The organism is Cupriavidus sp. 22TCCZM04-2, assembly GCF_057798895.1.
Genome location: NZ_JBYOJS010000019.1, coordinates 56,902 through 100,318, shown reverse-complemented (window position 1 = coordinate 100,318; position 43,417 = coordinate 56,902). Strand labels below are relative to the sequence as shown.

The following is a 43,417-nucleotide window of genomic DNA, read 5'->3' as shown; positions in this document are numbered from 1 at the left end:
GCAGGTCGCGGCGGGCCGGCCGGCATTCGAGCCGCGGGGGGCCCGCGAAGGTCAGCGCGGCGGCGTCGCCGCGCGAGCCGCGCGGCGACGCCACTACCTCCAGCCGCGCGTTAACCGAAGTGGCGTGCTGGTAGAAGGCCAGGATGGCCGGCTTGCCAGCGATCGGCTGCGCGCCGACCGGGTCCTCCACCGTGGCATCGTCGGCGTAGAGCGCGGCGACGCCGTCGGCGTCGCCGGCATTGAAGCGCTCGACATAGGCGAGCAGCGTGGCTTTCATCGCGGCGCTATCGGGCATGGGATTCTCCTTGTCGTTCAGCGTGCGGTGTAGCCACCGTCGATCACCAGCTCGGCGCCGGTCACGTAGCGTCCGGCGTCGGACACCAGATAGAGGATGCCTGCCGCGATGTCGCGCGGCTGGCCCACCTTGCCGATCGGTGTCAGGCCGCCGAGGTAATCGAACAGTGCTTCGCCCTGCCCCGATGCCTGTGCCACGTGTTCGAGCATCGGCGTGCGGATATAGCCGGGATGGATCGAGTTCGAGCGGATGCCCCTGGCCGCGTAAAGCATGGCATCGGTCTTGGCCATCATCCGCACTGCGGCCTTGGACGCGTGGTAAGGCGGCACGTCCGCGCCGCCGGCGATGCCGTACATCGACGAGACGTTGACAATGGCGCCGCCGCCGGCGCGCTCCATGTGCGCGATCGCGTGCTTGGTACACAGGAAGGTGCCGGTCACGTTCACCGCCATCACCTGCTGCCATTGCTCCAGCGTGACTTCGTGGGTGGGCGTGTTCGGTCCTTCGATACCGGCGTTGTTGACCAGGATACCGAGCCCGCCGAAACGGGCCGCGACCTCGTCGAGCACGCGTGCGACCTCGCTTTCGCTGGTAACGTCGAGCGTCCAGAACGCGGCCTCGCCGCCCGCGCCGCGGATCGCTTCAGCAGTGGCCTTGCCATCCGCCTCCAGCACATCGAGCACGGCGACCTTCGCACCGGCCGCTGCCAGTACACGCGCCGTCTCCGCGCCGATGCCGCGCGCGGCACCGGTGATCGCGGCCACCTTGCCGCGCAGGTCGAACAGGTTGTACGGGTGTTCCATGATATCTCCTGCGGTCTTGCTGGTTGCCTGCGGGCACCAATTATGCCGCGCCGCCCTGTGCCGTTTCGGCCAGGAAGCCGAGGCACTCGCGATTGAAATAGGCCGCGTGCTCGACCATCACCCAGTGGCCGCAACGGTTGATCATGACGAAGCGGGCATCGGCGCAGCCGCTCAGGAATTTCATCGCGCCGGCGGCTGGATTGAACTGGTCCTCCGTGCCCCAGAAGCCGAGCACCGGGCAGCGGATCTCGCCCAGACGCGCCGTCAGGTTGGGCACTCTCATGGTGGCCAGCACCTCGCGCGGCTGCTCGCGGCACACCGCCATGCGCTCGTCCACCAGCGCGTCGGTGACCAGGCTGGCGTCGTGCACCAGCAGTTGCAGCAACTGGCGCATGGTGTCGGGGTTCATGTGGCCGCCGGTGAACAGCGACACCATGCGTTGGATGCCCGCCATCTGGAAATAGGTCTCGCGTTCTTCCACGCCCCCCGGCGCCATCATCACCAGGCGGCTGACATGCTCGGGGAAGTCCAGCGCGTACTGCAGCGCGATGGCACCGCCCAGCGAATTGCCGACGAGCACGCAGCGCGGCAGCTCAAGTGCCAGCAACTGCTCGCGCAGCGCGGCGACAAAGAAGTCCAATGTGTATTCGACATCATCCGGCTTGGACGACTGCCCATAGCCCGGCAGGTCCACCACCACCGTGCGGAAGCCCGCCTGCGCGAATGCCGGCGCGTTATGGCGGAAGTTGCTGTGCCCGCTCGCCCCCGGCCCGCTGCCGTGGATAAAGACCACCGGCTCTCCGCTGCCCGTGTCGAGGCAGTGCAGCCGCAGGCCCGCCGACGTGGTGATGAAGCGCCCGACCGGCAGGTTCGGATGCAGGGAGGATGGCGTTTGCTGTGACGTAGCGGACATGAGAGCGTCTCCGGTGTGGTTGGCTGGGATATTGCGCAGCGCCAGCCACCGGGGCATCGTTCATTCGGACTAAGAACGGCACGGCCACTTCTCCTACGATGGGCGCTCCATGCACCAGGGGGGACCCATGACAGGATTCGACTACACCGGCCAGACCGTGCTGGTCACCGGCGGCATGCGCGGCATTGGCCGCGCCATCAGCGAAGCCTTCCTGCGCGCGGGCGCGCAGGTCTTCGTCTGCGGACGCACCGCGCCCGCGCACGACGGCGAGCTGCCGCACGCGGAGGGTCGCCGCGCTCACTTCATCGCGGCCGATATCCGCGACATCGAGCAAGCCGACGCCATGCTCGCGCGGATTGCGCAGCACAGCGCCACGCTCGATGTGGTGGTGCACAACGCCGGCGGCTCGCCCTACGCGCTGGTGGCCGATGCCTCGCCACGGCTGCTGGAGTCGGTGATCCGGCTCAACCTGGTGGCACCCCTGCAACTCGCGCAGCGCGCCAATGCCCGCATGCAGCAGCAGGCCCGCGGCGGCACGCAGCTGTTCGTCGGCAGCATCAGCGCGCTGCGCCCGTCGCCGGGCACGGCGGCCTATGGTGCCGCCAAGGCCGGCATCCTCAATGCGGTGCGCTCGCTCGCGGTGGAATGGGCACCCAAGGTGCGCGTGGTTGCGGTCAGTCCGGGGCTGGTGCTGACCGAAACCTCGCAGCAGCAGCACTACGGCGACCCCGAGGCGCTGCGCGCGACAGCCGCCACGGTGCCGCTGGGCCGACTCGCACAGCCTGACGATATCGCCAGCGCGTGCCTGTTCCTGGCCTCGCCACAGGCCTCGTACGTCTCCGGCGCCAACCTCGTGCTCGATGGCGGCGGCGAACGTCCGGCCTTTCTCGACACGGCCTCGGTCAATCGCGGCTGAACCTCGGCCTGTAGGGAAACCGCCTAGTCCATTCTGCCGATTTGTACGTGGCTCCCCCTCTCTACGCTTGCGGCCAGATGAGCGCCATTCGAAGTGCCAGGCCATGAACCACCACAGAAACCAAGGGGAGACCACCATGCACCAATCACGAACCGGCACAGTGAAACGCCGCGGCCCGCTACGGCCGATCGCTGCCGCGGCGGCACTGGCAACGCTGCTCGCGCCGTCCGCCCACGCCGGCGAGACGATCGACCTCGGCCACGACACCACGTTGGACTACAGCGTGACCGCGTCCTATGGCGCGGCGGTCCGCACCGGCAACCAGAGCAACACGCTGCTAAGCCCGGCCAATATCAACGGCGACGACGGCGACCGCAACTTCAAGCGCGGCGACATGACCGCGAACCGCGTGTCGCTGCTGGGCGAGGCGCATGTCAAGCACGATGCCTTTGGTGCACTGGTGCGTGGCAGCGTGTTCTACGACTGGGCCTACAGCGGCACCAACTCGAACAACGCGCCCTTCACTGTCAACCACAGCGGCCCGTTCAACGAGTTCACGAGCTCGGCACGCGACTATCATGAGCAGCGCGCCCAGCTGCTCGACGCCTATGTCTATGGCACCACGCCGATCGGCGATACGCAGCTGAGCTTCAAGCTGGGCAACCAGGTGGTGGCATGGGGCGAGAGCCTGTACTTCGCCAACATCGCCGGCGCGCAAGGGCCCGCCGATGCCACCAAGGCCTTCGTGCCAGGCGCGGAGGTCAAAGACATCCTGTTGCCGGTGCCGCAGGCATCGCTGCAGCTGCAGGTCACGCCGTCGTTCAGCGTGATGGGCTATTACCAGTTCACCTACAAGCCGAACCAGCTCTTCGCACCGGGCAGCTACTTCAGCACCAGCGACGTGGTCGGCCCGGGCGCGGAGTTCATCATCGGGCCCGGCTTCCGTATTCCGCGCGGCCCGGACATCAGTCCGTCGGACTGGGGGCAATGGGGTATCGGCACGCGCTTCCGCGTGTTCGAAGACACCGAGATCGGCCTGTACCAGCTGCGCTATCACGACAAGAACCCGAGTGTCGTGACCTCGCTGTTCCCTTCGCTGCAGTACCAGCAGAAGTACTTCAGCGGCATCAACCTGACCGGCGCCAGCTTCTCCACGCAAGTGCTCGGTGCCAATATCGCCGGTGAAATCAGCTACAAGGACGGCATCCCGATGCTGGTGAACGTGGCCGGCTCGCCCACCGCGTCGCCCGGCCGGGCGCTGCAGGGACAGTTGTCGGCGATCTACTCGATCGGCCCGACCTTCCTGGCCAACTCGCAGTCGCTGGTCGGTGAAATCGCCTACCTGCACGTGCTGGGCGTGGATTCGGTGATGGGCTTCAGCCAGCTGACCAACACGCGCAACTCGGCGGCGTTTCAGGTCGGCTGGTCGCTGACCTACAACAACGTGTTCGATGGCTGGGACATGACGGTGCCGCTCACCTATGCGCAGCAGTTCAGCGGCAGGTCCGCGGTGGCCGGCGCCTTCGGCACGCTGATGGGCTATGGCGACAAGCGCGCCAGCGTGGGCGTGACCTTCAAGTACCTGAACAACCTGGAGCTCGGCCTGACCTACGCCGCGTTCATCGGCGGGGCGAGCATTGTCAACCGCCCGCTGGCCGACCGCGACTACGTGGCCTTCAACGCCAAGTACTCGTTCTGACGGACGCATCACCCATGGTGCCGCGGCGCGTCGCCGCGGCACCACTATCCGATTTTTCCAGCCATGAATGCCGACCTGATCTCCACGCTTAGCAACGAACTCCACCAGGCACTCGTCGCGCGCACGCCCGTACCGCCCCTGAGCGGCCGCGGCCTGACGCTGGATGTGCGCGACGCCTATCGCATCCAGCAGGGCTTTGTCGCGCACCGGCTGGCGGCCGGCGACCGCGTCACCGGCAAGAAGATCGGCGTGACCAGCGAGGTGGTGCAGAAGATGCTGGACGTGCACCAGCCCGATTTCGGCATCCTGCTGCAAAGCATGCACTACGCCGCGGGCCAGCCCATCCCCGCGGACACGCTGATCCAGCCGCGCGCCGAAGGCGAGATCGCCTTCTTCCTGCGGCGCGACCTGCGCGGCCCCGGCGTGGCCCGCGACGACGTGCTCGATGCGACCGAGTCGGTGGCAGCGTGCTTCGAGATCGTCGACTCGCGCATCCGCGACTGGAACATCCGCATCGAGGACACCGTGGCCGACAACGCTTCGTGCGGCGTCTACGTGCTCGGCGACGAGCGCGTCAGCCCGCAGGCGCTGGACCTGGCTTCGTGCGAGATGGTGCTGGAAAAGAACGGCGAATGCGTGGCCACGGGCCTGGGCAGCGCCGCGCTGGGCCATCCCGCCGACGCGGTGGCGTGGCTCGCCAACACGCTAGGCAGCTTCGGCATCCCGCTGTTGGCAGGCGAGACCATCCTGTCGGGTTCGCTGGCGGCGCTGATCCCCGTGCAGGCCGGCGACAAGCTGTCCATGCGGATCAGCGGCATCGGCGCCTGCAGCGCCGTGTTCTGCTGACCTTCTGACTCTCTCTACTTGCGACGCGAGACACCATGAACAAGATCCGATGCGCCCTGATCGGGCCCGGCAATATCGGCACCGACCTGCTTTACAAGCTGCGCCGCAGCGAAGTCCTGGAACCCGTGTGGATGGTCGGCGTCGATGCCACATCCGAAGGCCTCGCGCGCGCCCGCGAGCTCGGCCTGAAGACCAGCAGCGATGGCATCGACGGGCTGCTGCCGCATCTTGAGGCCGACGATATCCGCATCGCCTTCGACGCCACCTCCGCCTACGTCCATGCCGAACACTCGGCAAAGCTGACCGCGCGCGGCGTGCGCGTCATCGACCTGACGCCCGCCGCGATCGGTCCGTTCTGCGTGCCGCCCGTCAACCTCGACGCGCATATCGGCAGCAACGAGATGAACGTCAACATGGTCACGTGCGGCGGCCAGGCCACCATCCCGATGGTGTATGCCGTGTCGCGCGTGCAGCCGGTGGCCTATGGCGAGATCGTTGCCACGGTGTCGTCGCGATCGGTCGGGCCTGGCACGCGCCGCAATATCGACGAATTCACGCGCACCACCGCGGGCGCGATCGAGGCCGTGGGCGGCGCGCGCCAGGGCAAGGCCATCATCGTGATCAACCCGGCCGAGCCGCCGCTGATCATGCGCGACACCATCCACTGCCTGACCGACGATGCGCCCGACGTGGCCGCCATCACCGCGTCGGTGCACGACATGATTGCCGAAGTGCGCAAGTACGTGCCGGGCTACACGCTGAAGAACGGCCCGGTGTTCGACGGCAAGCGCGTGTCGATCTTCCTGGAGGTGGAGGGGCTGGGCGATTACCTGCCAAAGTACGCAGGCAACCTCGACATCATGACCGCCTCCGCGGCCCGCACCGCCGAGTGCATTGCCGTCGCAATGCTGGCCGGCAGCCCTGAAACCACCACCGCCTGAGGAGCCACGCCATGGGCCAACGCATCACCCTGCACGACATGACCCTGCGCGACGGCATGCACCCGAAGCGCCACCAGATCTCGCTGGAACAGATGAAGGGCATCGCCCGCGGCCTGGACGCCGCCGGCGTGCCGCTGATCGAGGTGACTCACGGCGACGGCCTTGGCGGCGCGTCGGTCAACTACGGCTTTCCCGCGCACAGCGATGAGGACTACCTGCGCGCGGTGCTGGGCGAACTGAAGCAGGCGCGCGTCTCGGCGTTGCTGCTGCCGGGCATCGGCACTGTCGACCACCTGCGCATGGCGCATGAAATCGGCGTGCATACCATCCGCGTCGCCACCCACTGCACCGAGGCGGACGTGTCGGAGCAGCATATCGGCATGGCGCGCAAGCTCGGCATGGACACCGTCGGCTTCCTGATGATGGCCCATATGGCGCCGGCCCAGACGCTGGTACAGCAGGCGCTGCTGATGGAAAGCTACGGCGCCAACTGCCTCTACATCACCGACTCGGCCGGCCATATGCTGCCGCACGACGTCACGGAAAAGCTGACCGCCGTGCGCCAGGCGCTGAAGCCCGAGACCGAGCTGGGCTTCCATGGCCACCATAACCTCGCCATGGGCGTGGCCAATTCGCTGGCCGCGATTGCATGCGGCGCGAACCGCATCGACGCCGCGGCGGCAGGGCTGGGCGCCGGTGCCGGCAACACGCCGATGGAAGTCCTGGTGGCGGTCTGCGAGCGCATGGGCATCGAGACCGGCGTCGACGTGTTCCGCATTGCCGACGTGGCCGAGGACCTGGTCGTGCCGATCATGGACCACCCGATCCGCATCGACCGCGACGCGCTCACGCTCGGCTATGCCGGCGTGTATTCATCCTTCCTGCTGTTCGCAAAGCGCGCCGAGGCGAAGTACCGCATTCCCGCGCGCGAGATCCTGGTCGAGTTGGGCCGCCAGCGGCTGGTGGGCGGCCAGGAGGACATGATCGAAGACACGGCCATCACGCTGGCGCGCGCACGCGGCCTGCCGGTGTCGTAGGCGCGGCAAGGCCCGCTGCCCCGCGGCCATGCAGCGCCGGGCACAGACGTTCCACGTATCGAGACGAAGAAGAACAGGAGACCCCTTCCATGCCCAGACTTTCCACGCCTCTGCTGTCCATCGCCGCCGCGGCACTGGCCGCCGCTGCCGGCCCCGCGCACGCGCTCAATGTGCTGCTGACCAATGACGACGGCTGCGCGGCGCCCGGCATCAGCGCGGTGCGCAAGGCCTTGCAGGATGCCGGACATCGCGTCATCACGGTTGGCCCGGCCGGCAACCAGAGCGGCTCCGGTGCCGCGTACGCCGTACCCGACGGCAGCACCCGGCTGGTCGTGGCACCGCTTGCCGCCAGCGCCGATACCTTCTGCGTGCACCGCGTCAAGCCCGGCTATGCCGCGGGTAGCCCGCTCAATGCCTCCAACCCGAACTACATTGGCAGCGGCTCGCCCGTGGACGCCACGGCGATGGGGCTGAAGATCGTCGGGCCGGAGCAGCGCTTCGTGCCCGACCTGGTCGTTTCCGGCGCCAATTTCGGCGAGAACCTGTCGGACTCCATCCCGCACTCGGGGACGGTGATGAACGCGCTGTTCGCGGCACGGCGCGGCGTGCCCGCCATCGCGCTGAGCGTAGGCGTCGACTTCGCCGAAGCGCGAACGGGCTTCCCCGCCACGCTGGCCGCGTTCCCGAAGGCCGGCGCGTTCCTCGTGCGCGTGATCGCCAGCCTCGAAACTGGACGCGCGCCGGGCCAGCCGCTGCTGCCGGTGGCGCAGCCGCTGAACATCAACTATCCCGTGATCGGCAGGCAGCAGCCGGCGGGCGTGCGAATGACCGTGGCGGGCACGGTGGACTCGTTCACCACGGCGTACCAGCGCAACCCGGACGGCACGGTATCGATCGGCGTCGGCGCGCCGGACAGCGAACCGAATGCCCTCGCGCACATCGCCGAAACCCCGGCGTTCCTGGCCGGATACATCACGATCTCTCCGCTTGAAGTGGATTTCCGGCCCTCGGCCGAGGCGCGCGAGCGGTTCAGGCATACGCATCGCGGGCTGGCCGGCCTGGCACCTTAAAGACACTATCGTCTGTCGCCGAACATCACTTTGCACTAGTGAGTAAGGCGACAATGCACGTCCGGATAAGTGCGGACAAGCCCTACAGTTCCTGTACCGCATGCTGTTCCGGATCCTCAGCGACCCGGCGCAGAGCACGACCAAAGTCAATGCGGCGGCGGTAATGTGTCCATCAAGGCACGGGATTTTGTAGGGAACTCTACAACGTTGAAGGAGCCGTTACGCCCAGCTAAGCTGAGCCCATGACTGCTTTTTCATCCATTCCCGAAGCCGGCTGGCTACTACTCGTCGTCAGTCTGCCGACCTCTGCCGCCACGCCGCGCATGCGGCTGTGGCGCGGCATCAAGTCGTTGGGCAGCGCGTCGTTGCGCGATGGGGCCTATTTGCTGCCCAACCTGCCAGGCCAGCGAGCCCAGCTACAAGCGCTGGCCGAGGACGCGGCCAGCGAGGACGGCAAAGTCTGGATGCTGTCCGTTCAAGCCGACGACGAACAGCAAGAAGCAGAGTATCGCGCACTGTTCGACCGGACTGCCGAATACGCAGCCTGGATGGCAGAGCTTTCCGGCGCCCGCGCGGCGCTGAGTCGCGCGGACGAGGCGGAACTGCTGCGCATGGCTCGCCGGCACGGCCGGGGGTTCGACGCAATCCGCAAGATCGATTTTTTCCCCAGCGAGTCTTCCGCCCGCGCCGAAGCGCAATGGCGCGATTTCAATGCGGCCATCGACATCTTGCTGTCCCCGGGTGAGCCGCATGGCGTGGCGGGCAGTATCCCGCGGCGTGACCCCACCCAGTATCAGGGCCGACGCTGGGGGACCCGGCGGCATCTCTGGGTAGACCGCGTCGCCTGCGCCTGGCTGATCCGGCGCTTTATCGATCCCCATGCCACGTTCGTCTGGCTCGAGGACATTCGCCAATGCCCGGAAGACGTGCTGGGGTTCGACTTCGATGGCGCCACCTTCACGCATATTGGCGAGCGCGTGTCCTTTGAGGTCTTGCTGGCCAGCTTCGGGCTCGACGAGGACAAAGGCCTGTCGCGCCTTGGCCAGATGATTCATGTGCTGGACATCGGCGGCACGCCGGTTGCGGAAGCGAGTGGCTTCGAGGCGATGCTGGCTGGCGCGCGCGAGCGCTTTCCCGACGACGATGCATTGCTGGACGAGGTCGGCCGTGTCCTCGACTCGCTGTACAGCCATTTCTCAAGCCCGCGCAAGCGCTAGGTCGTTACCCATCCGGCGACTTCAGATTCCCCTTCAGACGACACAAGATGAATTCGCCCCACCCCTCTGATGCCTCCCCGGTCCATTCACCGCATGGACGCCCTGGATACACCTTGCGGCAAATGGTGATGTACTTCCTGCGACTCGGCACTTTGGGCTTCGGCGGTCCGGTTGCGCTCGCCGGCTATATGCACCGGGACCTGGTGGACGCGCTGCAGTGGATCACCGATGCCGAGTACAAGGAAGGCCTCGCGCTGGCGCAATTGGCACCGGGCCCGCTGGCGGCCCAGTTGGCGATCTACCTTGGATATGTCCACTATCGGATTCTGGGCGCCACGCTTGTTGGCATCGCTTTCGTGCTGCCGTCGTTCCTGATGGTGCTGGCGCTCGGCTGGGCCTACGTTCGCTTCGGCGGCCTGACCTGGATGCAGTCAGTGTTCTATGGCGTGGGCGCGGCAGTGATCGGCATCATCGCGATCAGCGCTCACAAGCTGACCAAGAAAAGCGTGGGCAAGGACAAGCTGCTGTGGTTTATTTACCTGGTTCTCGTCGCAGTCACGGTCATTACCGAATCGGAGGTGGCCTGGCTGTTCGTCGCGGCCGGTGTTCTGGCCTGGTTCTGGCGCGCTCCGCCCAAGTGGCTGCGTCAAGGCAAGCTCAATGCGCTGGCGGCAACGCCATTGCCGCCAGCCAGCGGCATGATGAGTGCGGTGGACTGGCCGCTCTTGTCGCAGATTGGTGTGTTCTTTGCCAAGGCCGGCGCATTCGTCTTCGGTTCGGGACTTGCCATCGTGCCCTTCCTGTACGGCGGTGTCGTCACCGAACACCACTGGCTGAACGACAAGCAGTTTGTGGACGCCGTGGCGGTGGCCATGATCACACCCGGGCCGGTCGTCATCACGGTCGGCTTCATCGGCTATCTCGTGGCAGGTCTGTCAGGGGCTTGTGTGGCGGCCGCCGCGACTTTCCTGCCCTGCTACCTCTTCACTGTCCTGCCTGCGCCGTACTTCAAGAAGTACGGCAAGCTGCCCGCCATTCTCGCCTTCGTGGATGGCGTTACCGCTGCCGCCATCGGCGCCATTACCGGCGCGGTCATCGTGCTGGCCAAACGTTCGATCGTCGATATCCCTACCGCGCTGCTCGCGCTGGTTACCGTGGCCCTGCTGCTGAAGTTCAAGAAGCTGCCCGAGCCCCTGATTGTTGCAGGAGCGGCCTTGATCGGCCTGGTGGCCTATCCGCTGCTGCATCACTGAGTCACAGGAGATCCTGAGGTGACGTCCGTCTCGGTCGCCCGCTCGAAGCTCACTGGTCTAATCACCGGTGGCCAACTGTGTCCCCGAGCCAACCGCGTCATCGCCCTTATGGTGCCGATTCAATACCCTGCGCGAAAAGGGCAACCGCGTCTGCGGCCGTATTCATAGCGACAGAGATGCAACCCTGCACGCGGCTAGCATTTTCCCTTCTTGGCCTGCCCTGGCGGACAACCGCCATTCCCCTTTCCGCGACCGGTGTAGTACTTCTCGCCTTTGGGGCCGTTGTGTTTGCGCCAGTAGTCCGGATCGCGGTACTCCCCGCCATCCCAGTAGTAGCCCCTGCTATCCCGACTGCCGAACGTGATGTTCACACCGGGCGCCTGGATGCGCGCATTCCCTACGTCGACATTGAAATCAGCCGCGCTTGCATGCCAAGCGCCGCACGCAAGCATGATCGCAATCACAGTTCTCGTCATGGAGCTTCCTTGGTAATTCATGTTTCGAGATCTCCCACCGGCATCTTGCTCAGAGAAGACCTGACCTGAACCAGTCCCGGCGCGGACATCGTGACGACACCTGCGCCGGGTCAGCCGGTCTACGGCGTCACGATGTTGAACCAGAACTCGAACGTATCGAGGTAGCTGACCAGTTCGTCCAGCTTGGCATGGTTGCCCGTGACCTTCGCGCTTCCGTTCTTCACCGCATCTGCCATCTTGGTCTGGCCCAGGATAATGCCGTTCAGCGTGTCGCGTGACATCGTCACGTTTGCATCTGCCTGCTGTGCCTGCACGCCCGCCGTTAGTGATTCCTTACCCTGTTCCAATGTGTGTGAGGGCGCCCTAAACGAGCTTGTGCCGGCGTTGCTGCGTGCCGAAAATACTCCCGCAACGTCACTGAAAAGAGAAGTGAATGTTTTTTTGCGCGCTCTGAAAATATTCTCCCTTGACGGGTACGCGCCCTGACGAGCCGCCCGTGCTATGGGCTGGCCCTGCTCCGCGAGGTTCCGGGGCAGACCATCGAGGACATCTAGAAATCGCCTCGGCGGCGAATGCCCGCTATTCGACAAAGCTCGGCCGCACCGTCACGGCATTGTTGACGGACTGCTTAGGGTCGGCTCCGGTTCCATCGTGCGCGCGGCCGCGTGATTAGAGAATTTTCTTCATCGACGGTGCAGGATGCAACTCGAAATTTCGACTCTCATAGAACGAAACAGCTTCTGGTCTCGCGTCGAGAAATACGGCACTCATGTCGCGTACGCGTGCGTCAGCTTCAGCGTACTCCATCAAGGCGTGCCCTACCCCGCTTCCTCGTGCTTCCGCAACGACGATTAGATCATCCACGTGCAGATACGACCCGCGTGCCAACGTGTGGACTGGTCGCATGCCCAAGACGCCAATAAGTTCGCCGTCTCTGAAAGCTCCAATCAATTCGTACCCGGAATACGATTGCCGGAGGACTCGTCTGAGAAATTCAGCTTCGTCCAGTTTGCGCAACCGAGCGATAACAGGGAAGGCTTGCGGCCATTCGACAGGTGTAAGCCGTCGAATGGTTATAGTGGCGCGGAGACTCGCATTCATGGATCAGTCGAGTTTGAACAGACGTGTCATTCTTGCACATAACCGGACATTGTCGCTCCCGTCAAATGTCCGGCCTTGAGCGGCACGAGTGGGCGCTCTGGGTCGCGAACTGCCGATCGAGCTTGGCCCGGCCTCTGAATGGAGGATCGACGGCCCTACCCGGCCACTCCTGTCACCTGCAATTCGAAACTTAACGACCAGAGTGCGCCAAACATCGGTCGCTGACCGCCTCAGCAAGTGCCTTTTCCGTAGCGTCCCATACGATCAATCATTCATGCGGCCCCAAGACACTTGGCTCTCATAAGGTAGTCAGAGCATTGGCTCAAAATCGCCGTCTCGAAATCAGGGATGCCATGTCGTAGGGCGGACACTCTGATCCCGGGAGCCGGAAATTGCATAGGACACTTCCTTTCCCGCTGCCAGCATCAGATCCACATACTCCGCCAACTTATCTCGCGTCAGCCGACTAATGGGCCCTGAGATGCAAAGAGCCCCGGCCAAAGTCCAATTGATTCCGAACACCGGGACAGCCAGGCTCGAAACTTCAGGCTCCCTTTCGCCCATTGAAATGAAATAACCATCTTTGCGAATGGCCTCGTATGGCTCGCCGCTTTCGCCTGCGAATGCCCGCAACACTCTGCCCGGCGCTCCGGTGAGAGAAAGCCTTTCCCCGACGCGCACGTGGTGCCGCACCGCGCCCGGTCCTTCGACTCGCACCAGGCAGGCCCGAGTGTCTCCCTCCCGGACATAAAAGGCTGCGCTTTCACGTGTTTCGTAGCTAATTCGCCTGAGCACAGGCTCCACGGTTTCATTCACTCGAAACGCAGCCTGATAGCGCGCGCCCAGCCATCCCGCGGCTGCTCCGAGGCGCCATTGGCCATCTTCGCGTTGGGCCAGATACTCGCTTTGCGCAAGCGTCCGCGCCGTGCGCAGCACGGTCGATTTGCCCATCCCGACCCGTCGGCTCAACTCCGACAAGCTCAACGAAGCGTCATCGGCAGAAAATGCCTCGAGAATCTGCAAAGCACGGGTGACCGCAATGATTGTGTCTTTATCCGCACCTTCAGGCGCATGGTCAGGCCGAGCATTCCGTTTCATGGCACATGTTCCGCTATGGACAACGCAATTGTATAGCACGGAACAGCAATCTATAGTCAACGCACAAATACAAGGCTTCTATTGGAGACACCCTTGAAGACGATCCTTCGCGTTCTGGCGGCCTGCACCATTGCTGCATTGACAGGCGTTCCTGCGCATGCCGCGGACACCTATCCGACCAAGCCCATTCGCCTGATCGTTCCCTTCCCACCGGGCGGCGCGCCGGATACCTTCTCGCGTGAAATTGGCCAACAACTGAGCCGGGATCTGAAGTGGACCATCATCATCGACAACAAGCCAGGTGCTGGCGGCAACCTCGGCGTCGAGGCTGCGGCAAAAGCATCGCCTGACGGCTACACGCTGGTATTCGGCCAAACCAGCAATCTAGCCATCAATCCGTCGTTGTACAAGAAGCTGCCGTATGACCCTGCAAAAGATCTGACGCCCATCGGCTTGATTGCCTCCGCACCTCTCGCGATTGTTGCCAACAACAGTTCACCATACAAGAACCTGACTGACGTGCTTGCCGCTGCGAAAGCCAAGCCAGGCACGGTAACGTTCGGCACGCCGGGCAATGGTACGGTCGCACACCTCGCCATGGAACTCCTGCAGAAGCAGGCCGGTGTGAAGATGCAGCACATTCCATACAAGGGTGCATCGCAGGCTCTCACCGACGTTTTGAGTGGCCAGGTAGAAATCTATATTGGCTCCGTCCCTACGGTCATGGGCCAAATCAAGACGGGCAAGTTGCGCGGAATCGCTGTGACCTCTGCTAAGCGTTCGCCGCAATTGCCTAACACGCCCACCGTAGCGGAAGCCGGAGTGAAGCAATTTGACGCGGACACATGGTTCGGCCTGCTTGCACCCGCCGGCACCCCGGCACCCGTCGTCGCAAGACTCAACGCTGAATTGAATCGAGTACTCCAGGTCCCGGCCGTTCGTTCCAAGATCGAGGCGGAAGGCGGACAGGTCTTGGGCGGTAGTACCTCAGCATTTGCAGGCTTATTGCAAAAGGATCTTGCTCGCTGGCGAGTTGTGGTCAGAGACTCGGGCGCGACCATCGATTAACGCCTCGGCGCGCGACCGCGCGCCGGATTCCACTTTCGCGGTTTCACAATCCGTCAGTTGGCATGCCAACTGTGCGGCTGGATTCACTCGCAGATTTTAGGAGCAACTATGTCGGCAACCCAACAACTCCCTGATGTCATCCGTGATTTCGAACGCGTCTCCTCGGACATCGTCAAGCAGGCTTCCGAGTACGCGTCTTCGATCTTCGCCGATGTAGCGGGTCGCCGCGGCGGCCTGCACGGGCGGATCGCACCACTGAGCCAAAAAAGCAAGTTCTGCGGTCCGGCTGTCACCGTGGAAGTTCGCCCTGGCGATAACCTTATGATTCACGCCGCCATGGCGCTGGCTCAACCAGGCGACGTCATTCTCGTCGATGGCAAAGGCGACCAAAACAGCGCGCTGATGGGCGCAATCATGGTCAATCAGTGCATTGCACTGGGTGTCGCGGCCGTTGTCCTGGACGCCGCTGCGCGTGATGCCGAAGAGATCATCGAGACTGGCTTCCCGATGTACTCTGTAGGACTGAATCCCAACGGGCCTACCAAATTCGTACCCGGCCGCGTGAATCATCCGATTCAATGTGGCGGCGTTACGGTGCGCCCGGGCGACCTGGTCATTGGCGATGCGGATGGCGTAGTCGTCATCGAGCGCGAAAAGGCGCCGGCTCTGATCGAGGAGGCTGCAAAGAAGGTAGCGGCGGAGCGTAAACGCATCGAAGGTATCAAGTCTGGCAAAGCACTGCGACCATCCTGGCTGGATGATGCCCTGCGTGCCGCTGGTGTCCTGAAGGCTGGGGAATCGCTGTGAGTGCGCCGGACAAGCCCGTAATCGTTGTGACCGCGGCGAACATTGCGCAACAGGCAGTCGCGCTGCTGTCAGACTTCGAACTGGTCTATGCAGGAAAAGCGGCAACCGAAGAAGAGACCGCAGAACTTTGCCGGCGTTACGCGCCTGTGGCGATCATCGTCCGCACAAGCAAGGTCGGCGCCATGGCGCTCGACGCAGCGCCGTCGATTCGCGTCCTGTCAAAGCATGGAAGTGGCATCGACAACATCGACCAGGAAGCTGCTAAGGCGCGTGGCGTCAAAGTCGTGGCCGCGACAGGCGCAAATGCGGCAGCAGTGGCCGAACAAGCGCTGGCGCTAATGCTAGCCTGCGCAAAATCGGTCGTGATCCTAGACCAGCGCACACGTAACGGCCATTGGGACAAATCGACGCATCAAAGCCTCGAACTGAAGGGGCGCACGCTCGGTCTGGTAGGCCTGGGGGCGATCGGCCGACGTTTCGCCCGGATGGCGAATGCCATGGACATGAAGGTCATTGGATATGACCCTTATGCCACCGATCTGCCGGCGAACATCGAGCACGTCAGCCTCGACACGATCTGGCGAAATTCGGACGTCATATCGTTCCATTGTCCACTGACCACCGAAAATCGAGGACTCCTCAACGCGGATAACCTGGCCAAATGTAAGGATGGCGTTATAGTCGTCAATACCGCGCGCGGTGGACTCATTGAAGAAAGCGCGCTTCTGGCAGCGGTTGATGGCGGCAAAGTAGCCGCAGCAGGCCTGGATTCGTTGCAGCAAGAGCCGCCGCCCGCCGATCATCCCTTCTTCAGAAACAGCAAGTTCATCATCAGCCCGCATATCGGCGGCGTAACTAGCGATGCCTTCGTCAACATGGGTGTAGCCGCCGCGACGAACGTGCTGGCCGAACTTGCGAAGCTGCGATAAGGAGCCGACATGAGTGAAGCAGCCAGGCGGTGGCAGCGTAAGCCGGACGGCAGCAATTGGGGAGAGTTTGGAGCGAACGATCAGCGTGGGCGCATGAACCTGGTGGATCGCGCCAAGGTACTGCAAGGCGTCGCAGAGGTGCGCGAGGGCATTACGTTCTGCCTTTCGCTTCCCCTCGATTACCCCGGCGGCCAAACCATGAACGTGCGTCGGCAGCCACCGCGGCGCTTCGCCGTCCTTCGGGATGGAAAGAGCGCCGGGCAGCAGGGTTTCTGCTGGTCGTACCGTTCCGAGGATCCCGATCTGACGGACGTGGTCAATGACGATGTTGTCCTCATGAGCCTGCAGTATTCAACGCAGTGGGACAGCCTTGCACACGTAGGCAGTCATTTCGATGCCGACGGTGACGGCAGCGACGAAGCTGTCTTCTACAACGGCTTTCGGGCAGGCGAGGAAATCAGAGCCGGTGTCGAGACTCAAGCGTCCGAGGCATGGGCAAGATACGAGAACCCGGAAGCCGGAGCGTTGAGTATCGCCGTCCTTGCTGAGCACGGTGCCCAAGGCCGCGGCGTCATGATCGACATCGAGCGCCACATTGGGCGTAAACGACAGGCTGTCGGCTACGACCGGCTCATGCGCATTCTGGAAGCAGATAACGTAACAGTCGAGTCGGGCGATATGGTCTGCCTCCATACCGGGTTCGCCGACACATTGTTATCGATGAACAAGTCGCCCGATCTCAAGGTACTCCACGACTCCGGCACCGGACTGGATGGCTACGACGCGAAGCTGCTCAATTGGATCACCGACTCGCGCCTGGCATGCCTGCTGGCAGACAACCCCGCCGTGGAGCTGGTTGTGCCGAAACCGCTGACGCCTTCCCCCATTCGCGGGCCACGACTGCCGCTGCATGAACATTGCCTGTTCAAGAATGGCATTCACCTCGGCGAGCTGTGGCATTTGACACCATTGGCATATTGGCTGCGCAAGAACAATCGTAGCCGCTTCCTGCTGACCGCCCCACCTCTGCGCCTTCCCGGTGCAGTAGGTTCGCCGGCGACTCCGATCGCGACGGTCTAGTACACAACTACAACTTTCTGGAGACGAGACAATGTTCAAGTCCGTTACCGGCGCCATTGCCGGCCTCACACTGCTGTGCGCCACCGCGTGTGCGAGCGCCGCCTATCCCGATCATCCAATCCGTCTCGTCGTTCCATATCCCGCAGGCGGCGCGGCCGACACGGTCGCCCGCATCGTAGCTGCCCCTCTGGGTACCAAGCTGGGTCAGACCATTGTCGTAGACAACCGCCCCGGTGCAAGCGGTGTGATCGGTGCCGGCGCGGTCGCCAAGGCTGCGCCGGACGGCTACACCCTGCTACTGGATGCTACGGCTCACTCGGTCAACCCTAGTCTGCAACCGAAGCTTCCCTACGATACCGCGAAGGACTTTGCCCCCATCTCCCTGGTGGTACTAGTGCCAAACCTTCTAGTGGTTCCTCCAAACTCTCCGTTCAACTCGCCCAAGGATATCGTGGCGCGCGCAAAGGCTACGCCAGGAAAGCTGACCTATGCGTCCGCGGGCTCCGGCACCGCACAGCATCTGGCCGCAGAGCTGTTCCGTCAGCAGTCCGGACTGAATATGCTTCACGTTCCCTACAAAGGGGGCGCACCAGCGTTGAGTGACTTGATGGGTGGCCAGGTGGACATGATGTTCAGCAACATGGCAGCGTCTTACCCACTGGTCTCAGGCAAGAAGTTGAAGGTGCTGGCGACAACAGGCGCAAAGCGCTCCACCACGTTGCCCAATGTACCAACCATCTCGGAATCCGGACTTCCCGGCTACCAGGTGTATGAGTGGAATGGCTTGTTCGCGCCTGCTGGCACCTCTGCGGAAGTCATAGACAAGATCAACAAGGCAACAATCGAAGTCTTGGCACAACCCGCCATCAAGGAACGGCTCGCGGCAATCGGCGCGGAGGCTTCTGGTGATAAGCCAGAAGAATTTCGAAAGTTCCTTGATGCGGAGCGCGCAAAATGGGCGACAGTCATTAAACAGGGCAATATTCGCCCGGAATGAGGTTGGGTCTGGAGAAACGTACTTCGCGGAGTGTCGATGGCCGCTACGTAGGTCGTTACGGCCATTGGCATCACGTGCCAAACGGGCGAGAAGGGTCGGGTAGCGCCGGCCGGCGCCCTCGCCCTCGGCCGGCTCAAATCGTTAAGGATTGTTCAACGCCTGCTCACACGCGCCACGGCCTCTCACAGCCTTCCAGACGAGGGCAGAATCCCTGACGGCAAGAGTCTTTCCAACGCTATTTCCCCCGCTGTGGAGCGCCCGATCCATCAACCGGCGGCCGCGACCATGGGGGCGAAGAGAGGTATTTTGCAAAGAAATCGGCGAGCGCAGTGACCTTGGCGGGGCCGGGCTCGTGCCGATGGCGTGACAAAGTACACGCCGCCGCGTGTCAGGCTCCAGCCAGGCAGGATCGCCTCTAGCCGTCCGTCGGCCAGATATTCGCCCGCCATGAATTCCGGCAATTCTGCAACGCCCTGCCCCGCCGGTAGCATGGGGAGCAGCGCTTCCGAGTTGGTCACGCGCAGCATCACCATGACCCGCAGACTCGAAAAGAAGATCGCACTCGTAACCGGTGGCACGAGCGGCATCGGACTGGCCACCGCCAAGCGGTTCGCCGCAGAAGGCGCGCATGTAACTACTGAGCGCGATTAAAAGATATGGCGAACACCTGCCGCAACGCCGATCATGGACGTCTGCCCGTTCGCAGGCGCGTAAGTATTATTGAGCAAGAGGCTCGCGCCATAGCCAGACGCCGCTGATTCGAGCATCAATCCGGCGTTCCGCGCATAGGCCGTGGACACATACAAAGCGGTCCTCTTGCTCAGACTATATTTCGCCATAAAGAACAGTTGCCATGGGTTCGCCACCGTAGCGCTTCCGTACAGATTCCGGACAATCTGATAATCATATTCAAGCGTCAGCTCGACGGCTGGGGTCACCTGATAATTCCCACCCACCCAGTAGTAGTCATCGCGCAACACTGTAAGGCTGTTCTGATCCCTGCTCTGTCCCCAGCGATACCCACCCATGACCTTGGCCTTGGCATCGAATGTGTAGCTCGCTGCGGCCGCTACCCGCCGGCTGGTACCGCTCCCTTGGGCGATCGACGGGTTGTATTGATCGTAGTCGATGGTGAAGCCGAATCCGCCGGGCGTATAGATCAGTGCCGCGCCATACCCCGTGTCCTTCCTGGCGTGACCCGGAACCTCGCCATTGCCTCCGACCATCACTTGCTGAGCGAACGGACTGATAGGTGGCAAGGTCATCCCGACACCAAAGGACCAATGCGCAATTGCTGTCACCGGCCCTACTACGGCTGCGTACTGAACGGTATTGTTCTCGCGGAAGTTTGGACCGGCTATCACACCGATCGGCTCATACTGAACCGAATAGGCGGCAGGCATGAAATTGGCCAGCCCGAGAAAGAGCGATGTGTACTGCCGGCCGAATGTCAGTTGGCCAAACTTGTCGCTGCGCAAGCCAACGTACGCCTGTCGGTCAAACAGTGTGTTGTTCAGTTCCAAAGCCCCTGTATCGGCCTGTATGCCGCTTTCCAGGACGAAAAGCGACTTCATGCCCGTCACCAGCTCCTCTTCGCCACGTAAGCCCCAGCGGGATCCCGCAAGACCACCACTGTTCATGCGGGTGACGCTGTGCCCCGCGCCGGGGTTGTAGAGATTCGTGGGTAATGGAACAGATCCAACTCTATTGACGTATTCGAGATTCGTGTCAACGACGCCGTACAGCGTAACACTGGACTGTGCGTAGGCAGCGCCGGAAAAAAGTCCGACTGCTGCACAGGTAAGAAGGCGCTCTTTCATGCTGCAATGTCTCCTCGTTGTTGTAGCGGTGGTATTGAATGCAAGTGCGCCCACATCGCTCAGCCGCACACCATCGAACCGCATCAAGGGCGAGCGCCGGATGCGGTTCGCGGATGGAATGCCAGGCACGGCCCCGCTGCTGTTCCCGTAGTGGGCGCGCTATCTGAACCGTGCGATCAGCTCTGCGGGATGCATTCAGAGAGGTCGCTCTTCCGTGTCCGATGGGTAGGGACCAGCACGATCTCGCCGAGATAAACGCTTTCGTGGAGTTCGCAGTCCCTGTGCGCCATTCCCGCGCTGTGATGGACTTCAACACGATAGCCGCCGCTTTCTGCGGGCAGACCACCAAAACGGAAGTCGCCAAAATCATCGCTTTCCGTAACGGCAATCTTCTCCTCGCCCTGATAAAGCGACACCTGGGCGCGCGCAACGCATTCGACCTGGCCAGATACCTCGACGCTGACGCTGCCGCCGATGAAGCACGCTTCCCAGCGCTCCAGCCCGCGGTAATAGACTCGCGGCCTGGCGCCCAGCTTAGGCAGCAGTACCTTCAGTCCCTCAGTGCGAGCCTTCTGGGCCATGGCGTTGTCGTCGAGCTTCACCGCCTCGAAAACATCGGTGGGGCATGCTTGCTGGCAGCGCGGGCGCTGCCAGCCGCTGTCGAGCAAATGGGCATCGAAAATCCAGGTCTGAGGGACCTGCAACTCCTCGTTCCAGACAATGGCCTTGTAAGGGCACGACCGGACGATGTCCCGGCGGCCCTTGGCTTTGACAGGGTCGATGATGACGATGCCATCCTTGCGCTTGTTGATCGCGTCGCCACCGACCTTCATGCAGGGCGCGTTGTCGCAGTGATTGCACATGACCGGCAGGTAGGTCGTTTGGACCATTGGTGCCTGCCCCTCGACGCGGCGCAGAATGCGGATCGTGCTGTCACCGGATACGGAGGCGGGTGCCGCATATCCGGGAAAGTCGTTACCGACGTGTTCGTCCTTCTCCGCAATGACGCAGTTATAGCAATTCTCGCAGCGGCCGACGTTGATGATGAGATTCCACTTATCCATGAGCAATCTCCGTATCAGCGCGGCTGAGCTTGAATTGCTCGGCGCCCTGCCATTTTTCAATCTGGACCAGGCATGAATTTGGGCTCATGCTGCTCGTGCCCCGCGTCTGAGGGCGGTCGGGCGTGAGAATGTTCATGCAACCGCCGATCTCGACCGTTTCGCCTCCGATGTCGACCATCTGGAACTCGGCGCTGGCCTCATGCGACTTCACCACCCCTGGAACCATCAACGGCGAGATATCGGCCGCACAGATCACCGCGCCGCGGTCGTTATAGACCTTGACCAGATCACGGTGCGCGATCCCGCGTTCCTTCGCATCGACGGCATTGATGCGCAGGAGCCAGAAGTCATGGCCGGCGATACGGGCACGGTGGTCTGGCACGTGATTCACGGCGCTGTTCTTGCCATCGCTCGACGTGTGGAAGCTATAGCGCGAGTGCGTGGCGATCATCTGTAGCGGATACTTGCCCGCCAGCGTGGCAGTCCCTAGACCTTCCCATGATGGGATGTAGCGGTTGAGCGCCGGCCGATCGGGATTGTCCGCCGTATGGCGCCTGAGAATCTCGGGAATGAATTCGATCTTTCCACTGGGCGTTTGCACGCCCTTGCCGAATCCCTCCGCAAACTGGCTTGGCAGCGGGTGCGGCTCGGGGAGATCCTTCTGGCGGCCTTCCGCGAACCAGCGCATATCCACCGGCTGGCTGAAATCCGGCCGTTCGGGTGGGACAACGTAGTAACCCTTGCGGCAGAACGCTTTCCACGAAATGTGGTTCGGCAGATCGGAGCCATCGAAAACGCGCTTGACCCAGTCAAGTTCTGAGCCGCCTTCGGTAAACAAGGCGCCCAGACCCAGCCGCTCCAGAATCGCGGTGAATATGTCGTAGTCAGACCGCGACTCACCGAGTGGCTCAATGCACTTGTGCTGCAGCGTTACAACACGATGATTGACGCCGGCAATCCCGTGATGTGCGTACCCCCCCGAATTCGACCATTCGCCGATGTCCCAGCGCTCCAGCGAGCTGCAGGCCGGAAGAATGATGTCCGCGAACCGGGCCTCGCCCTCCATCCAGATCGATTGATTGACGACAAACTCGATGCTGGGATGCCGATAGGCATCGATCCATCGCCCGGACTTGGTGACGGTGCTGAATGCCGAGCCTCCATACCGGTAGATCATGTGAATCGGCGAATAGCCCGGCATCGGATAGGTGAACGGCGCGAATTGCGCCTCCTGCGAAATGCCGTCCCACAGATAGCCGCTGGCGTGCCCGTTGATGATCGCGTCGGGAAGCTGTTGCCGCGGAACCATTTGCTTGACCGGGTTCATCGTCAGGATGTGCGGCATCCGCTGATAGTTGCTGACGGCATTGCCCGTCCACATCAGGTCACCGGAAATCCCGCCATCCGCGTATCCCGGAAAGTAGAAGTGAAGGTCCACTGGGGTGCCGAGCTGAAGGCATCCGAAATTGACCCCCGGCTTGCCCCAGCCCTGCATCGCCATCATCATGATCATGCAGCGTGCCCACTGTTGTCCGGTGGCGCCGCGCCCAGCGCCGCCGAACCCCGCGCCCGTCATGCCGGCCGCCAGATAGACCTTCCTGTTGCCCCACTTTCGCGCGAGTGCGCGCACGTCCCTGGCGGGCACTCCCGTTTCAGCTTCTTGCCACTCCGGCGTCTTCGGGATGCCGTCGCTTTGCCCGAGCAGATAGGCCTGCCACGCTTCGAAGCCCGTCGTGCGGGCCGCGACGTAATCTTGGTCGTACAGGCCTTCGACTGCCCATACGTACATGATCGCGGTGGCCAGCGCGGCGTCGGTTTGCGGCCGAACCGGAATCCAGCGACCGCCGAGCAACTGAGCCGTCGGATTATTGTGCGGGTCGATATGTATGAACTCGATGCCGAGTTCCTTGGCCCACAGGCGCCGTTGCGTGCCCTCGAAACCGGCATAGGCACCATTGGTGCTTTCGGGATCGCAGGACCAGAACACAATCAAGTCTGCTTCCTTGAGGCAATCCTCGACTCCGCCATAGCCCGCCGGGACGCCGATCCGCATGGAATTGCCAAAATGATGCATCGCCCCCCAGTACCAGCCCTCCCAACTGTCGGGATTGGCGGCAACCCGGGTGAAACCGATCAGATTGGCGAAGCGCGTCAAGGCGCTGAGGTAATAACCGACGTTGCCCCACTGATGGTGGGACGACATCGGAAACGTGATGGCACCAGGACCGTGGACGCGTTTCTGCCGGTTGATCTCCTTGGCCACTATGTCCAGGGCCTCATCCCAGGAGATGCGCACGTAACCCGATTTCCCTCGGTTCTGCGGATTGCGGTCGCCATCGGGATCGTAATCGACGCGCTTCATCGGATGAAGAATGCGCTTGTCCGAATAGACGACGGACTTCAGCGTCATGGCGTGAGGCGCCACCAGCGCGCGGCGTTGCGGTCGAAAGGTTTTCCCGCGCGCCTGGAGCTCCCAGCCGTGCGCATCGTCGATGTCGAACTCGATGGGGGTCACGCGCACGATGCGTCCCGCTTTTACGTAGACGAACAGCGGCCCGCCGTTCGTGCAGGTGGCAAACCGTCGCATGCCGTCGGCCATTGCCGTACCCATCTCGACGCCAACCGTCTGGCTGAGGTTCAGCGTTTGCATGAACCAGACCACCAGGGGGTCTGGCCCTTTCGTGATGACCTTGAAGTTTTTCGCGGCGTGGATAATATCGCCCTGATCCGGGTTGGGCATCAGGAATTTCAGTGCCGTCGGCAAGTCCCTGAACAGCAGGCTGACGTCGGCGTCGGCGCTCTTCGCATTCCGCGACCGCAGCTTTCCACCCTTGATTTCGAGGGTGACCCCAATACTGCCATCGAGCAGCCCAATGAAGGCGGTACAGTTTTTCTGCTTCAGGCGCCGGCGGAAGTCCGCGTGCTTCCACGCGGTCAGGTTCAGGACCCGTGGCAAGGCGAACAAGATAGTTCGAAGGACAATCTTTTTCATCGCTGGATCGAGCCTCGGGTCACGCCGGATGAGTGAAGTCGAGCGGGTATGGAAACCGACCTGCCAGGAGATCCCGCACCCGCGCTGCGTCGGCAGCGGCGCATTGAACGAATGCGACGGTACCTCGCCTGATATCCGACCCGACACGTACGCTGGCGGGTACACCGGCCTGCTCCAGTTGTTCGCGGAAGACTTCCTCGACCGCGCGCATGCGCAACGCCGCGCGTGCCACCTTGCCAATGGGAGTCAGCGGCAGCGTCTGCAGAATTTCGATGCGCGCAGGGACAGCAGCGCGCTCCGGTACTAGCGTGCGCGCCGCGGCCAGCAGTTCGTCGGCCGTGAGAACGTGCCCCGGCTTGAGCGTGACATAGGCGACAGGCAATTCACCGGCGTGCACATCCGGCTGGCTGACGGCTGCAACCATCGCCACCGCCGGATGCTGCAGGAGCGCTTCCTCGATCATTGCCGGGTCGATATTGTGGCCGCCTCGAATGATCAGCTCCTTGGCACGGCCCGTCAGGTGCAGGTAACCATCCCTGTCCAGATAACCGAGATCGCCAGTGTTGAGCCAGCCGGGCTTTAGCCAGATGTCGCGGTTATCGTGCTCCCGCAAGTAGCCCGGGAACACATTGGGGCCGTGAATACCAATAACACCCGTTTCCCCCGGCGCGGCCGGCTCACTGGCAAGGTCCGTGCTGCCAGTCTTCCATACTCCGATGGCCTGGTGAGGCAGGCGCAACCCAACGCTGCCAAGGCGGCGCTCGCCCAGAGGCGGATTCAGCGCTGAAACGCAGGCGCCTTCTGTCATCCCGTAGCCCTCGTACAACGGGATACCGGCGGCTGCTTCAAAGCGCCTTGCCACTTCGGCCGGCAACGACGCCGCACCGCAGAATGCGAAGCGAAGCGAGGAAATATCGGCACCATCGCGAGGCAGGTCGGCGAGCGCGCTATAGATCGTCGGCACACCACTGAAGCTGTTCGCCTTGAATCGTTCGACCAGCTTCCAGAAATTCGGCATCACGCCGTGACCACGATAGCCGGCCGCGGTCAGCATGACGACCTCCCAGCCACGATGGAAGGCGGCCAGGCCGGTGACCATCGCGCCGTTCACGTGGAACAGCGGGAGACCGCACAGGATTGTGTTGGGAGACGGGGTGAGAACGCCCAGCATGGCGGCAACGAACGCCTCGTTGAGATGCGCGTGCGTGGCGACTTTGGGCAGGCCGGTGGTGCCCCCGGTGTGGAAGTACGAACAGATGTCGCTCGGAAAAATGCGTCGCTGGGACAACAGCATGTCTGGTGGCTCCGCGGCCAACGCGTCTTCGAAGCTGACCACCCTCACTTCCACGCGAGCCGGCCGAGACGCAGCCTGGAAGGCCGTTTCCAGGCGCTTGCGCTCGTCGTCGCCAACGTAAGGCGTGGCGCTGACGACGAATAGGGTCTGCACCGCAGGGCAGCGGTCAACCACCGCGACGGCCTTATCCCATAGGGTGCTGTCTTCCATCGGTGCGCAGGCAACCAGCGCCCGGGCCCCGGCCTCCTCGACGATGGCCACAATATGGTCCACCTCGAGCATGGGGTTGATGGGGCTGGCAATACCTGCAGCCTGGGCGCCAAGCAAGGCGAAATGCGTCTGCGGCAGGTTCGGAAGTAGCAGGCTCACGGCAATGCCCGGCGAAATGCCACTACGGTGGAAGGCATTGGCCGCCTGCGTCACGCGCGCCTTGAGCGTGGCGTAGTCGACAGCAAACTCCTGCGCGTGCGGCTCGCCGTTCATCACGAAGCGAAGCGCTGTCCGCGCTGCGTAGCGATCGCAGGCGCGGCACAGGAGTTCGTATGTGTTCTGCGCGGGAACCTTGTCTTCCCACGGTGTGCGCTCAAAGGCGTCGATATCGGCCTGGGTCCGGATTTCGCCGGCCAAGGTCCCGCCCACCGTCGTATCGGGCATGCTTGTCTCCTTGATTGATGGTCTGTTTTGTCAGGATTGCTGTGGCAGCAGGACGGCGCGCCCGGGCTCGCGCCGGGTGACGTGCTGGTATGCCTGTTCAGCCTGCGAAAGCGGGAAGGTTTTTACGCAAAGCGGGCCAAGGGACGTTGCGCATGTGATGAGCGATTTCAATACAGCGTTGCTCGAGCGGAACGTCGTCCACCCATACCGTGCGCCATGCGGAACCAGGGCGCGTTTGGCCCGTTTGCCAGCCATCGAAGCAACGCCTCCCCCGACGAGGCCCAGCCTGTCGAAATTGCCAAGCAACGGATGGACCGTTGTGGCATGGCCCACCGCGTCAGACGAGAGCAGGTGCAGCAGCTCTGCTTCCTCGTCCCAGTTGGCGAAGTTCAGCGTGGCAGCAAAGTGCCGCGGCAAACTGGCGAGCGATTGCGCACGGCGGTCAACCACTTCGGTGGCACCAGCATCCAAACAGGCCTGTAGCCCGTCCTTTGAGCCGACCGCAGTGACATCGGCTCCCAGCAGGTAAAGCAACTTGACAGCAATTTGTCCGAGGCCGCCAGTCGCCCCATGCACAAGTACGGCCCGTCCGTTCACGGTATCACGCGAAATGCCAGCGTCCGCGAATGCTCTGGCCACGGTTTGGAAGTTGTAGGGCAACGTGGCGAGGGCTTCAGCGGGAATCGATCGAGGGCTGTGCGCAACGTGGTCAGGCCGGACGGTTACGTGCGTGGCATGCGTCCCTTCGCTTGACGGCGGCTTGGCCCCGAACACAGGGTCGCCTTCGCGCAAGCCTCTCACGCCAGCCCCCACGGCACAAACAGTCCCGGCAAAATCGTTTCCGAGAACCAGCGGCAGGCGCGTTGCCCCCAATAACGAGAAAATTCTCCTGCCGTAGCCGCTGCGTCGGCGCACATCGATAGGATTCACCGCCGCTGCCTCGACTCTCACCACGATCTCGCCATTGCGCGGTTTCGGGTAAGGCTTTGGACGAACCTCGAGCGCGAAGTCCTCGCCAAATCCATCGATCGCGGCCGCCGCGGCAGTTGGTTCGCCGTATGGGGCGTTCATGCCGACACCACGCGATTGCGCTGCTCGCCCAGCTCGATTGCACCATCGTCGGTGCGTATCGAAGCGGTCATGATGTCGCCCGGCTGCAGGTAGGCGGGGTTCGAGCGGCCCTTCTTGATGAAAAGCTTCCACTTCGTACGCTCGGACAGTACATGGCGGAACATCCACATCGCGAGCTTTCCCGGCGCGCGGGCCGCGCAGCCTGCCGGCGTGCCGGTAGCGATGAGGTCGCCGGGCAGCAGATCATGCAAGGCCGACAGTTCCGTCAGTGTCTGGTGCGGTTTGAATATCATGTCGCCGCAGTACGTGTCCTGCCGGGGCTGCCCGTTCACGTGGAGCCGCATGCGCAGTTCAGGCCAGCGCGCCCACTCTTCTGCGTTCAGCAGTACCAGGAAGGGACCCACGGGACCAAAGCTGCGATAACTCTTTCCTTTGTAGAACTGAGCCTGCGGCAACTGGACGTCGCGCGCGGAAACGTCATTGACAATCGTTACACCCGCCAGAAACTCGTGAAGCTCGTCCGGCCCGACACGCAGTGCGCCGGCCAGCGGCTTGCGGACAACCAGACCAAGCTCGATCTCGTAGTCGAGCAGGTGCACATGCCCCGGCCGCACCACGTCGGCGTCAGCCGCGGCAAGACAGGATGGAGCCTTGGTGAACAGCGTGTTGAAGCCGATCTTGCCGGGGTCCATGCCAGACTCGCGTACATGACTGGCGTAGTTAATGCCCTGGCACAGGAACTGCCGGTCTGGCGTGACTGGCGGCAGCAGCGTGACGCCATCGAGCGCAAGCGTTGCCTCGCCCGCGGTGCTGCGCCAGGCGGCCTCCAGGCCATTGGTGACGAAGTCGGCAGTACTCGCGCCATCGCAGCGCAACGGTGCGATGCGGCGGTCGTGGACCACGCCCCAGTGCGGCTCGCCGGCATGGATATATCGGACGACCTTGACAGCCATTTGTTCTCCTTGATGTGTGGGTTCTTGCAGGACCGCGATAGCGCATTCACAGCCAGGGTCTGGCAGGGCTCATGGCGCGGCCAAGCAATTTCAGGCGCTCCAGGGACAGCCGTCCGGTCCGCAGCAATCCAGCCACACGGAGCACCGTGTCGAAATTGCGCTTGACGCCCATGCTTGCCGGCACGTCGTCGCCCCAGGCCCAGATGCCGGCCATGTCGAGGGGGACGTAATGCGTTTCATGGTCCGCGGTGAAGACATCGCCGTCGGTGTAGTGCTCGAATTCCATGCCGTCCGGATCGAACCAGTAATCGAAGAGTTGGCTTCCGAGGACGTGCCGTCCGATGCCCCACATATGCCGGTGGCCGTTCGCACGCAGCACGTTGTGGCCCTGTCCGAGCGCATCGAGGTCGAGCACCTCGTACGCACTGTGCTCATACTTTTCCTCAATGCCTCCCGCGAGCACGAAGGAGTGATGGTCCGCGGGCGTGCTTCCCAGATCCAGGCGAAAGAAGCAGAGGTTCGGCGACCCGTCCTCTAGATACTGAACATCGGTCGGGATCAGGCCGAGATGCCGCATGTACCAGTGCGCCATGCCGGCAAAGTCAACGGTCTGCAGCACGACGTGGCCGAGCTTCACCACGGCTGCGGGCTCCAGCGGCGGCCGCACCATAGCGTTCACCCTGCGGAGCTGGGCGGGATCATTGGTGAGAACGTGTGTCGGCTCCCGCAATGGCAGCCGATTGAGCGGTTGCTGACCCGTGACCAGCCATAGAAGATTCCCCGCCGGGTCGGTCAACTCGACGCCAGCGCCGCCTCCCGGAATTGCGCCGGGCGGCAGTCGGCGGGCATTCGCCTCGGCCTCAAGACGAACCAGGTCGGCCTCGCTGCGAACGGTAAACGCGGCGCCGACATAACGCGAGCGCTTGCCTTTCTGTATCAACAGCAGGCATGGCTGCGGCCCAGCGCCGCGCATCAGCAACTGCTTGTCCGTGCGCGACACGCTACACATGCCGAAATCCGTCAGGAAGGTCTCCGCAGCACGCAAATCATGTTTTTCAAAGATGAGAAAAGCAAGCGCCTGGGCTCTCACCACGGCTTCTGGCCGTGGGAGTTTCTGGACCGAGGGAGGCAGTGCACTTTCTGGATATGCCGGGGGCGTGCGCAGCACGCTGCGAGGCTGGCGGGTCATGTCGTCTCCTTGAAGTGGCCGGGCACGCTCTGCAGCGACGCCCGTTCTTTTTATGACATTATGGTCATCCTGACTGCTAAGTCAATATGAAAATAGAGATCGGGATGTGGGATTTGCGGGCGCGCCGCCTGAGTGAATCTTGGCGCGCCGTATGGTGCTCTCCCGACTGGATACTGTCGCGACCGGACTCCCGCAGGCCGCAAATGCATAGCAAACTCCTTCGTTTGGCGGCCAACGCCGCCTTGCACCGCTAGCGCCGATTGCATCATTCGCCATGGCCGGCATGCAGGCTCGGCCTGGCGTCCGCCCGCGCCAGACCTTCTGTGAGCCTCTGGAACTCGGCCGAATCGCGCAGCGCCTCGCGGCCCGCTTTCACCAGTTGATGCGCTTGTCCCGGCAGGATCGTCAGCGCCGTGGGTACTTGAAGCAGTGCCTGACGGACTCCCGAGTCCTTCACGTCGCGCAGGCTGACACTGATCACATGAATTTCTGCGTCCGGTGCAAACGGGCTATCTTTCGTGCCCCGCACTTCGGTCAACTCCTTGGCCCAGCGGCGGGCGTTGTCATCCATGGCCGCGATGGTTTCACCGGTTGCGCGGGAGCCGGCGCCGAAAATCAAAGAATCCAGCACCTGGGGCGTCACGGGCACCCGGTCGCTACGGTCAATGCGCTCGGCGGTGTCCCGTTCTGAATTCACGCTGATCAGTACGATCTTGTGTACGGAGCCAGCAGGAAGGTTTCCGAAACTCGCGTCGAGCGAGCCGCGCGCAGCAGTACGGTCCAGCAGGCCACGCACGCCGAGGTTGTCCACCAAGCCTCCGTCCACAAGATGCAGGTACGGCCTGTTTTCAGCATCGAGATAGCTTTGTGCATTGGCATGCAGCATCCTCGCCTGCAAATTGCGGTCGCTGCGTACCGTATCCGCGAGTTGGGCCGCCTGGGGACAGGCGCCGGCATAGTTGTGCAGCGTCACCGGACTGAGCAGAATCGGAACCGATGACGACGCGGCGACTGCGAATGACAGGGGCACGCTGCTCAGGTCTGAGCAGATCAGGGCAAACTGCTCGGGGGTGAACTCGAACGCCGCGCCGGTGGTAAGGTCGGTCGCGGTTACGAGCAGATGCGGCCCCCGGCTTCGGCCGCGCAGGTCGCCGAAGGTCTTGCCCCGGTAAAGCGCGTCAAGCTTTTCCTGCAGGACATTGGTGCGGCCGAACCATGGCGAGGTCATCCTGTACAGCGTGCCGGGCGCCAACACATGGCCGACGAGGCCGCCCTGGAAGTCCGCCAGCAGGAATTCAGGCTCGAAACGTGTCAGGGTCTCGTCGCCAAACGCGGCGAAATAGGTAGCCAGTACACTGCCGCCGGACACGCCGCTGACAAGGCCGACCTCATCCAGCAGCGTCGTGCTGCGCCCTTCCCACTCGAAACGTGTGGCTTTCATTTCCTCCAGAACGCCGAGGCCGAACGCCGCTGCACGCGCACCGCCGCCGGACAGCGTAACGGCTGCGATGATGCTCGGCGGCCGCGACGGTTCCGGCACCTGGACCGGGGTCGTCGACGGAAGCGGGGAATCCGCCGAAATCGGCTCGTTGATCCACGGCCGCGCGGTCGAGCACGCCGCCAAAGCGGCGGCTGCGAACAATAACGTCAGGCGCCGGGCCATGCCGGCGGCTTTCTGTGCCAGCGCACCCGCGGGATTCGATGTCGTCGCGGCGCAAGCGACGTTCACGTTGTCCGCGCGCATTACGACGCCAGCCATGCGCCCAACCCGCGCAGGCTGTCCTCATTCAATTCGCCGGCTGCGGCTTCCAGCCGCAGGCGACCCATCAGATAGTCGACGCGTGCCTGGATCAAGTCCAGCTCCGCCCTGTACATGCGCTGCTGCGCGTCCAGGACATCGAGTTGCGTACGCGTCCCCACGTCGCGTCCGAGCGTGGTCGACTCGAGCGCGCTGCGCGCAGAGACAAGCGCCTGATCGAGCGCGGCGATGCGAGACACCCCCGTCTTGACCGCGAGGAATCCGTCCTGCACCTGCAATCGCACGTCGCGTCGCGCGGCGGCAAGTTCCTGCTCGGCCTGGCGCCGCCTGGCGGCAGCCTCCCGCTCTCGCGAGTCGATGCCACCGCCCGCGTAGATCGGAATATTGAGCTGGAGTCCGACCAGCGCCGTGCGGTTGCCCTGTCGCGCCACCAGTGGCGACAGGTTGCCGTTCTGGTCCTCGGTGCCATAGCCGGCCACCAGGTTCAGCGTGGGCCGGCTTGCAAGCCGGAACTTGTCGATCTCCGCCCCGGCAATCTCAAGCTCGGACTGCCTGGTCTTGACCAGGGTGTTGCGATCCTCTCCCTTCGTCTGCCAGGCAGTCAGATCGTCGGGCAGCGGAGGCTGCGCGGCAAAGGTCGGCGCCAGCGCCGACAGACGCTCGGGTGCGACGCCGATCGTCTCGCGATAGCGCGTGCGCCGCAGTTCAAGCGACGACCTGGCCGACACTTCCCGCGCTTCGACGCCGTCGAGCCGCGCCTGTGCCTCCTGGAGGTCCGTAATCTTGCCCTGCCCCACGTCGAAGCGCGCTTTGGCACGGTCACGCTGCTGGCCCAACGCGCGTTTCTCGGCCTCCACGACGCGCAGCGTTTCTTCGGCGACGATGACCCCGAAATAGGCATCTGCCACCCGCAGTGCGAGATCTTCGCGGGAGTGATCGAACTGCGTTTTCGCGAGTTCGGACTGCTCGCGCCATTGGCGCCGGGTGGCGCCCGCGGCCTTGTCGTAGAGCGGTTGCACGAGTTGTACCGAAGCTTGCCGCACCGTACCGTTGGTGTTGGATGGCGCCAGACCAGACAGCGGTGGCGGGAGTTCAGCGGTGGAGCGGTTGTTGATCCGCGACACGCCAGCTTGCAGGTCGATGCGCGGACGCAGCAATGCGTTACCCTGTACCGCCTTTTCGCGGCCCGCGGTCAGCGCTTCATCGGCAGCCAGCATTGCCGGATCGTTACGTAGCGCCTGCGAATAGGCCTCAATCAGGTCCATTGCGCCGGCCTGTCCGGCACCGGCCGCCAAAAGCAGGGCGAACGCCGCCTGCGCCGCCCGTCGGGCGGTGTTTGAATTGATCATCATTGGGATAACTCTTTGTCTTGAATGCCTGTCAGTGCGTGCCAGTACGTTGGGCGCGGTAACAGGCGGCGTACAGTGCGGGCAGGAACACCAGTGTCAGCAGCGTTGCAACGGCCAGGCCACCCATGATTGCCCATGCCATCGGGCCCCAGAACACCGAGTGGGTCAACGGCACCATGCCAAGGATGGCGGCCAGCGCGGTGAGAACGATCGGCCGCAGTCGACGTACGGCGGATTCAACGATGGCCGTCCACAGCGGCACGCCCGCTGCCACGTCCTGGTCGATCTGCACCACGAGAATCACTGAGTTGCGGATGATCATGCCCGCCAGCGCAATCACCCCCAGCATCGCCACGAAGCCGAACGCGATGTGGAAGGCCGCCATGATCGCGCTCACGCCGATCAGGCCCAGTGGCGCGGTCAGCAGCACCAGCCCCATCTTCTTCATGTCCTGCAGTTGAATCATCAGGAGCAGGAGCACGACGATGACGGTCACGGGCATCACCGCAAAGACGGACTTTTGCGCCTTGGCACTCGATTCGGTCGCGCCACCAACGTCGATGCCATAACCCATCGGCAGACCCTTGGTCAGCGCCTCGATCTTCGGCATCACCGCCCGCGTAACGTCCGGCGCCTGCGCACCCGAGACGTCGGCGCGCACGGTCAGCGTCGGGATGCGGTTGCGCCGCCAGAGCTCGCTGTCCTCGCTCTCCAGCGAAAGCCGCGCGACCTGCGAAACCGGCACGAACTTGCCGTCGCGCAGATAGATCTTTGCGTCCTTGAGGTTGTTCAGGTCGGTGCGTTCCGCTTCAACAAGGCGAGCGACCACGTCCAGTCCCTGGTCCCCTTCGCGGTACTGGGTGACCGGCGTGCCGGACAGGGAAGCTTGCAGTGCCTCCTTGATCTGGCCGGAACTGACCCCGAGCACGCGTGCCTTGTCCTGGTCGACATCGACCTGCATGCGCTTGACCCGTTCGCCCCAGTCGGCATTGACGCGGCGCAGATTCGGGTTGTCACGCATGATGGCTGCCACGCGCTCGCCGATCTCCCGGACCTTGGCGTTGTCGCTGCCGTAGACGCGGAACTGGACGGGATAACCGACGGGCGGACCGTTCTCAAGCCGCAGCACCCGGCCGCGCACGTTTGCAAAGCGCTCGTCGAACAGCTTGTCGATCTTTGCCATGACACGCTCGCGTGCCTCGCCGCCCTTGGTCATGATCATCAGCTCGCCCAGGTTCAGATTGGGCGTCTGTACATCCAGCGGCAGGTAGAACCGGGGCGCGCCATTGCCGACGAAACTCGTGACCGCTTCGATGTCCGCGTCGCGCTTGAGCAGACGCTCCAGGTCACGGACTTCGCGCTCGCTGGCGTCAAACGTCGAAGCCTTGGGCATCCACAGATCCACGATCAGCTCGGGCCGGTCCGATGCCGGGAAGAACTGCTGTGGTATGAACTTGAACAGCGCCAGCGAGCCGGCGAATACCGCGAACGTAATGGCGATCACCCAGCGACGCTGGACCAGGCAGAAGTTGATGAAATGCCGGAACTTGACGTAGAACCCGCGCTGGTACACCGCGTCTTCGTCATGGGAAGCGTGCGCTTCCTGCTTGAGCAGCTTGAAGCCGATATATGGCGTGAACAGAACCGCCACCACCCACGACAGCAACAACGAGATGCCCACCACCTGAAACAGCGAAAAGACGTACTCACCGGTTCCTGACTTGGCGAAGCCGACCGGCAGAAAGCCTGCTGCAGTGATCAGCGTGCCTGTCAACATTGGGAATGCGGTCGCCGTGTAAGCATAGGTGGCCGCGCGAAACTTATCCCAGCCCTGTTCAAGCTTCAGGGCCATCATCTCGACGGCGATGATCGCATCGTCGACCAACAGGCCCAGCGCAATGATCAGCGCGCCAAGCGAAATCCGCTGCAGGTCAATGCCAAGCACATACATCGCGAGAAAGGTCATGGCCAGCACCAGCGGGATGCTCATTGCAACCACCAGCCCACTTCGCACGCCCAGCGAAAAGAAGCTGACGGCCAGCACGATCACTACCGCCTCTGCCAGGCTCTTCTTGAACTCGAAGACCGAGTGCTCGACCACGCGTGGCTGGTCGCTGACGGCATGAATCTCCACGCCGACCGGCAGTTCGGCGCGGATGCGCCGCACGGTTTCGTCCAGTTGCTGGCCGAGGTGGATCACATCGCCACCCTTGCGCATGCTCACCGCCAGGCCCATCGTCTCGGAGCCGTTGAAACGCATGCGTTGTGCTGCCGGCTCGATAAAGCCTCGGTGGACATCGGCAATGTCACCAAGCCGGAACGTCCTGCCGCCGGCATGGATGCCAATCGCGCGGATGTTCTCGACCGAATCAAACTCTCCGCCCACTGTCAGGCGCACCTGCTCGCTCGTGCTCTGTACCGTGCCCGCAGCGGTCACTGCGTTGGTCTGGGCCAGCGTTGAGGCGATGAGGGCGGGATCCAGGCCCAGCGACGCCAGTTTGGCGGTGGACATCTCCACGTAGATCTTCTCTTCCTGCTTGCCAATCAGATCCACCTTGTTGACATCGGACACGCGCAGAAACTCGTTGCGCGCGGCGTCGGCAAAGCGGCGCAGGTCCTCATAGCTGAAGCCGTCCCCGGTCAACGCATACATGTTGCCGAAGGTATCGCCAAACTCGTCGTTAAAGAAAGGGCCTTGCGTGCCCTGGGGCAGTGTCTGGCGGATATCGCCCAGCTTCTTGCGTACCTGATACCAGACGTCAGGAACCGCTTTGGGCGGCACGTTTTCGCGCAAGTTGACTTTGATCTGGGTCTCGCCCGGCTTCACATAGCTGGACGTGTAATCGATCTCGGCAACTTCCTGCAGCTTGCGCTCGATCTTGTCGGTGACCTGGTCGGCCATTTGCTGCGCCGAACTGCCGGGCCAGTACGCCTGCACCACCATGGTCTTGATGGTGAACTCAGGGTCCTCCTTCTGGCCCAGGCTGCTGTATGCCAGGATACCGGTCACCGACAGGAGCAACAGCAGGAATGCGATCATCTGCTGGTGCTTGAGTGCCCATTCGGAGAGATTGATGCCTTTCATTTTTCGCTCCCTGCCTGGCTCGCGGAAGCGGTAGCGTTGGTGGCCTCGATGACTTTGACGCGTTGGCCGGCCTTGAGCATATGGACGCCCGCCGTCACCACGGTTTCCCCTCCGAACAGGCCGGCGGTTACCAGCACGGTGTCCTTCTGCGCGCTGCCAAGCTGCACATCCCGCGCCTGGACACGCGAACTCTTGGGGGGCACGATCCACACCTGGCGGCTGCCGTCGCGGTCCACGATCGCGGTCAGGGGCAGCCGGATCGCGCGGTTTCCGTCCACGTCGGGCGCGAACACTGACGCCGTCATGCCGAGGCGCAGCAGCGTCTCGTCCGGATCCTGAATCGAAATGCGCGCGGAATAGGTGCGCGTCACGCTATCGGTATCCGGGGCGAGCTCACGCAGCGTGCCGGTCCAGGCCTTGTCCGGATGGGCCCAGACGGAGACCTGCAGGGACTTGGCCTTGCGCAGTTCCTCGACGCGGGACTCGGGAATGCTGATCGCCACCTCGCGCTCACCGTCCGCGGCCACTGTGACGACGGACTGCCCAGGCGACACGACCTGGCCGGCCTCCGCGCCGATGGCGCTGACGACACCATCGCGATCCGCCACGAGCGTGGTGAATCCCTCCTGGTTGGCATTCAGCTTCTGTCGCGCCAGTGCGGAGCGCAATTGCGCTTCGGACTGGTCCAGCGCGAGACGCTGCTGGTCCAGCTCCGCTTGCGACGCGAAATTGCGCGCCAGTAGTTGCTCGATCCGCTTTACGTCCACACGTGCCTGCGCGACGCGGCTGCGCGCCGCATCGACATCGGCGGCGGCTGTCACCTGCAAGGCCTCCTGCGTCGGATCCAGCCGCAGCAATACCTGTCCGCGCTTGACATGGGCACCCACGTCGACCAGCCGCGCGACGATCTTGCCCCCGGTACGGAAGCTCAGCCGGCTCTCGTACCGGGCGCGAATTTCACCTGAATAGCTTGCGCCGACAGTACCAGGGGTCTGGCCGGCAATGATCGTGCGCACCGGACGCACTTCCTCATGCTGAGGGGGCTCAGCCCGGGAACAGGCGGCGACCGCGCAGACCGCGATCAATGTAAGGGCTAGGGTTTTACGATTTCGGGTCAATTTCTGCCTTCCTTTCAGATCCGCTGCAGGGCGGCCGTTGTGCGGTCCTGGCCGCCGGGCGCCAATCCGCCAAAAGTGCGTCGAGTCGCATGCAGTCCAGCTCGCATGACGCGATAGTTCACTCGCTCCGGGACGGGGGCCTCGGTATCGACGGATCGAACTATATATCATCATTTACGATTTGTCATGATGACGCTTAGTGTATTATGTAAAGGTCAGAAACACGCCGGCGCGGGCGGAAGGCGGAATGAGGAGCAATGTGCGGTGGGCACAGCGGAAGTGCCGGGATGGCCGACGTAATTTGCCGACACGCGGCAATTACCCTGCCGACACGGCCGGCGGCCCATGTCAGTCATGCGTCACCCGTCGCGTAGCAGGACGGGCGACATGGCACTTAACATTTTTTCATAATGACGATAATTACATCATGACAAAACCGGCTATCTCGCTGAAGGCCGAGGCGGAGCAATGGGAAAATCACCCGAATGATCGGTCTGGTATGGCAAGTCCGCTGCCGCAAATGGCAAACCACCGCCAGCGTGTCGGCGCGGAGCGTCGCGAGCGCATGCGTTGGCGGCTTCTGAACAGTGCGCTGAAGCTGGTCGCGAGCAAGGGCCACGCCGCCATGTCGGTCGACGACGTGATTCGTGAGGCGGGCGTGTCCCGGGGAACGTTCTACAAGTACTTCCCGTCGCCAGATGCCCTGATCCGGGAACTGGCGACCGAGATCGCCAACCAGATCGTACGTACCGTCGATCCGCTGGTGCGCGGCATTGACGATCCGGCTCGGCTGGTCGCGCGCGGCATTCGGCTCGCGTCGCGGCTTGCCTTGCACTACTCAGCGGTCGCCGACTTTCTCGCGCATGTGGGATGGCCGGGCGAACACGGACCGAATATGCTGGAGTTCGTGCGCACCGACATCGAGGAAGGCTTCCGGCAAGGGCGCTTCACGCGCATGCCGATGGCCATCGCGCTCAACATCGTCGTGGGGGCTGTGCTGGGCACGATCCAGCGGATGCAGGAAACGGACAGCCGGGAAGATTATTCGGAGCAAGCTGCCGCCATGGCGCTGCGAGCGCTGGGGATTGACGCGCATAGCGCCGACGAGATCGCCAGGACGCTGCCCGATGCCGACGAGGCTCAGCTTGTCGGCGCCCTGGCCGCTACCCTCGGTATCGTGGCAGGATGAACTGGGCGCTGGACGACCCCAACCGTATCCGCGGGTTACGCGGAGTCACCGTGTGCTGACTCGGCTCGTGCCTGCGTCTTGGCCAGCATCGATTCGGGCGGGGCCGTCAGCTTCGGGATGGGTGCTTCCGTCAAGGCGTGCGCCATGGCCGCGCCGATGCCGAGTCCACGCAGCATGGCTTCGACAATGGTTTCCGGATACCGCTTCGCCGTGCGACTGTTGGTCATCCGATGCACGGCAATGAGGCAGGTACCCGCGACCAGATCGACCGCCGCGTCGATCGGCATGGGGCTGAAAGAACCCCGCTTCTGGCCTTCCTTGAGGTCTGGTGGCAGGTAGTCGAACATGGCACTGCCCTTGCCTGCCAGGCTGAGGCCGGCGCTGCAAAGAAAGCGGGCAACGACAGGATAGGACCGCACCAGATGCAGGTACGATCGGACGCCGCTGGCAACGCGCAGCGCCGGGTCTTCGATACCACCCACGGCGCTTTCGATCAGCACAAGCATCTCGTTGCTCAATGCCTCGCTGACCCCCACCAGCAATTCCTCGTTGGTGCGGAAATAATTGTAGAAGGAGCCTTTCGAGACCTCCGCCGCGGCGACCACTTCCGGAATGACGCTGGCCCCGAGACCCTTCTGCGCGAATACGATCATCGCGCTTTCCAGAAGCCTTCTGCGCATGCGCGCGCGGCGTTCGGCGGCGACGCGGGGACGGTGATCTGTGGGGGAGACAGCGGCAGGCATATTTGGGTTATAGCCATCCAGAAGCCGCCGAGTTTACCAGTTCCTAAGATTCGTCTGCCCTACAGTGTTGCAGCCGCCTCGCGTGGCAGTGGATGTCCCAGGAGGGTTGTCCAATGAACGAGACGTCTGAAGTGCGAAGGACTGGGGAGACGAACAGCGCTTCCGACCCTCCCGCACCGTTTCAATTCGACCAAGCCGCCTCAGACTCTACAAAGCGACCCGCAGAGCGACAGGCCGCTCACGCACCGAACTTCGGCCATTCGAAGAACGTAGTGCGAACTACTGTTTTGGGTCGCCCTCTGACCCACGCGGACCGGTCTAGGAGGAACGCTCAGTCGGACGGAGAGGTGAGGACTGCGCCGAGGCAATCGGCTTCTATTGCGGAGGCCTCGATTCGCGTCGCGGTACCGCACTGTTCACCGGTCGCGCGGCCGTGCGAACAACGGCGAACGTGGCTCAGCGGTGATTGCAGTTGCCAAAACGGGCCAGGCAGTGCCACACCTGTTTGAGCATCTGCGGATCGTGCTGGCCGACGCGCACGGCCTCGCCAATCCGCGCCGGCGTCAACAGGTGTGTGTCTGCCAGGGTCGCAGCAAGTTCGGCGACGGCTTGGCCGCGGTACTCGTGCTGTCGGCGCAGCAAATCTGCTCCTGCGCGAAAGCCGGCGTGCCATTCGACACGGCAGGGCAATGCATGGGCAAGCGCCTCGACGCCCGTATGCCGGAATGATGGGTCGAGTACGATGGCCTCCACGTCGCGCGCGATTTGCACCCCGCCATGAACATGAGCCTCGATGTAATGGTCAAGCGGATCGCCCTGCTCCGCCACGGCAGCCAGACGTTCGACAAGGGCGAAACGGTCGACCACGCCGAAGTGATTCGGCTCGTAGACACTGTCCGGGTGGCAAAACGTCGTGCGAGCCAGCACGCCGGAAGCAAGCCGCAGATGCGCCGAACCAAAGCGTGGCGCTGCGCCGGCTGCATGACCCAGATTCAGCGCGCCATAGCATGGCCGCTCGGAAGGTGGCGCTGTGTCATAGGCTTGCCCGAAGATCCGGCTTTCCCATTGCCACCGATCGCCACCGGGGTAGGCGGTCAGCCCACCATTGCTCGTGCCAGTTTCGAACTGGGATCGATACACGCCATCTTCGGCCATCACCTCCAGCAGCGGCCGCCCGCGAAACATCCGATCAGGGTGGAAGTTCAGCGTTACGCGCCAACCCGGATCGAGCGGGTGGCCCGCAGATCTCGCGGCGACGTGGGCCCACGCACGCGCGGCGGAAGTTCGGGCGGATGACATGGCGGCGTGGAAGCTTCACGGAGGCAATTGGCCAATTCTACCGGCAGCGCATTGGCTGAGACGACGGTCGAACTTTGCTGGTAGCGGTAGTTGCGCAAGTGCGACGTCAAGCGCCAATCAAGGAGCTCGCGGGTCGTCTCGAGCTCCTCGGCCCAGGGGCATGAAGGTGCCTTATGCAGCTCTTGAAATTGCCTTTTTCTCTTGCTATTTTTATTTCCGCTCAGGCAGTCGCGACTTCGCGCTGCGTGTTTCTGTTTGTTTGCCGGCAATGGGGCAGGTGAATGGGAGCGCGTAATGCCCCTTCCTCCTCGCTGGCAACGATAGGAGGATACGACCATGACTGACGCATTCTTTGGAACCGACCTTTTCGGTGACCTCGATCGCTTGCAAAGGCAGATGTCGGGGCTGTTCGGGGGGTTTCCCTCCAGCATCCGCGCCGGGCGTTTCGGCGCCTTTCCTGCGATAAATATCGGGGCGACGGACGACTCCATCGAGATCGTCGCGTTCGCACCCGGCGTCAAGCAGGAGGACTTTGAGGTCTCTATCGACAGAGGGCTGCTGACGATCAGCGGCGAGCGGCATTCTGTTTGGTCCGATAACGTGCCCGATTCGCGACGGTACGCGCAGGAACGCTTTGTTGGTGCGTTCCGAAGGGTGATCGAATTGCCCGACGGCGCCGACCCCGACAAGGTACAGGCGCGATATGCCAATGGCTGTCTTTCCGTAAGCGTGGGCAAACGTGAGGCGTCGAAGCCGCGTGCCATCACCGTGCAATAGTGGGAAGGAGACCGCCATGAACGATACCACCCAAGTCGCCGAACGCAACGACAGTGCGTTGGCTCAACGTCAAGAGGACAAAGCCGCGCGGACAGTGACCCTCGTGCCCGCAGTAGACATCGTGGAAGACAGAAACGGCGTGACCTTGTGGGCGGATCTGCCGGGAGTGAGTCGTGACAAGCTGGAGGTAAGCGTCCACGACAGCAACCTCCATATTGCTGCGGAAGCGGTCGTGCCAATGCCTTCCGGACTGCGCGTGCAGTACGCGGAAATCAGCCAGCCTCACTTCGCGCGTTCCTTTTCACTGAGTCCGGATCTGGATGGCACACAGATCAGCGCTCAGTTGCAAGACGGGGTGCTGAAGCTGACCATCCCGCGTCGTGAGGAAGCGCGACCGCGGCGCATTGCGATCAATGTGACGTAAGCAGACATGGTATCGACCAGGACGTCTCACCGGGCGCCCTGGTCGACCCGCCATATCTCGGCCTATTACGTGAGCAGAGGTCATCATGGAGTTCGATACCGATTGGACAACGTTAGGTCCCCATCGCGTCCGGCTGCGCTGCGTGCGTGGTTTTCCGACTGAAAAGATGCGGACCATCGCAGAGCTGTCGCGCATTGCCATCGAGCACAATATGAGCGCTGCAGCGCGACTGTTGGAGGTCGTCGCTGACCGTTCAAATTCCTATTCCATCAATATCGGCACGACGTTTCCAAAAGACTCGGCTGCGGCGCCACATCTGGAAGTGGCGCTCGCCACCGTGCTCGGGTTGAAAGCGGACCAGATCAGCCTGGACGTCACGGTGGTCAGCCAGACCGAAGTGGATCTCCACTTTGGCGTGTACGAACGGATGCTGGCCGAGAAGATCGGGATCGTTCCGCAAATTCAGTGAAGCACTTTCAAAAGACTGATGCATGTTATTCCAATGTCCGACGGTCGTTTAAATGCGCGGGGCCTTACCAGGCCAGCTACCGTGAACCATCTTTCCGCCAGGCCAGCAGGAAACCCCCAGCAGTACGATGGCGGCATCAGCGAATTCCGTGCCCGGTATCTTGGCAGAGTTCCGGGAAACGAACGTCCCCTATCAGACCCGTAGCGGTCGCTCGCCGCAGCCATGCCCGAACAGCGGTGTCGGGTCGGCCACGGCCCAACGCGGACCTAGCGGGATGGGCCGACGACTGGCTTTCCCAGTGGCCGGTGCTATCTTGTAGTATTGGCGCCCCCGCCACTCACGGCATCGATCTTCCCACCCGCCGTGCTCAATGGACCGCTGAGCCAGTTCGAGTGCCTGAGGCAAAAGTCCGGCCGCTGCGCAGCCAACGATAAATGAGGAAGGTGAATCATGAAGATGCTACTCACAGTCGAATTCCCTCATGAGCCCTTCAACTCCCTCGTCAGAAGCGGGAAGGTGGGCGAGATCATCGGGCGTATCCTGGAAGCGATCAAGCCGGAAGCGGTGTTCTTTACCGAGCAAGAGGGAATGCGCTGCGGTGTCTTCGTGATCAACGTCGAAAACCCATCCGAAGTTCCTGCCTTTGCGGAGCCTTTCTTTCTCAACTTCCAGGCCAACTGCAAGTTCCGCATTGTGATGAGCCCGGAGGATCTGCAAAAGGCTGGACTGGAAGCGCTGGGGAAAAGGTGGGCGTAATCAGCGGTTCGCTATTTGCCGCTATAGCCCACTTTGCGACAGGAGGAGGTCCATGGAATACACCCACATCCTCGCCACCATTCCACGATTGGCGCTTCTTGGCCCTCCTGCTTAATTCGGCCCTTGCATTGGGCCAACCGTCACTGGATCAGCAACTGGCCGGCGCATGGACCTATGTCTCGGTCGACACGGTCCGCCCCGACGGCAGCCGCACGCCAATGTACGGGCCCAATCCCCAGGGTCTTGTGATCTTTGACGGTCATGGCCACTACGCGCTGGTGAATTCACGCAGCGACTTGCCCAAGTATGGTTCCAACGATCGAATGAAAGGCAGTGCGGACGAGTATCGCGCCATGGGACAAGGTTCCATCGCCCACTTTGGCACCTACGTCATCAACGAAGCCGACAAGACCATCACCTTTCACATCGATGCGAGCACATTCCCGAACTGGAATGGGGTCGAACAGCGCAGGCCCTTTGTTCTTTCGGGAGATCAACTCAGGTGGACCACGCCTGCCGCCTCCGGAGGCGGCTCCGGCGAGGTCGTGCTAAAGCGAGCCAAATGAACCAGGCATCTGCAGATGAGACAACCCGAAATCGCACCCCTCGCATTCCAGGCCGCCTGGAACAGCCATGACATGGACGCCCTTGGCGCCCTGTTCCATGATGACGCAACGTTCGTGAACCGGTTCGGGCACTACGTGCGCGGCGTCGCAGCAATTGTCGGGATGCATGCGCCGATTCACGCGACCATCTACAGCGATTCCACGCTCCGGAACGAGCTGATCGACGTGGTCGCCCTCTACGATGACGCGGCAGTCGTCCACTTCTGGAGCCGACTCGCGGCGGGTGCCGCGCATCCGGCG

At 62.8% G+C, this 43,417-nt stretch carries 40 protein-coding genes and 2 pseudogenes (1 of these 42 cut by a window edge); 21 read left to right on the top strand and 21 right to left on the bottom strand.

The genetic code is table 11. The features are described 5' to 3' along the window. From AC3FKG_RS23975 to AC3FKG_RS23965, 3 genes are all read right to left on the bottom strand, one after another. Positions 1-295, bottom strand: a 295-nt coding sequence (locus AC3FKG_RS23975; RefSeq protein WP_488744331.1) for a nuclear transport factor 2 family protein, incomplete at its 3' end; no start/stop codon positions are given. Positions 296-312: 17 nt separating this feature from the next. Then, entirely contained in the window at positions 313-1,098 is a 786-nt protein-coding gene (locus AC3FKG_RS23970) for an SDR family NAD(P)-dependent oxidoreductase (RefSeq protein WP_483712146.1), read from the bottom strand. A 40-nt stretch (positions 1,099-1,138) separates the two neighbouring features. Then, on the bottom strand, positions 1,139-2,011 hold the full coding sequence (locus AC3FKG_RS23965; RefSeq protein WP_488744330.1) for an alpha/beta fold hydrolase: 873 nt from the start codon (positions 2,009-2,011) through the stop codon (positions 1,139-1,141). Positions 2,012-2,138: 127 nt separating this feature from the next. Here AC3FKG_RS23965 and AC3FKG_RS23960 point away from each other — a divergent pair, with 127 nt between their 5' ends. From AC3FKG_RS23960 to AC3FKG_RS23925, 8 genes are all read left to right on the top strand, one after another. Next, positions 2,139-2,927 carry an SDR family oxidoreductase gene (locus AC3FKG_RS23960; protein WP_488744329.1) on the top strand — a complete coding sequence of 263 codons (789 nt, stop codon included), beginning with the start codon at positions 2,139-2,141 and terminating at the stop codon, positions 2,925-2,927. 136 nt (positions 2,928-3,063) lie between these two features. Continuing rightward, positions 3,064-4,626, top strand: a complete 1,563-nt coding sequence (locus AC3FKG_RS23955; protein ID WP_488744328.1) for a DUF1302 domain-containing protein — start codon at positions 3,064-3,066, stop codon at positions 4,624-4,626. 63 nt (positions 4,627-4,689) lie between these two features. Then, complete coding sequence (gene dmpE / locus AC3FKG_RS23950; protein ID WP_483712147.1) at positions 4,690-5,472, top strand: 2-oxopent-4-enoate hydratase; 783 nt, start codon at positions 4,690-4,692, stop codon at positions 5,470-5,472. A 35-nt stretch (positions 5,473-5,507) separates the two neighbouring features. Continuing rightward, positions 5,508-6,413, top strand: coding sequence for an acetaldehyde dehydrogenase (acetylating) (locus AC3FKG_RS23945; protein ID WP_488744327.1), 906 nt, complete (start codon positions 5,508-5,510; stop codon positions 6,411-6,413). A gap of 11 nt (positions 6,414-6,424) precedes the next feature. Then, on the top strand, positions 6,425-7,450 hold the full coding sequence (gene dmpG, locus AC3FKG_RS23940; protein WP_488744326.1) for a 4-hydroxy-2-oxovalerate aldolase: 1,026 nt from the start codon (positions 6,425-6,427) through the stop codon (positions 7,448-7,450). An 89-nt stretch (positions 7,451-7,539) separates the two neighbouring features. Next, positions 7,540-8,520 (top strand): 5'/3'-nucleotidase SurE, encoded by a 981-nt coding sequence (surE, locus tag AC3FKG_RS23935; RefSeq protein WP_483712150.1) that lies wholly within the window; start codon positions 7,540-7,542, stop codon positions 8,518-8,520. Positions 8,521-8,762: 242 nt separating this feature from the next. After that, positions 8,763-9,737 carry a chromate resistance protein ChrB domain-containing protein gene (locus AC3FKG_RS23930; protein ID WP_488744325.1) on the top strand — a complete coding sequence of 325 codons (975 nt, stop codon included), beginning with the start codon at positions 8,763-8,765 and terminating at the stop codon, positions 9,735-9,737. A gap of 47 nt (positions 9,738-9,784) precedes the next feature. Then, positions 9,785-10,990: a chromate transporter gene (locus AC3FKG_RS23925; RefSeq protein WP_488744324.1), complete on the top strand. Its 1,206-nt coding sequence runs from the start codon at positions 9,785-9,787 to the stop codon at positions 10,988-10,990. Positions 10,991-11,184: 194 nt separating this feature from the next. On the opposite strand, the gene AC3FKG_RS23920 is transcribed toward AC3FKG_RS23925, so the two are convergent. From AC3FKG_RS23920 to AC3FKG_RS23905, 4 genes are all read right to left on the bottom strand, one after another. After that, positions 11,185-11,487: a DUF2502 domain-containing protein gene (locus AC3FKG_RS23920; RefSeq protein WP_483712152.1), complete on the bottom strand. Its 303-nt coding sequence runs from the start codon at positions 11,485-11,487 to the stop codon at positions 11,185-11,187. 98 nt (positions 11,488-11,585) lie between these two features. Beyond that, a complete protein-coding gene (locus tag AC3FKG_RS23915) occupies positions 11,586-11,780 on the bottom strand; it encodes an alkyl sulfatase C-terminal domain-containing protein (RefSeq protein WP_488744323.1) in 195 nt (64 codons plus the stop codon). A 355-nt stretch (positions 11,781-12,135) separates the two neighbouring features. Continuing rightward, entirely contained in the window at positions 12,136-12,567 is a 432-nt protein-coding gene (locus AC3FKG_RS23910; protein WP_483712153.1) for a GNAT family N-acetyltransferase, read from the bottom strand. Positions 12,568-12,909: 342 nt separating this feature from the next. Then, positions 12,910-13,665, bottom strand: a complete 756-nt coding sequence (locus tag AC3FKG_RS23905) for an IclR family transcriptional regulator (protein WP_483712154.1) — start codon at positions 13,663-13,665, stop codon at positions 12,910-12,912. Between the two features lie 102 nt (positions 13,666-13,767). On the opposite strand from AC3FKG_RS23905, the gene AC3FKG_RS23900 reads away from it, so the two are divergent. The 5 genes from AC3FKG_RS23900 (at position 13,768) to AC3FKG_RS23880 (ending at position 18,546) form a co-directional block, all read left to right on the top strand. After that, entirely contained in the window at positions 13,768-14,733 is a 966-nt protein-coding gene (locus AC3FKG_RS23900; RefSeq protein ID WP_488744346.1) for a Bug family tripartite tricarboxylate transporter substrate binding protein, read from the top strand. Between the two features lie 108 nt (positions 14,734-14,841). Next, positions 14,842-15,540 (top strand): RraA family protein, encoded by a 699-nt coding sequence (locus AC3FKG_RS23895; RefSeq protein WP_488744322.1) that lies wholly within the window; start codon positions 14,842-14,844, stop codon positions 15,538-15,540. Next, the gene (locus AC3FKG_RS23890) at positions 15,537-16,469 is read left to right on the top strand and encodes an NAD(P)-dependent oxidoreductase (RefSeq protein ID WP_488744321.1); all 933 of its coding nucleotides are present in this window, start codon (positions 15,537-15,539) and stop codon (positions 16,467-16,469) included. Before AC3FKG_RS23895 ends, AC3FKG_RS23890 begins: the two co-directional genes overlap by 4 nt. Before the next feature lie 9 nt (positions 16,470-16,478). After that, positions 16,479-17,549: a cyclase family protein gene (locus tag AC3FKG_RS23885; RefSeq protein ID WP_488744320.1), complete on the top strand. Its 1,071-nt coding sequence runs from the start codon at positions 16,479-16,481 to the stop codon at positions 17,547-17,549. A 31-nt stretch (positions 17,550-17,580) separates the two neighbouring features. Further along, positions 17,581-18,546, top strand: a complete 966-nt coding sequence (locus AC3FKG_RS23880; RefSeq protein ID WP_483712157.1) for a tripartite tricarboxylate transporter substrate binding protein — start codon at positions 17,581-17,583, stop codon at positions 18,544-18,546. A gap of 235 nt (positions 18,547-18,781) precedes the next feature. On the opposite strand, the pseudogene AC3FKG_RS23875 reads toward AC3FKG_RS23880, so the two are convergent. Next, positions 18,782-19,070: pseudogene (locus AC3FKG_RS23875) on the bottom strand (LysR substrate-binding domain-containing protein); the annotation flags it as partial. A 7-nt stretch (positions 19,071-19,077) separates the two neighbouring features. On the opposite strand from AC3FKG_RS23875, the pseudogene AC3FKG_RS23870 reads away from it, so the two are divergent. Beyond that, positions 19,078-19,179: pseudogene (locus AC3FKG_RS23870) on the top strand (SDR family NAD(P)-dependent oxidoreductase); the annotation flags it as partial. A 14-nt stretch (positions 19,180-19,193) separates the two neighbouring features. On the opposite strand, the gene AC3FKG_RS23865 reads toward AC3FKG_RS23870, so the two are convergent. From AC3FKG_RS23865 to AC3FKG_RS23815, 11 genes are all read right to left on the bottom strand, one after another. Beyond that, positions 19,194-20,366, bottom strand: coding sequence for a porin (locus AC3FKG_RS23865; RefSeq protein WP_488744319.1), 1,173 nt, complete (start codon positions 20,364-20,366; stop codon positions 19,194-19,196). Between the two features lie 176 nt (positions 20,367-20,542). Next, the gene (locus AC3FKG_RS23860; RefSeq protein WP_488744318.1) at positions 20,543-21,430 is read right to left on the bottom strand and encodes a 4Fe-4S dicluster domain-containing protein; all 888 of its coding nucleotides are present in this window, start codon (positions 21,428-21,430) and stop codon (positions 20,543-20,545) included. Next, positions 21,423-24,422 (bottom strand): molybdopterin-dependent oxidoreductase, encoded by a 3,000-nt coding sequence (locus AC3FKG_RS23855; protein WP_488744317.1) that lies wholly within the window; start codon positions 24,420-24,422, stop codon positions 21,423-21,425. The genes AC3FKG_RS23860 and AC3FKG_RS23855 overlap by 8 nt, the downstream gene beginning before the upstream one ends. Positions 24,423-24,441: 19 nt before the next feature. Then, positions 24,442-26,370: an acyl-CoA synthetase gene (locus AC3FKG_RS23850; RefSeq protein ID WP_488744316.1), complete on the bottom strand. Its 1,929-nt coding sequence runs from the start codon at positions 26,368-26,370 to the stop codon at positions 24,442-24,444. A 30-nt stretch (positions 26,371-26,400) separates the two neighbouring features. Further along, entirely contained in the window at positions 26,401-27,441 is a 1,041-nt protein-coding gene (locus AC3FKG_RS23845) for an alcohol dehydrogenase catalytic domain-containing protein (protein ID WP_488744315.1), read from the bottom strand. Next, entirely contained in the window at positions 27,438-28,394 is a 957-nt protein-coding gene (locus AC3FKG_RS23840) for a fumarylacetoacetate hydrolase family protein (RefSeq protein ID WP_483712162.1), read from the bottom strand. Before AC3FKG_RS23840 ends, AC3FKG_RS23845 begins: the two co-directional genes overlap by 4 nt. A 46-nt stretch (positions 28,395-28,440) precedes the next feature. Further along, complete coding sequence (locus AC3FKG_RS23835; RefSeq protein WP_488744314.1) at positions 28,441-29,583, bottom strand: VOC family protein; 1,143 nt, start codon at positions 29,581-29,583, stop codon at positions 28,441-28,443. A gap of 265 nt (positions 29,584-29,848) precedes the next feature. Next, positions 29,849-31,327, bottom strand: a complete 1,479-nt coding sequence (locus AC3FKG_RS23830) for a patatin-like phospholipase family protein (protein WP_488744313.1) — start codon at positions 31,325-31,327, stop codon at positions 29,849-29,851. Beyond that, a complete protein-coding gene (locus AC3FKG_RS23825; RefSeq protein WP_488744312.1) occupies positions 31,327-32,694 on the bottom strand; it encodes a TolC family outer membrane protein in 1,368 nt (455 codons plus the stop codon). The genes AC3FKG_RS23830 and AC3FKG_RS23825 overlap by 1 nt, the downstream gene beginning before the upstream one ends. Positions 32,695-32,722: 28 nt before the next feature. After that, positions 32,723-35,776 (bottom strand): efflux RND transporter permease subunit, encoded by a 3,054-nt coding sequence (locus AC3FKG_RS23820; protein ID WP_488744311.1) that lies wholly within the window; start codon positions 35,774-35,776, stop codon positions 32,723-32,725. Further along, positions 35,773-36,792, bottom strand: coding sequence for an efflux RND transporter periplasmic adaptor subunit (locus tag AC3FKG_RS23815; RefSeq protein WP_488744310.1), 1,020 nt, complete (start codon positions 36,790-36,792; stop codon positions 35,773-35,775). The genes AC3FKG_RS23820 and AC3FKG_RS23815 overlap by 4 nt, the downstream gene beginning before the upstream one ends. Before the next feature lie 529 nt (positions 36,793-37,321). Between AC3FKG_RS23815 and AC3FKG_RS23810 the strand changes: the two genes are divergently transcribed. Continuing rightward, positions 37,322-38,083 carry a TetR/AcrR family transcriptional regulator gene (locus AC3FKG_RS23810; RefSeq protein WP_488744309.1) on the top strand — a complete coding sequence of 254 codons (762 nt, stop codon included), beginning with the start codon at positions 37,322-37,324 and terminating at the stop codon, positions 38,081-38,083. Between the two features lie 35 nt (positions 38,084-38,118). Here AC3FKG_RS23810 and AC3FKG_RS23805 read toward each other — a convergent pair whose 3' ends face one another. Together AC3FKG_RS23805 and AC3FKG_RS23800 are read right to left on the bottom strand one after the other, a co-directional pair. Beyond that, positions 38,119-38,763 (bottom strand): TetR/AcrR family transcriptional regulator, encoded by a 645-nt coding sequence (locus AC3FKG_RS23805; protein WP_488744345.1) that lies wholly within the window; start codon positions 38,761-38,763, stop codon positions 38,119-38,121. Between the two features lie 519 nt (positions 38,764-39,282). After that, the gene (locus AC3FKG_RS23800; protein ID WP_488744308.1) at positions 39,283-40,125 is read right to left on the bottom strand and encodes a DUF3626 domain-containing protein; all 843 of its coding nucleotides are present in this window, start codon (positions 40,123-40,125) and stop codon (positions 39,283-39,285) included. Positions 40,126-40,461: 336 nt separating this feature from the next. On the opposite strand from AC3FKG_RS23800, the gene AC3FKG_RS23795 reads away from it, so the two are divergent. The 6 genes from AC3FKG_RS23795 to AC3FKG_RS23770 form a co-directional block, all read left to right on the top strand. Then, positions 40,462-40,902, top strand: a complete 441-nt coding sequence (locus AC3FKG_RS23795; protein ID WP_483712171.1) for an Hsp20/alpha crystallin family protein — start codon at positions 40,462-40,464, stop codon at positions 40,900-40,902. Positions 40,903-40,918: 16 nt separating this feature from the next. Further along, positions 40,919-41,326, top strand: a complete 408-nt coding sequence (locus AC3FKG_RS23790; RefSeq protein WP_483712172.1) for an Hsp20/alpha crystallin family protein — start codon at positions 40,919-40,921, stop codon at positions 41,324-41,326. A gap of 85 nt (positions 41,327-41,411) precedes the next feature. Next, positions 41,412-41,795 (top strand): hypothetical protein, encoded by a 384-nt coding sequence (locus AC3FKG_RS23785; RefSeq protein WP_483712173.1) that lies wholly within the window; start codon positions 41,412-41,414, stop codon positions 41,793-41,795. A gap of 450 nt (positions 41,796-42,245) precedes the next feature. Continuing rightward, a complete protein-coding gene (locus tag AC3FKG_RS23780; RefSeq protein WP_483712174.1) occupies positions 42,246-42,551 on the top strand; it encodes a panthothenate synthetase in 306 nt (101 codons plus the stop codon). A 98-nt stretch (positions 42,552-42,649) separates the two neighbouring features. After that, on the top strand, positions 42,650-43,117 hold the full coding sequence (locus AC3FKG_RS23775; protein WP_488744307.1) for a lipocalin-like domain-containing protein: 468 nt from the start codon (positions 42,650-42,652) through the stop codon (positions 43,115-43,117). A 15-nt stretch (positions 43,118-43,132) separates the two neighbouring features. Further along, positions 43,133-43,417, top strand: the 5' portion of a protein-coding gene (locus AC3FKG_RS23770) for a YybH family protein (protein WP_488744306.1). Its footprint extends 141 nt past the window's final position; the window shows 285 of its 426 coding nt (coding positions 1-285); the start codon lies at positions 43,133-43,135; its stop codon lies beyond the right edge, outside the window.

Bases quoted from the DNA above. Each gene is read 5' to 3' on its own strand.
- AC3FKG_RS23810 (WP_488744309.1), top strand. From the start codon at position 37,322: ATGACAAAACCGGCTATCTCGCTGAAGGCCGAGGCGGAGCAATGGGAA.
- AC3FKG_RS23845 (WP_488744315.1), bottom strand. From the start codon at position 27,441: ATGAACGCCCCATACGGCGAACCAACTGCCGCGGCGGCCGCGATCGAT.
- AC3FKG_RS23885 (WP_488744320.1), top strand. From the start codon at position 16,479: ATGAGTGAAGCAGCCAGGCGGTGGCAGCGTAAGCCGGACGGCAGCAAT.
- AC3FKG_RS23865 (WP_488744319.1), bottom strand. From the start codon at position 20,366: ATGAAAGAGCGCCTTCTTACCTGTGCAGCAGTCGGACTTTTTTCCGGC.
- AC3FKG_RS23785 (WP_483712173.1), top strand. From the start codon at position 41,412: ATGGAGTTCGATACCGATTGGACAACGTTAGGTCCCCATCGCGTCCGG.
- AC3FKG_RS23855 (WP_488744317.1), bottom strand. From the start codon at position 24,422: ATGAAAAAGATTGTCCTTCGAACTATCTTGTTCGCCTTGCCACGGGTC.
- AC3FKG_RS23780 (WP_483712174.1), top strand. From the start codon at position 42,246: ATGAAGATGCTACTCACAGTCGAATTCCCTCATGAGCCCTTCAACTCC.
- AC3FKG_RS23800 (WP_488744308.1), bottom strand. From the start codon at position 40,125: ATGTCATCCGCCCGAACTTCCGCCGCGCGTGCGTGGGCCCACGTCGCC.
- AC3FKG_RS23820 (WP_488744311.1), bottom strand. From the start codon at position 35,776: ATGAAAGGCATCAATCTCTCCGAATGGGCACTCAAGCACCAGCAGATG.
- AC3FKG_RS23955 (WP_488744328.1), top strand. From the start codon at position 3,064: ATGCACCAATCACGAACCGGCACAGTGAAACGCCGCGGCCCGCTACGG.
- AC3FKG_RS23965 (WP_488744330.1), bottom strand. From the start codon at position 2,011: ATGTCCGCTACGTCACAGCAAACGCCATCCTCCCTGCATCCGAACCTG.
- AC3FKG_RS23970 (WP_483712146.1), bottom strand. From the start codon at position 1,098: ATGGAACACCCGTACAACCTGTTCGACCTGCGCGGCAAGGTGGCCGCG.
- AC3FKG_RS23850 (WP_488744316.1), bottom strand. From the start codon at position 26,370: ATGCCCGATACGACGGTGGGCGGGACCTTGGCCGGCGAAATCCGGACC.
- AC3FKG_RS23835 (WP_488744314.1), bottom strand. From the start codon at position 29,583: ATGACCCGCCAGCCTCGCAGCGTGCTGCGCACGCCCCCGGCATATCCA.
- AC3FKG_RS23860 (WP_488744318.1), bottom strand. From the start codon at position 21,430: ATGGATAAGTGGAATCTCATCATCAACGTCGGCCGCTGCGAGAATTGC.
- AC3FKG_RS23960 (WP_488744329.1), top strand. From the start codon at position 2,139: ATGACAGGATTCGACTACACCGGCCAGACCGTGCTGGTCACCGGCGGC.
- AC3FKG_RS23910 (WP_483712153.1), bottom strand. From the start codon at position 12,567: ATGAATGCGAGTCTCCGCGCCACTATAACCATTCGACGGCTTACACCT.
- AC3FKG_RS23830 (WP_488744313.1), bottom strand. From the start codon at position 31,327: ATGCGCGCGGACAACGTGAACGTCGCTTGCGCCGCGACGACATCGAAT.
- AC3FKG_RS23825 (WP_488744312.1), bottom strand. From the start codon at position 32,694: ATGATGATCAATTCAAACACCGCCCGACGGGCGGCGCAGGCGGCGTTC.
- AC3FKG_RS23895 (WP_488744322.1), top strand. From the start codon at position 14,842: ATGTCGGCAACCCAACAACTCCCTGATGTCATCCGTGATTTCGAACGC.
- AC3FKG_RS23905 (WP_483712154.1), bottom strand. From the start codon at position 13,665: ATGAAACGGAATGCTCGGCCTGACCATGCGCCTGAAGGTGCGGATAAA.
- AC3FKG_RS23795 (WP_483712171.1), top strand. From the start codon at position 40,462: ATGACTGACGCATTCTTTGGAACCGACCTTTTCGGTGACCTCGATCGC.
- AC3FKG_RS23805 (WP_488744345.1), bottom strand. From the start codon at position 38,763: ATGCGCAGAAGGCTTCTGGAAAGCGCGATGATCGTATTCGCGCAGAAG.
- AC3FKG_RS23880 (WP_483712157.1), top strand. From the start codon at position 17,581: ATGTTCAAGTCCGTTACCGGCGCCATTGCCGGCCTCACACTGCTGTGC.
- AC3FKG_RS23930 (WP_488744325.1), top strand. From the start codon at position 8,763: ATGACTGCTTTTTCATCCATTCCCGAAGCCGGCTGGCTACTACTCGTC.
- AC3FKG_RS23920 (WP_483712152.1), bottom strand. From the start codon at position 11,487: ATGAATTACCAAGGAAGCTCCATGACGAGAACTGTGATTGCGATCATG.
- AC3FKG_RS23925 (WP_488744324.1), top strand. From the start codon at position 9,785: ATGAATTCGCCCCACCCCTCTGATGCCTCCCCGGTCCATTCACCGCAT.
- dmpE (WP_483712147.1), top strand. From the start codon at position 4,690: ATGAATGCCGACCTGATCTCCACGCTTAGCAACGAACTCCACCAGGCA.
- AC3FKG_RS23840 (WP_483712162.1), bottom strand. From the start codon at position 28,394: ATGGCTGTCAAGGTCGTCCGATATATCCATGCCGGCGAGCCGCACTGG.
- AC3FKG_RS23945 (WP_488744327.1), top strand. From the start codon at position 5,508: ATGAACAAGATCCGATGCGCCCTGATCGGGCCCGGCAATATCGGCACC.
- AC3FKG_RS23790 (WP_483712172.1), top strand. From the start codon at position 40,919: ATGAACGATACCACCCAAGTCGCCGAACGCAACGACAGTGCGTTGGCT.
- surE (WP_483712150.1), top strand. From the start codon at position 7,540: ATGCCCAGACTTTCCACGCCTCTGCTGTCCATCGCCGCCGCGGCACTG.
- dmpG (WP_488744326.1), top strand. From the start codon at position 6,425: ATGGGCCAACGCATCACCCTGCACGACATGACCCTGCGCGACGGCATG.